The organism is Vibrio sp. Isolate34, from assembly GCF_022397915.1.
GTDB lineage: Bacteria > Pseudomonadota > Gammaproteobacteria > Enterobacterales > Vibrionaceae > Vibrio.
In genome coordinates, this window is the sequence record NZ_JAKEUO010000003.1 from 115,344 (window position 1) to 173,014 (window position 57,671).

A 57,671-nucleotide genomic window follows, 5' to 3' on the forward strand; every position below is an offset into this window, starting at 1 on the left:
GCTTTGTGTTTCCACTTGATCGTCGGTACCACCTTTCACGTAAGCCGCTTGAATTGAGCAGCTGTCTGGGTAGTTACCTTTGAAGTGTGCCGTATCCACAACGATACGTTCGATATTACCTGGATGGCCTAGTGCCACGATTACCCAGTCGTTACCCGGTGTACGACGACGTGCTGTTTCCCAGCCATCACCCATGTTTTCACCGCGGCCTGGGCCTAAGATGTTGGCTTTGTTACCGTAATGCTCATCGCTACATGCGAGTGCTCGGCCACCGTGTTCAACGGCTGCTAGGTCGACTTGTTGCTGAGAGTCTATTGCGTCCCAATCAACACTTGGTCGGCCATAAACACGTAGACGTGCGACACCACCGTCTGGGTAGATGTTCAAACGTAGGTGCGTAAATACTTGGTCACTTTCGATGTCTTCAAGATGATGATGATCACCTTGTAGTGCCATTGAAGGCAGAATTTCTTGCCACTCTGTTGAGTCTGTTGGCTCGCCTTGTGGTGAATAACACGCGTCAATTGATGCCGAAGGTGGGAAGTTACCTGTGAAGAATGAGGTATCAATATCAACGCCAGCAATGGTGCCAGCTAGGCCAAGGCGAACGACACAGTAATCGTAACCCTCACCGCGTTTGCGTCTGCTTTCCCAGCCGTCCATCCACTTGCCGTTATCATCGTATAAGTCGTCTTTCCACTCTGGTGCTGCGTGGCTGAGTAGACGGCTTTTATCTGCGAAAAAATCGTCGGTTGCGAAGATAGCTTCTGCACCGAGTTTTTCGTCTGCAAGGTTTATGTACTGTTCAAATTTATGGGTCATGTCCGTGTAATCCTATGAAATTAATCAAGTAATAATAAAATGAGAACTTAGTGGCTCGGGCTTTATTCAATAAGGCTTTGATAAATAAGTCTCTGACAAATCAAACCTTTAGCGCACTAAGACTGGGCTGAGATAGCTGTCAACTCCGTTAACTTACATATCCCAGAGACGAAACATCGCGATCTTGTTGATCTCTTGAATCGCCGTAGCAAACTCAGTTTCACTATCATTTCCTAATCGCATCTCGAACGACTCAAGAATTTGGTAACGATTGGCTCCCTTCACCGCCATGATAAAAGGGAAATTGAAGCGACTTTTGTAGCTGTTGTTGTAAGAAGTGAATTTTTCAAATTCTTCGGCGTTGCACTGGTCGATGCCCGCCCCCGCTTGTTCTTTGGTCGACGACTCAGTAAGTTCGCCGTTTACTGCTGCTCTGCCTGCTAAATCTGGGTGAGCGTTGATCAAAGCCAACTGTTTGCCTTGGTCGGCATTTAACAAGGTTGATGCCATTTTTAGATGAAGATTCTCAATATGATCATCTTCGGCATTCAAACCTTGGTCATACACCGCCTCAGCAACCCATGGGCTGTGTTCGTACACATCAGCAAAGTGCGCGACAAAAGTGTCACGGCTCATGGTTGTTGGTTGGCAAGATCGAAATTCAGTCACGTTAAGCCTCCTTGCTGTTCGTTCTAATTTTGTTGTTCGTTGTATGGGTGATGTTGGTGCCAGTGGTTCGCGATATCGATTCGGCGACATAGCCACACGCTGTCATGCTGTTTGACGTAATCTAAGAAACGTCTTAATGCAGCAATACGACCGGGACGACCAATAAGACGACAATGCAACCCAACCGACATCATTTTCGGTGCGGTTTCGCCTTCCATATAAAGGGTGTCAAACGTGTCTTTTAGATATTGGAAGAACTGCTCACCCGAGTTGAAACCTTGCGCGGTTGAGAAGCGCATGTCGTTTACATCGAGTGTGTAAGGGATCACCAGTTGTGGCTGACCGGTTTCGGTGTGCCAATAAGGCAGGTCATCGTCATAGGCATCTGAGTCGTAAAGGAAGCCACCTTCTTCTGCAACTAAACGACGAGTATTTGGCCCCGTTCGACCGGTATACCAACCTTGTGGGCGCTGACCGGTCACTTGTTGGATGATCTCAATCGCTTTGGTCATGTGGTCGCGCTCTTCTGACTCATCAATGTATTGATAGTCTATCCAGCGATAACCGTGGCTACAGATTTCGTGACCCGCTTCGACCATGGCTTTCGCTACGTCTGGGTGACGCTCAATTGCCATAGCGACCGCAAACACAGTCAGTGGGATTTCATATTCATCAAACAAGCGAAGAACACGCCACACACCCGCTCGGCTACCATACTCATAGATGGATTCCATGCTGATGTGACGTTCGCCTTTGATCGGCTGTGCTGACGGGATCTCTGAGAGAAAGGCTTCAGATTCGTCGTCTCCATGTAACAAACAACGCTCACCGCCCTCTTCATAGTTCAATACAAAAGAAACCGCGACGCGCGCATTACCTGGCCATTGAGGGTTTGGAGGGTTAGCTCCGTAACCGATCAAATTTCTTGAATAATCCTTATTCATCCAAGTACTCCTAACATAAGTGGTTGGCTTAGCCGCTGTTTAGCTGGTTCATCAATATGATTCTTCTATTGGTGATTCCGCTATTGGTTATTTCAAAACCGAGCAACCTTACCCCTGTACATTTATTGTATACAATTATTTATCTCAATGTAAAGATTTTGTTATTCAAGTTAAATTTAGATGTTTTTACAATTTAAAAACAACAACTTAATAAATCACAACCTCACCAAAAAACGATAATTAGGATCTATAAAGTCAGAAAAAAAGACACAATAGTTAACATTTTTCCAACAATTCGCTTTACTAATTGTGTACAGTTCGTACATAGTTAGTGATAACAAAGTGACCAGTTGCACTCTTTTGCAAGGTCGATATGGACAAACAAACCACGGAACAGAGGAGCGCCAAAAGCGCTATTAAAGGACTATGGGAAGATTAACAACACACGTATTAGACACCACACACGGCTTGCCTGGCGCAGAGATCAAGGTAGAGCTTTATAAGGTAAACGAAGACTCAACAGAAAAGCTGGCGACCGTGCTCACCAACTCAGATGGCCGAACCGATGCGCCGATTCTGGCTGGGAATGATTTCCGACCAGGGAAATATCAATTGGTGTTCTATGTAGCCGACTACTACAAAAGCAAAGGTGTGGAATTGGATGGTGTGCCTTTCCTAGACGATGTGGTGATTCGTTTCGGCTTGGATGATCCCGATGCGCACTACCACGTTCCGCTTTTAGTCTCACCATACAGTTTCTCGACTTATCGGGGCAGTTAGTCCCGACGCTTAGAATCCCGATCTAGGCTCAATCACCCAATAACAAACAGATTCATGCGTGATGTGTGCACCCCAAAAGGTGTGCACTCACTAAACACGCTCATATAAAAATACTAACAACGTTATTAGTTAGAAGTTGATGACTAGAGAACAGATAACTAGAGAAATAACGGCTAGGAAAACCTTAAAACTTAATATTGAAATCTCGCTGTATTCAATAAATGGATCACAACATAAAAGGACTTGCAGACATGAGTGAGAGTAAAACAGAAATACTCAACCAAGATGCGAACAACGGAATTTTAGAGAAACTCTTTAAGATTAAGGCACACGGAAGCAGCGTAAAAAATGAGTTAGTCGGCGGTGTCACCACCTTCGCGACCATGGCTTATATCATCTTCGTTAATCCACAAATCATGGCCGCTTCAGGCATGGATGCAGGGGCAGTATTTGTCGCTACCTGTATTGGTGCCGCGATTGGTTGTTTGTTAATGGGCTTATTTGCTAACTGGCCTGTCGGCCTTGCACCGGGTATGGGCTTGAATGCGTTCTTCTCGTTCACAGTAGTAAGCGAGATGGGTTACAGCTGGGAAGTGGCGCTGGGTGCGGTGTTTATCTCCGGTATCTTGTTTGTCGGGATGAGTTTCTACAAAGTCCGCCAATGGATCATCGAGAGTATTCCTGAGAGCTTACGCTATTCCATGACTGCGGGTGTTGGTCTGTTCTTAGGTCTAATTGGCTTAAAAACAGCGGGTATCGTCGTCGAAAACCCAGCAACTTTGGTTTCACTAGGTGACTTCACCAAACCAGAAGCTCTGCTTGCTGCGATTGCATTCTTGATCATTGCGGTTCTGAGTGAGCGTAAAGTGTTTGGCGCGGTGCTTATCGGTATTTTGAGTGTAACGCTGGTCGGCATGATGCTTGGCCTAGTTCACTACGATGGCTTCTTCGCTGCGCCACCAAGCCTAGCTCCTACCTTTATGGCAATGGATATCGCGGGTGCACTGAATGTATCGATGATCAGCGTTATCTTGGCTTTCCTTTTTGTAAACATGTTCGATACCGCCGGTACATTAATGGGCGTGGCTGAGCGTGCAAATCTGACCAATCCTGAAACGGGTAAGATTGAAGGCCTGAGCAAAGCACTGAAAGCCGACAGTATTTCAAGCGTGGCAGGTGCATGTGTGGGTTGTCCGCCAGTAACCAGTTATGTAGAGAGTGCAGCCGGTGTTGCAGCAGGCGCACGTACTGGCCTTTCAGCAATCGTGGTTGGTGTATTGTTCTTAGCGGCAATTTTCCTATCACCGCTTGCAGGCATGATCCCAGCTTACGCAACGTCTGGCGCTCTTATTTACGTTGCATTCGTGATGATGAGCAGTATGCAGCACGTTGACTGGAAAGACTTTACCAACGGCGCACCTGCTGCAATCACAGCACTGATGATGCCACTGACCTTCTCTATCGCGAATGGTATCGCACTGGGTTTCATTACCTACACAGTGCTTAAACTGGCGACAGGTAAAACCAAAGATGTGTCTATCTCGATGTACTTCCTAGCGGCTATTTTCATCGCCAAGTTAGTGTTCATCGGCTAACCCTATTGCTCCTGAGCAGTCATTTCTTGATTGCTCACAACGTTGCTTGGCTCGTTCGCAAGCCAAGCAACAACATGATTTTTAAGAAAGCTAATTGCATTGATGACGAGAGAGCAGAATCCCTACCGATTCAGTGCACCTTTTTTATGACCCTACGCAGTTTGTAGAAGTCATTATTTGACCGCCAATCGCCTGTAAATGGAAACGCAGGCAGAGGAATATCAAATGAAACTTCTGTACACCCTTAATGAAAGACCGCCTCATGGGCTAACCCTTCTACTTGCTTTACAGCATATGCTCGCCTCGATTGGTGGCATCGTCGCTGTCCCTCTTATTGTCGGCGCCTCTATCGGCTTACCTAACACAGAGATCGTCTCACTGATCAATGCGGCGCTATTGGCGTCTGGTATTGTGACTGTCGCGCAATGTCTTGGCTTTGGCCCTGTTGGAATTCGATTACCCGTTGTTATGGGCTCAAGCTTTGCCTTTTTAGGTGTCGCTATCTCAATCGGTAACGAAGGTGGTGTCGCTGCCATTATGGGCTCGGCGCTTATCGGCTCGTTTGTGGTCATTGGTGCCAGCTTCTATATGGACAAGGTTCGCAAGCTGTTCCCAACCGTGGTAAGTGGTGTGGTGGTTACCCTAATCGGCTTAACCATTTTACCGGTTGCCATGAACTGGGTCGGAGATTCTCCAGCCAACACGGAACAATTCGCCACGCTACCTAAACTGTTTCTCGCACTGGTCTCTTTGGGGATCGTGATTGGCGTATCGGTTTACTGTAAAGGCGCGGTTGCGGCCTCCGCTATCGTGATTGGCCTAGCAGGTGGTTACATTGTGGCGCTCTCGCTCGGCATGGTCGACCTTGAACAGATCAGCTCTGCTGCTTGGGTCGGTGGTCCTGAACCTTTCAAATACGGTTTTACCTTTTCTGCGAGTGCCATCATCAGCATGAGCTTGGTGTACATCGTGGTTATCGCGGAAGCAACTGGCGACTTCATGGCACTTGGCAACAACTGCCAAACCCAAGTCAGCGGTAAAGATCTAAAACGTGGATTACTAGGCGATGGCCTTGGCAGCACCTTATCTTCGATTTTAACAGCGATGCCACTAGCATCATTTAGCCAAAACGTTGGTATTGTTGGTATCACTGGTGTTGCAAGTCGCTATGTAGTAGCTGCAACAGGTGGTTTGCTAATTTTAGGCGGTTTATTCCCGAAATTAGCCGCAATTGCCGTCACGATCCCTAAACCCGTATTAGGCGGCGTGGGCTTTGTGATGTTCGGAATGATTGCTTACGCGGGTATCCGCATGTTGATCAAAGCCGCAGACACCAAGCGAAATGCCTTGGTAATCTGTGTAGGGTTGGCATCTGGTTTGGCTGTAACATTCGAGCCAAGATTGTTGCAACACTTACCGCATGATTTGGCAAACTTCCTGCACTCTGGCATTACGACTGGCACCATCATGACGGTTGTTCTTAACCTTGTATTGCCGAAGTCTTCACGTGCAGAAGAGCAAGAAGCGTTAGCCGAAAGCCAAGCGCAGGTTGAGCTAGAAATGAAAGAACAAGCTGAAGAAGAACTACACTCAAACGAGCAATCAGAGATTCAACAAGCAACAACAGAAACTGACGTTCAAACGGCATCAGAAAACCCTGAGCCAAAAACGAACTAGATGAATCGCTAATTAGCGTAAAACCGATTTCCGTAGAATCACGGGCGTAACGAAAACACTGAATATTTCATCGCCCTTGATTCGAATTTATCTTTCAACAACAAATACCAAATAAAGACCCTCTTCCCTGAAAAGGCTGAGATGGCTAAGGACTACTATGAATGGAAACCATCTGGATTAAGAATCCTCTCGCAATCTACACTGGCTCACACGCTGATGCAGAAGGCGGTATTGTCATTAAAGGTAATAAAATCATTGAGCTGGTTGGCAAACACAAAGAACCAACCTTACCCGTAGATTACAGCGTCGACGCCTCTCGTCATGTTGTGACTCCTGGGCTTATCAATGCGCACCACCACTTCTACCAAACCCTAACGCGTGCCTACCCCGGCGCACTCAATAAAGAACTCTTCCATTGGCTACAAAGTCTCTACCCGGTTTGGGCGAACCTCGATTCTGAAATGATGAGCCTCGCTACAGAGCTAGCATTGGTCGAGTTAATGATGTCGGGCTGTACTACCGCATCCGATCACCATTACTTGCTACCTAATGGGCTTGAGCACGCCATCGATTTGCAAGTCGAGGCGGCAGAGAAGCTAGGCGTAAGAGCGATATTTACGCGTGGTTCAATGAGCCTAGGGGAAGATGAAGGTGGGCTACCTCCAAGACACACCATTCAAACCGAACAAACCATCATTGATGACAGCCAGCGCTTGATTCGTGATTACCACCAGCGTGATGAAGGGGCGATGATTCAAATCGCTCTTGCGCCTTGTTCGCCGTTCTCGGTCACTACGGATCTAATGAAAGAGACCGCCAAGATCAGCGAGCGTGAAAACGTAATGATGCACACGCACTTATGTGAAACGCTCGATGAAGAGGATTTCTGTATTGAGAAGTTTGGCCTGCGCCCTGTCGATTACCTAGAAGATGTGGGCTGGCTCAACGAACGCACGTGGCTCGCTCATGGTATTCACTTCAATCCAGAAGAGATCAAGCGTTTGGGCAAAGCAGGCATTGGCATCAGCCACTGCCCGACTTCCAACATGATGTTGGCTTCTGGTATTTGTAAGAACAACGATCTTGAAGCCGCTGGCGTAAAAGTCGGACTGGGTGTGGATGGTTCAGCCTCGAACGACGGTTCTAACATGATTGCCGAAGTACGCATGGCAATGTACTTACAACGCCTGCAATACGGTTCGGCAAACGTATCTCACTTCGACGCACTGCGCTGGGCAACCTCAGGGTCTGCTGCTGCAATGGGCAGAACGGACATTGGTACGCTGGAAGTTGGTAAACAAGCCGACATCGCGATGTTCAAACTTGATGACATTCGCTTCTCTGGCAGCCACGATCCACTGGCAGCACTGCTGCTCTGCGGCGCTCAACAAGCAGATAAAGTGATGGTTGCAGGTAAGTGGCGCGTCAACGATGGCGCTGTGATTGGCGTAGACATGGAGCAACTAATGCACCGTCATCACGCTGCTGCAATGAAGCTTGGTAAGCTGGCGATGAATAATTAGATACACTCTATCTGAACTGGAAAAACACAAAAGGCCGACATTATGTCGGCCTTACTTATTAATCCACTCTATTCGACTTTAGAATCAGGGTATATCCTAATCCATCAAGCTCTTCGACTTAATCGCCTTCTTGGAAAGCTCTTTGGCAAAGGCTTTGATGTCAGTTTCAAACTCATCAACGCTTTGGCGGATTTCATCCAGTTGAACGGTTTGCATCACACGGTTTTCCATTACGACTTGGCCATTAACAATAGTCGTGTCGATATTGCTTGGGTTCGCTTGATAAACCAAGGTTGCGTATGGGTCGTAATTTGGCATCATATTCGCCGATTGTGTCTCTACAATCACGATATCCGCTTTTTTACCGGCTTCAAGAGAACCGATTTGGTCTTCCATGTGTAGAGCTTTTGCACCACCTAATGTCGCCATCTCAATCACTTGCTCAGGAATCATGATGGTACGGTCAGAATGCTTTAAACGTTGCATGTTTGCGGCGTAACTTAGGGTACGCATGATATCGACTTGGTTCGAGCTCATAGGGCCATCTGTGCCTAAACCAATTCGCATATCAGCACGGTACATATCCCACGCAGGTGCAATTCCCGTCGCGCCTTTAGCGTTCGCCATTGGGTTATATGAGATGCCCGCATCGGCCTGTTTCAATAGCTTTTGGTCGTTCTCTGACAGATGGATACCGTGAGCAATCACTACACGCTCATCCAGAACACCGATCTCATCCATGTATTCGACAGGCGATGTCGCTTTGGTTTCGTCTTTGATGCGCTTTTCTTCATTCGGAAATTCAGCAACATGAATCAACACGGGTACATCATATTGAGCAGACAGTTTATTGATTTCTTGTAGCTTATCTTTGCTCACTGTGTACACCGCGTGTGGCGCATACGCAGGCGTGATTAGCTCATCGTTTTTGTACTGCTCGATAAAGCCCTTGGCATACTCGATGCCGCCATAAGGTTCTTTGGCATCAACCACAGGGAATTTAATCACGGTTTCACCCAGCACGGCGCGCAGGCCGATTTCTTTGGTCGCCTTAGCCATTTCATCCATGTGGTAATACATGTCAGCGTAAGTTGTAACACCACTTTGCGCTAATTCGATGCTGCCTAGCTTAGTCGCGTTGTAAATCAGTTCACGGCTTAGCTTTTCTGCTTCAAGCGGGAAGAAGTAAGCGAATAATCGGTTGGAAATACCCTCTTCGCCTAGGCCGCGAAACGCAATCATAGGAAGGTGGTTGTGAGCATTGACCATGCCAGGCATAACAATGCCATCTTGAGCATCAATCACCTTTTCAGCACGGTATTGAGTAATCAAGTCCTCATTACCCACCGCGATGATCTGGTCGTTTTTCACAACAACAACGCCATCTTCAATCACATCCATTTCAGAGTTGATCGTCAGGACTTGTCCATTAGTGATAATCAGATCGGCGTTGTATGTTTGAGTTGCTACTGTCGAACCACAGCCAGCCAGTAAAACGGCGCTGATGGTGCATGCCAAGCTTTTAAGCGTCATTGCTAAACCTATATGTTGTGCGTGTAATATTGTTAGAGGCTTCACTTTGGTGCTCTGAGCTATTCGCTTTTAAGACCAGTAAATGTCGCCGAATTTTGCGACACTATACCCTTATCTTTAAATAAAATGGCATACCAAATCGAGCCGAATTCAAGAGAAATAAGTAATTGCACAACAGGTCACAAAAAGTAGCTTTACACTAGTCGTTACTGCTGTACAAAAACAAAAAAGGCCTGCAATCGCAGACCTAGATAAACCTTCAAATACCGTTAACTTTTCACTCCACACCCTTTAATCACTAGCTGGGTGATGAACTCCGCGGCATCGGCATAGTCTTTGTCATCGAGCTTATCTTTCTGCATCACGCTGCAAATCTGCCAGCCAAAATCGGCGTAGGTTTGGGTTGCCGCCCAGATGGTAAACATCAGGTGGTGCGCTGGTACGTCATCCATTAAGCCTTGTGCTGACCATGTCGAGAACTTATCAAGGATCATCTGGGATTGCTTATACAGTTCGTCACCAATCTCTTTCGGAAGTACTTTCGCGCCGGACATCACTTCATTTGCAAATACCATAGAAGCGTGTGGATGGTCGCGTGAGATGATTAACTTAGTTTGAATATATTGAGATAAAGCTTCAACGGGATCGTTCAGCTCTTCAATAGGGCGAGAGGCTTCAAGTAACGGCTGCGTGACGGTTTCGAGCACTGCACTGTAAAGCTTGTCTTTCGAGCTGAAATAATAGAATACGTTAGGTTTGGGAATGTCGGCCGCTTTTGCGATATCCGCCATTTTTGTTGCGGCGTAACCATGAGTAGCGAATTGTTCACACGCGACCTCGATGATTAAATCTTGATTCTTTTGCCTGATCCTAGACATAGTACTTCCTTTACAGCTCATTACTTAAACCATAGTAATCAACGAGCTTCATTAGTCCAGAAGAGAATCTCAGAACTCGAGGTCACCGCATTGATAGCAATAAAATGGTCGTTTTTATGTGCAGAAGAACGACCATTAAACAGTGTTTTTTCAAACTGTTCAGATTAAAGAATCAATATCGCTCTGAAGTCGTTAACATTAGTGAGCGTAGGCCCCGTCGTAAGTAACACGCCCGTTTGCTTGAAAAAGTCATAACTATTGTTGGCATCTAAATAGTCATCAGCTTTAAGTGACAAGCGCGTGCCTTCTTGCCATGTTTGTGGGGTTATCCATGCCCCAGCATTGTCTTCCACACCGTCAATACCGTCCGTATCAGCGGCCAAAGCGAATATGTTGTCCTGTCCTTTTAGCTCGTTATACAAACTTAAAAGGAACTCACAGTTGCGCCCGCCACGACCATTGCCTTTTACGGTTACCGTGGTTTCGCCACCTGAAAGCAATACACAAGGAGTCTCGAATGGATGCTTATTATTAGCGACTTGTTTAGCTAATGCTGCGTGCACCTTCGCCACTTCTCTCGCCTCCCCCTCAATGCAATCACTCAGCACATAAGCGGGGATACCCAAACCTTCGGCTTCTGCAGCAGCAGCTTCTAACGCTGACATTGGGGTCGCGATAATATGATGATCGGCGTTCTTCCAACAGGCATCATTTGGCTTAACGGTTTCTGACTCTGGATTATTTAGCCATTCAAATGCCGAGCATGGTGTTTCTATTTGGTAGCGTTCTAAGATTGCCATCGCATCAAAACGCGTGGTGGTGTCGGGAACAGTTGGTCCCGATGCAATCACACTGATGTCATCACCCGGCACATCCGAAATCGCCAATGACACCACTCTTGCTGGATAGGCTGCTTTGGCAAGTCGGCCGCCCTTTATCGAAGATAGATGCTTGCGCACACAGTTCATCTCATCAATGGCTGCGCCAGATTTAAGCAGTGCTTTGTTGATTTGTTGCTTCTCTGCCAAGCTAATATCACCACCGGGCAAGCTAAGTAATGCAGAGCCACCTCCAGACAAGAGACATATTACGGTGTCGTCTTCACTGAGGTTACTCACCAACTCCAACATGCGGTGGCTGACTTCCAATCCCATCGCATCTGGAACTGGGTGCGCCGCTTCAATCACCTCGATGTACTCACATGGCGCGAGGTGTTCATAACGAGTCACCACCAAACCTTCTAAATCACGTAGCGCAAGGTCTTGCTGTTGCTTGGCTTGCCAGACGGCTTCCAATTCAGCGGCCATCGACGCGGCTGCTTTTCCTGCTCCTATAACGACAGTTCGTCCAGCTTGGTTAGCAGAGCGATAGAATATGTCTTGAGGAAGAAAAGGTTCGATGTGGTTTTTGGGTAGAGCCTGATTTACAGCACTTGAGAAAAGGGTTTGCAGAAACTGCTTAGCATCAATGTCCATCAGCCACTCCTTAGTTGACGGAGAAAAAAAGAACCCCAATACAAGGCGAAAGGGTGCCTGCTAAGATCAAGTTGGAAAGGAACAACTTCAACCTTTGCCTCGTATCAGGAACGCGTATAAAAGGAGACGAAACTACGCGATTTATAAACAAACTGTTTGAAACTGGTGGGCTAACTCATTGACGTGCTGTCGAGGTGCAAAGTAGATTCACGATTCGACATGACATGCGATGCTAACCCGAATTCATCATTAAAAAGAGATTAGCGAATTGAGTGATCAGAACGTTTCTCTATCGCTTGGATAAGCGCAGAGTGGTCCCAACCTTCACCGCCCATCTCGGCACACTCGCCAAACAACTCTTGAGCATTAGCCGTATTCGGCAGTGCAACCCCAAGCTCTTGTGCGCCCGTGAGCGCTAAGTTGAGATCTTTTTGATGAAGCGAGATTCTAAAGCCCGGGTCAAAGGTGCCTTCAACCATTCGCTCACCGTGCACTTCAAGGATCTTAGAGTTGGCAAAGCCGCCTAATAGCGCCTGACGAACTCGCGCAGGATCAGCACCGGCTTTTGATGCAAACACCAGTGCTTCAGAGACCGCTTCAATGTTCAGTGCAACGATGATCTGGTTAGCCACTTTACACGTTTGGCCTGCACCGTTATCACCTACCAGCGTGATGTTCTTACCCATGATTTCAAACAGTGGGCGTGCTTTATCAAAAGCATCTTGCTCACCGCCCACCATGATAGTTAGCGCGGCATTGATCGCGCCCACCTCACCACCTGAAACGGGAGCATCTAGGTATGAAGCACCGCCTTCATTAATACGTGCTGCAATGGCTTTCGTCGCGATAGGCGAGATTGAACTCATATCGATAACTATCTTGCCCGTTGCACCACCTGCAGTAAGACCTTGCTCGACACCGTTATCACCAAACAGTACCGCCTCTACTTGAGGCGTGTTTGGCACCATAAGAATGATGACATCCGCTTGCTCTGCGGCTTCGGCTGGGGAATGACAAACCGTCGCGCCTGCCGCAACCAACTCGGCAGGAGCAGCGTTGAAATGATCCGACAGAATCAAATCATGACCCGCTTTTTGAAGGTTACTCGCCATCGGTTTACCCATGATGCCAGTTCCGATAAATGCAATTTTAGACATGTTGTTCTCCTTAACGTTTGAGGGTTACCAGACGCAATTAACGGTACTGGTTTAGCCAACCAAGGCCTTCTGTCGTTGTCGTTTTCGGTTTGTATTCGCAGCCAACCCAGCCTTGATAACCAAGCTCATCAAGGTAGTTCAGTACGAATGGATAATTGATTTCTCCCGTACCCGGTTCGTGTCGACCCGGGTTATCAGCCAGCTGTACGTGAGCGATTTGACCAATGTTCTGCTGCATGGTTGGCGTAAGGTCGCCTTCCATAATCTGCATGTGATAGATATCGTATTGGATAGAAAGATTATCGCTTGCCACCTCTTTAATGATGGCTTTCGCTTGCTCTGTGGTGTTCAGGAAAAAGCCCGGAATATCGCGCGTGTTAATCGCTTCAATCACTAGGCTAATGCCTTCGGCAGCCAGAGCATTTGCGGCATAGTGAAGGTTAATCACAAAGGTCACCTGAGCGTCTTGCGGAGTAACGCCTTGTGGGACAATACCCGCTAAGCAGTTCACCTGTTTACAGCCCAGTTTCTTGGCATAAGCGATCGCTTTAGGCACGCCTGCTTGAAACTCTTCAACGCGTGCTGGATCAACCGCAATACCACGATCGCCTGCATCCCAATCCCCAGCAGGCAAGTTAAATAGCACTTGCTCTAGATTATTAGCATCAAGCTTTTGTTTAATCTCATCCGCATCAAAGGCATATGGGAAAAGGTATTCCACACCTTGAAAACCCGCCTCAGCGGCAGCTTCAAAGCGATCCATAAAATCAACTTCCGTGAATAACATTGACAAGTTTGCTGCAAATTTTGCCATGACTCTGTCCTTATTCTTTCTTTTTGAAAATCTGGTTATTTGTAGTAAAGCCTCACGCTATTGGAGACTTTCCGTAGAGCCCAATCTCGGCTCTACAGATACACATTATTTTGTGATTATTTGTACGCTAGCGCGGTTGGCGCATCGCCTCGGCTTTCGGCAAGTGGTTCAAATTCGTTGATGGCGTTGATCTCTACGCCCATCGCAATGTTAGTCACTCGCTCCAGAATCAGCTCAACCACCACAGGCACCTTGTGCTTATTCATTAGCTCTTTGGCTTGTTCAAACGCTGCTGCAATTTGGTCTGGTTCACGAACTCGAATCGCCTTACAACCTAAGCCTTCAACAACCGCCACATGGTCGACACCGTAGCCCTCAAGCTCTGGCGCGTTCTGATTATCGAACGCCAGTTGTACACAATAATCGATATCAAATTGGCGCTGAGCTTGGCGAATCAAACCTAGGTAGGAGTTGTTCACCAACACATGGATGTATGGCAAGTTGAACTGCGCACCTACCGCCAGCTCTTCAATCATGAACTGGAAGTCGTAGTCACCAGAGATAGCGACAATATCGCGATTTGGATCGGCCGCTCGTACACCCAGCGCGGCAGGTGTTGTCCAACCAAGCGGGCCAGCCTGACCACAGTTGATCCAATGTCGAGGCTTGTACACATGAAGGAACTGCGCCGCGGCAATCTGCGATAAACCAATGGTGCTGACGTAGCAAGTATCACGACCAAATGCTTTGTTCATCTCTTCATAAACGCGCATCGGTTTCATCGGTGCTTCATCGAAATTGGTTTTACGTAACATGGTCGACTTGCGCTCCTGACACTCACCTACCCAGCCACTTCGGTTTGGTAATTTACCTGCATCACGCCACTCTTTAGCGACTTCAACCATGAGCTCAAGTGCCGATTTTGCATCTGAAACAATGCCTAAATCAGGGCAGAACACACGACCAATTTGGGTTGGTTCAATATCGACATGAACAAACTTACGCCCTTCGGTGTAAACATCGACAGAACCGGTATGACGGTTAGCCCAGCGGTTACCCACACCAAACACGAAATCAGAGTTCAGCATGGTTTCATTACCGTAACGGTGAGAAGTTTGTAGCCCCACCATGCCTGCCATCAGCTCGTGATCATCTGGGATAGAACCCCATCCCATCAAGGTTGGAATCACTGGTACACCTGTGATCTCAGCAAACTGCTGTAGCAACTCAGATGCGCCTGCGTTGATCACACCACCACCGGATACAATCAGAGGTTTTTCCGATTGAGACATCATGGTTAATGCTTTCTCAACCTGCGCGCGGGTTGCTTGTGGCTTGTAAGGTTCTAGCGGTTCATAGGTATCAATATCGAACTCAATCTCAGCGAGCTGCACATCTAAAGGCAAGTCGATCAGCACAGGGCCAGGACGTCCAGAACGCATCAAATGAAAGGCTTTTTGAAATGCACGTGGCACTTGAGCAGGTTCCAGTACCGTGGTTGCCCACTTAGTGACTGGCTTAGCAATCGATTCGATGTCGACCGCTTGAAAGTCTTCTTTATGAAGGCGAGCACGCGGAGCCTGACCTGTAATGCATAGGATAGGGATCGAGTCAGCGGATGCAGAATAAAGACCCGTGATCATGTCCGTTCCTGCCGGGCCAGAAGTACCAATACACACACCAATATTATCCTGATTAGTACGTGTGTAGCCTTCAGCCATATGTGAGGCACCCTCTACATGTCGAGCTAAGACGTGGTCGATTCCTCCGAGCTTTTTCATCGCTGCGTACATTGGGTTTATTGCTGCGCCGGGAACACCAAATGCGATGTCTACTCCTTCACGTTTAAGCACTTCTACCGCTGCCTCAATCGCTTTCATAATTGCCATTCGAACCTCCAGTTCAGATTGTATACAATTAAACTAACTTTTGTGTACTATGAATCATCCTCAGCATTTATCAAGTCCAATTTGAAACAAATTTGTTACATCAACCTATCCTATTGAACAGCAATCAAGCCTGAAAAGCTTACAATTCATTGCTTTACATAAAATATCTTTACGTAAAAATAAATCACAAAAAGATCAAATGATAAATAAATGTTAAATACCATTTGCTTGTTTACAATTTCTACAATATAAATATCGTTAAAAAGAGCATTTTGTATACAAAATGACATCGTATTGTGTAAAGGAGACAAACATGATGAATGACGTGAAAGAAAGAGAAGAAACACTGTGTATGCAGGTACTTGGGAATATGGACAACCCCGAGTACAAAGAGATCTTGTCTAAAGATGCATTGAAATTCTTAGAAGCTATCGTTAACAAGTTTGGAGATCGCCGTCATGCCCTGCTAAATGATCGCGACATTAAACAAGCTCAATACGATAACGGTGAGTTACCCAATTTTAGAAAGGACACTATCTCTATTCGTCAGAATAAAGAGTGGAAAGTCGCAACACCGCCGCCAGAATTGCTGGATCGCCGAGTAGAGATCACTGGTCCTATCGAAAGAAAGATGGTGATCAACGCATTAAACTCGGGCGCGAAAGTCTTCATGTGCTGCTTTGAGGATGCATCTTCTCCAACTTGGGCCAACATGGTCGAAGGGCAAATTAACCTAAGAGATGCCAACTTGGGCACCATCAGCTATTTCGATGAGAAGAAACAGAAGAGCTACCAATTAAATAACGATCCTGCTCTATTGATTGCTCGTCCTCGCGGGATTCATTTGCCTGAACAGTCCATTCAATTCAACAATCAACCTATCGCTGGTTGTCTGATGGACTTTGCGTTGTACTTTTTCCACAACTATCAATCACGTGCGCAGCAAGGCTTAGGCGTTTACTACTACATTCCCAAGCTAGAGAGCATGGAAGAAGCACAATGGTGGGACGACATTTTCAGTTTCACCGAGCACTATTTCAATGTAGCAAAAGGCACCATCCGTGCGACCGTGTTGATTGAAACTCTGCCTGCCGTCTTCCAAATGGAAGAGATCTTGTACGCCATGCGTGATCATATCGTTGCGATGAACTGTGGCCGTTGGGATTACATCTTCAGCTACATCAAAACGCTGAAAAATCATAAAGATCGTATCCTGCCAGACCGTCACGGGATCGGCATGGATCAAGAATTCCTTAATGCTTACAGCCAACTACTGGTTCGTACTTGTCACGCTCGAGGGGCACTGGCGATGGGTGGTATGTCGGCCTTCATTCCAGCAAAAGATCCACAAGAGATGGAGCGTGTTACCGCCAAGGTTATTGAAGACAAACATAGAGAATCTCAGAACGGACACGATGGCACATGGGTCGCGCACCCTGCCCTCGTTGATTTAGCGATGTCGATCTTTGATAAGCACTTAGATGGCAAAGTGAATCAAATGGATTTCCAAAGCCCTGAACACACCATCAATGCCGACACCTTACTTAAACCATGTGAAGGCAGCCGCGACGAAGCCGGCGTGCGTAAGAATATCCGTATTGCGCTGTATTACATTGAGGCTTGGATCCAAGGCTACGGCTGTGTACCTATTTACGGACTGATGGAAGATGCCGCCACCGCGGAGATCTCAAGAGCCAACATTTGGCAGTGGATCCATCATGGAGTCACGCTAGATGACGGCCAAACCTTTACTAAACAACTGTTCCACTCTTGGCTGTACCAAGAGCTAGACACAATAAAATGCGAAGTCGGTGACTCGCGCTATGTAGCAGGTCGATTTGAAGAGACAGCCGATCTTTTCTATCAACTTTCTACAGCCGAAGAGTTCGCTGCCTTCCTAACTTTACCCAGCTATGGGCTTTTGCAAGAATCCAGCTAGGCGTCTTGCGGCGATTCAAACAGACCACTAGCACTGATTAGTGCTCTGTTTGAAATAGCCAAGCCCCTGAAAATTAGGAGATAACATGGGAAGTTTGACTCTACAACAAGCGTTAACCATCATAGATGGCACCTTTAAAGCAGGCAAAAAGATTCATACCGAGCCCCTCACTGTTGCTGTGTTAGACAGCGGTGGCAAACTGATTTCTCTGCAACGTCAAGATGGCTCCAGCATGATGCGACCTGACATCGCCATTGCTAAAGCCTGGGGCGCACTCGCACTAGGGTGTTCTTCAAGAAAACTCGCCCAAGATGCTGACAACAGGCCAGCATTTATCTCCGCCGTGAATGTACTCGCACACGGAAACATGGTGCCAGTGCCAGGGGGCTTACTGATTCGAGACAAGGATAAAACGGTACTCGGTGCTATTGGTGTCAGCGGTGACATATCAGACATCGATGAAAGCTGCGCCATCAACGGAATTGGCTGCGCAGAGCTGTTCAGTGACGAGATGCTGCAAGCTTAGTCCGTCGCTTAACACCATATTTAAAACAAACCATAATGAAAACATTACTTTAAATTCTGACTCAGTAACAAAAAACCGAAGCTTTAATGCTTCTCAGTTAATCATCGTTTAGCATCTTCTTGGAGGAGGTTATTTGATAAGAGGGAGCATAAGGCCTGCTCCACTTTTAAATACTGAGTCGAATCAAGCACTGTTGAGTAAATGACTGGTCAGCCCCATATGGCAGACCAGTTTCTCTTGAGGGCAGTCAAATATCGTTGTTTTATTGGCCGTTCTATTAAAATACTCATCATCACTTTATCTAAGCAGCATTCACTGATGAGGTAACAGCTTTGTCTTGATCAAAAAACTCTTCGTGTAGTGCACAAATGGCCTCTTGATACTTATCATCACTCACCACAAATTGTACATTCACGTTTCTCATCGACGAATGCAACGCAATCGGTGTCACATTATTATTCATCAAAGCTAATACGCCATTCGCCAGCGTTTTATTGGTATCAATTTGAGAGCCGATCGCTGAAATAATAGCGACCATACGCCCCGAAATGGATGCCTTCGGGTAACGCTTCTCGGCCTTATAGTACACCTTATTTAAATTCTCTGAACTGCCACCTAGATAATACGTAATAGAGTTAGCATTCATCTCTTTTCCGATAAGGTTAACCCTTGCATCAGCGATAATTTCCATGAGTTCATAACTGACGTTATCAGCCTTACCGACCATCCCTTGATCAAAAACATGCAACGCATAGACTTTCTGCTTTCCAGCAATAATCTCTATCTGATTGGCGTCTGGACGGTAATCTGAAGAAATAAGAGTGCCTTCATGCTCTGGCTCAAAAGTGTTCTTTATTTGTAGCTCTATGCCACTCTCTCGCAACCCTGCTGCTGCGTTAGAGTGAATCGCTTCCATACCAAGGTTGGCTAATTGATCGGCAACATCATAGTTAGTTTCCCCAATCGGTTTAACTGAGCCAACACCAACAACTTTTGGGTCTGCCGAGCTAAAATGGTATTCCTTATGAATAATGGCCAGTGATGCCTTAGTGATGGTAGCAATACGACTAAACGTCATTTCGCTGTAACCGCGATCATAAGTGTGCATCAAGCCTTCTTTGCAATAAGCATAACCCGTCACTATTGGTAACTCTTGAGTCACATCTATGTTTGAAAAAGCATCATTAATGGTATCGTCCAAGCTTTGAGGGGTTTGGTTATCCCAACCAGAAAGATCAACAAAGGTTGAGTTGATACCAATATTTTTCAGTTTAAGAGCCGTATTGAAAGCGCTATGTGACTCACCAATTGAAGAGAGAAACTCACGGATCTGTGGTAAATAGTGCCTCAATGAAAACTGGCCGTATTGGCATGTTTCAAGAATGTTAGTAATACAGTTTTTGGCTTCTGAAATACGAGACCGGATGAACTTATCTGCTCTCATACGATTCATTGGATCCGCAAAAATATGCTCATTGGTCAGTAGCATACGACGTTCAATATAAGATAGAGCATCCTTCCACGAATCGTCACGCATCGCTATCAATTGATAGACACCAGGCTTACCTGTTTTTTTGCACTCTAACAATGCATCCGTCATGCCGCTGTAAGCAGACACAACAAAGATTCGATCATACGGATTGTGTGGGCGGAGAATAATATTGTCGAGCACAGCATCAAATGCTGTCATTGATGTACCGCCGATTTTTTCTACGGTAAATGTCATAAGAGACCTTAGTTTTAGAGAAATTTAAAGACTAAATAGATGGAGAATGGGGTGAGGATTCACCCCAGAAAAAGTCGGTTAATCAACCAGAGGATAAACGCCGTTTTCATCGTGAACTTCAGCGCCAGTGATCGGAGGGTTGAACACACACGCCATGACCATTTCTTTGTTTTTATATGCGCGTAAATAGTGCTCGTCGTGTTTATCAAGAATATAAAGCGTTCCAGGTTTAATGGGGTAAGTTTCTCCCCCAACCACTTCAATTTCACCTTCACCACTCATGCAATACACTGACTCTAAATGGTTCTGATAGTGAATATGCGTTTCCGTTGCTTCGTAGATTGTCGTTATATGAAAAGAGAAACCCATCTTGTCATCTTTCAACAACATGCGAGTACTTTCCCAAGTATCCGAGACAATACGTCTTTCGCTATTGCGACATTCATCAAGTGTTCTAACAATCATTTTCTATCCCTATTACGATGCTTTCTTGAAATACTTAGTTGCTACAATTTCGACTGAATTTTCGAAGATAGTTAAACCTTGCATCAGCTCCGATTCAGATATGGTGAGTGGGCAAAAGAACTTCACAATTTCATCGTTAGGGCCAGCCGTTTCAATGACCATTCCGTTCTCAAAACACGTTTTAGCAATCTCGTCAGCCGTGTTGCCATCCTTGCATTCAATGCCAATCATCATTCCACGCCCTTTACGTTGAACAAACAACTCAGGGAAACGCTTAATATGACGTTGAATAACATCATCTATCATTTCTGAACAGTGTTGGATATGAGCTTCAAAGTCCCCATTTGCCCAATACATTTCTAGCGCTTTGGCAGCGGTGACAAACGCATGGTTATTACCACGGAAAGTGCCATTGTGCTCACCTGGTTGCCATTTATCTAATTCAGGCTTTAACAAAACAACGGCCATTGGTAGCCCATAACCACTGATAGATTTAGACAGTGTCACAATATCTGGCTTGATACCTGAAGGTTCAAAACTGAAAAAGGTACCGGTTCGACCGCAACCCGCTTGGATATCATCCACAATCAGTAAGATATCGTGGGCTTTACAAATTTTACTTAAGCGCTGTAGCCACTCATTTGAAGCGACATTTAACCCGCCTTCACCTTGAACAGTTTCCAATAAAACGGCTGCAGGCTTATCCATACCTGCAGAGTTATCGTCTAACATCGTTTCAAATAACTTTAATCCATCGACACCAGCGTAACCGTCAAATGGCAAACGTGTAACGTTGTTAAGATTGGATCCCGCACCTTGTCTATGGTGTTGATTGCCTGTAGCAGCCAAAGCGCCAGCCGTACAACCGTGGAATCCATTAGTAAACGCCACTATGCTGCTTCGGCCTTTCACTTTTTTAGCCAATTTAATTGCAGCTTCAACAGCGTTTGTTCCGGTAGGGCCCGTAAACTGAACTTTATAATCGAGCGCTCTTGGTTCCAAAATAAAGCGACTAAGAGCTTCTAGGAATTCAGCTTTGGCTTCTGAATGCATATCTAAGCCATGTGTAATCCCATCCATTTCAATATATTCAAGTAAAGCTTGCTTAAAGATTGGGTTGTTGTGACCGTAATTGAGAGATCCTGCTCCAGCAAGAAAATCGATGTAACGATCACCTTGTTTTGTTTCAAGCCAGCAGCCTTTTGATTTAGCAAAAGTTACTGGAAAACTATTCGAGTATGAACGTACGTTAGATTCCTGCTTTTTAAAAATATTCATGATAATGCCGTTATTTGATTCCTATAAGTGTTTGATTATTTGAGAGAGATTCGATAGAGATATTCGGTATCGTGCTGCCCGTTGAAGTGAAGGTTTTCATCTAAGAAAGTGGTCACTTGCCCGGTATTACCGTTTTTGTCGTCCAGCTTTTTAAACAATGCCCAAGACGCTTGGTTTGATTTGGTGATAGTCGTTTCAATCGCCTCAATGCTCTTTAACCTCTCTCGCTTAAGCAAAGTGTTCAACATCTTGTAAGCTAAGGCATTGCCTCTAAACTTAGGCGCTACCGCCACTTGCCAAATAAAAAGAACATTGGGCTCATTGGGTTTCTGGTAACTCGAAATAAAACCAGCAAGGTCACCTTCATGCTCCACTAAAATACAAGTTTTACTAAAGTGAGTAGATTGCAAAAAGTTGCAGTATGAAGAGTTAGTATCTAATGGGGGGCACTCTGAAATTAATTGATAAATGTTATTGCCATCCGAAACTTCTGGCTCACGAAAATTCCATTTTTCAATCATTTTTTCTACAACCTCTGGATACATTACCCAGGGCGCTGACGTAATCATACGGAGATATTTCCTTTGAACTCTAATTAAATTCCTTTTAATTATGAGCATTTTCGATACATAAAGATCAACCAAACAACTCGCAAAAACAAATTTTTGTGATATACATCACACATAATCATCTATTACATGCATTAAATAATACTTTGAGTTCTAATGTATTTATTGAGCCGGTGTTAAATTGAGTCTCTTGAAAGGAATAGGAACGAGACAAATGGTTAGAGCAGTTCATAAAACTCGGCTATCAAATGCGTGAGACAGCCGTGGAGAAATCAGTCAAACTGTCAACGCCAACGTTAAGTGAAGTAAACAATGATGCTCTAAACAGTAGTGACTGACGTTCCAATATTGAAACGCAGATACCGAAAACAAAAAAACCTAGCCTGTGATAGCTAGGTTTCTATAAATATCAATTCTTTATAAGTCAAAAGAAACGAGTTCGGATCAATTGAATGAGTTGCAAATTACTTTAGAGGATCGTTGTCAGGCAATGCGTTGTGTATCCATAACGCTAGACGCTTCTTAATATTCGCCCCATCCAACTTATTGTCGGGTAACGGCGTGATCTGATTCACTTCAACAAGAAACAAATACACCGCTTTAACCTTTATCGGTTGAGATGAATTCGGCAAATCAAAACCTTGTAGCTTTGCCATCTTAAAGCCGACCTCAACTGCTTTTTTTACCAGCTTATCTTCATTAATGATCTTCGCGGTTTTCGACATATCATCTCCATCATCTTTATCGAATGAATATTGAGTATATCAAACAGAATCTTAGACAAGATTACAATGATCTCAATTCGAAAACTCTCTTTGATACATAGCGCAAAACGAAATGCAGATTCAAGCCCAACACAAACGCCATCGACATTTACGCCACGAATAGCAATAAGCATCCCATCTCTTAACAAAACTCTCAATAAATGAGATCCTCAGTCAATAAACCAAAAATTGAACAGTTTTTAACTTATCATTCCAAAGAATACGGAATACTATGTTTTTCATTGGCATGTTATTAATTTCATCAAAAATCAATAAACTACTGTTATTTAATCAGTTTTATAATATAACGATTTAGATCAAATTTACGGTCACCTGTAATCAAAACTTATTTACAAAAAACTCATTAAGAAAATAGAATAAATCCACTAATATTATACTGGTGTTAAAAATGCGTTACCTATGGGCTTCATTCTGTCATAAAAACCCTATTCCCGGACGAATCGTTCATATCCTTGTTATGCTGATAGCGTTAGCTTCTATCGTTGTTCCGCTGATTTCCAAAGATGCCACGACCATCATAACCTCTCTATGTATCGCGCTTGTATGCTTTGCACTGTTCGTGTTCTTTGCGCTAGCCGATAAGATGCGTTCAGGTATGCACTAACCAGCCAGGTATTCGCCAAGCATTCTCTTTTTTAATTTCATTATAAAATGCATGCGACCAGATAGGGTAAAGCCCAAAGTTATTAGCTTTGGGCTTTTCTAACCTCACTAGAGCTATTAATCAGGCATCACAACAATGCCCATACTTTCAAGCAGTTGCTCTTGCTGCCAAGCCACAATTTTAATTCCAGAAGTATCGACCTTACGAGGATCTAAACCGTCTAATTCAGCATGGCACAAGTTTGCGCCTTGCATGCTGAATTGTCCCCATACATCTTCCGAGAATACACCGCGGCTGAGATCCGATTCTTTCAGTGATGCACCAGCAAGGTAAGTGCCTATCCAGCGATTTTCAAACAACTCACACTTTTCTAAGCAGGCCTGTTCAAAATTGGCGTAAGACAGGTTACACCCCGTGATATACGCCGAGCAAAAATACATGCGATTGCTCACCTGATTAGCAAAGTTGGTTCGCGTAAAGTTGGCACCTTTCAAATCACATTCGCGTAACTCAATACCGTAGCAATTGGCGTTACTGAAATTGGCCATGGCGATCTGACAGTTCTGAAAACTTGCATCACGCAAATCTGCAACATCGAAGTGGCAACCCTCGATATCGCCTTGCTCGATGAACTTACAATTGATAAACGTTGCATCGCGTAAGTTTGAACGCCTGAAGTCGCATCGGATGAAAGTGCATGCGGTAAATGTCATTTCAGACAGATCTTGATGAGCAAAACTGTGTTGATGATAAATGCTGTTATTGGTGTCCATTTAGCCCCCTAAAGAAATTAAGCTAAGACTACCATTGTGATCTTCAGAAAACACCAAATTAAAAACCAACAAAAACAGCAACTTAAAACACCCTAAATTAGCCATTTTAAGGCGCTAAACGGGCGATTTAAGGTGGTTATTTTCGGTTTGCAAGACGCACTTATTTTAAAAAAAGTTTTGTTGCTTAGAAGGCTAAATAGAAGATAAAGCCATTTTGACGAAACGAGGTAATTATAGGCTAAACCCTAACGCTCTAGACTGGACGGTTGGTATGCATCTCGCTACACTAATCATCATTCTCGGCATAAAGAGTAAGACCAATGAAAGACATGCGACAAGCTATGCTCGATGCAGGGTTTAGCCTTATTAATGAACACGGATTTGCTGGCGTTGGTCTGATGAAAATCATCAACCAAGCCGAAGGGACCAAAGGTTCTTTTTACCACTACTTCAAATCCAAAGAGCACTTTGGCGAGATCCTTCTAGCCAACTACTTTGATGATCACCTAGTTAAGCTTGATGACTTTCTGAGTGATGAGACTCTATCTCGTCGTGACCGCGTTAAAACGTACTTCGAATTCTGGTGTGCATCGAAATTGACTGAAGACTTCAATATCCAGTGTCTTGTGGTCAAGCTAGCGGGTGAAGTGTCAGGCTCTGCTAACCCGTTACAATCGACCATGGCAGAAGGTGCAGAAAAGATAATCCTACGTATGGCTCAGCTATTCGAAGAAGGCAATGAAGCGGGTGATTTCAATATCGCAGATCCTGAATCACTATCTCGCACGCTTTATGGCTTATGGCTAGGCTCTACGCTAATGGCAGCGATGCAGCGCAACCGTTCGATTCTGAACAATGCCATGGAAGAGACATTACTTGCGATGAGTTCAAAAGATTAATCAGCTCCTACACACGAAGAGGCTCGCTTTATATAGCGAGCCTCTTTTGTTTCAGGCTTGTTCGCTTTCTACCTAGACTTATTCTTTTTCTACCTAAGCTTTTGCTTATCACGTCATTGATTCGATTATCCCATCCGCGGCGCTATGTTATTGGCTTTTAGCAAAGCATTGAGCACAGGACCGATATGTTGAAAGAATTTGAGCCACCCTCCACATAGGTAATTTAACCCGGCCTCACCATCACGACTGTTGATAATTCGGTTCTTGGGACACTCTCCATGACAAGCAAATTTAAACTCACAAGTTTGGCACTGTTTAGGTAGTGACTTTTGCTTCGCGAATCCAAACGTTTGCTGAGCGGGTGAGAATGCCAGCTTCGATAGTGGCTTATCATGAATATTGCCCAACTGAAACTCAGGAAAGACGTAATGGTCGCATGAGTACACATCGCCATTAGGTTCAACCGCTAACCCCTTTCCGCAGATCTCACTCAGCGTGCACATGGTGCTGTCTCTTCCCATCCACACACCGACGAAGTTCTCAAAGTAAGGCACAAGTACTCGACCAAAATCGCCTTCGAACCACTCGTCAAAAACCGTCGAAAGAAACTCTCCCCATTGCGTTGAACCGACACTCCAAGGCTCAACTTCACCAGAGACAGGAATTATCGCTTGTTGGTTGCTCAACCATTTATTGTTGGTATGAGCCGCACGCTTGTCCACCACAGGAATAAACTGCAACTGCTTTGAACCCACTTCGTCACGCAGAAAACGATAAACCTCTAACGGGTATTTTCCTGTCACATCGTTCACACAGGTAAGGGTTGCAAACTCAACGTTATGTTTTTTTAAATAACCGATTCCACGGATGGTTTGAGAAAAAGTGCCTTTGCCTGCGCGGTTGGTGCGGTAATGATTATGTAGATGCTCGGGGCCATCAATGCTCACACCGATGATAAAGTCATTGTTCTTGAAGAACTCGCACCAATCATCATTCAACAAGGTGCCATTGGTTTGAAGGTCATTGCTGATCTTGCTGTGGCTAGGGCAGTATTTTTTCTGTAATGCCACGACCCTTTCAAAGTACTCAATGCCGAGCAGAGTTGGTTCTCCACCATGCCAAGAAAAGATAATCTCCGGCGTATTCTGTCCCTCTATATACTGCTTGATATAGAGCTCTAGCCGCGCTTCATCCATCACATATTGAGACCCTTTAGGGTATTCAAGCAATTGCTGTTTCTCTAAGTAATAACAGTAAGTACAACTGATATTGCACACGGCACCAATGGGTTTTACCAACGCTTGAAGCTTGCTGTGCGCCTTGCCATTAAATTGCGGAACCGAACTCAGGTTTGATAGTGATAAGGTCGTCATGAAGAATTCCTCGATGTAAAAGTTATTGTATTAGCTAAAACAATTCGTAATTCCTTTACACGGTGTTCATCGGCCAACCAAGCTTGATAGCACTAGGTTGGCCGAGTGGTTTGTTTCCTCTATTTCACGTTCTCAAACGGGTTCCACGCTTCATCAACTGGCACAATGTTTTGCGCTTTTTCGTACTCTTGATACTCAGCAACCATCTCTAGGAACAAGTCTGGCATTTGGTTTCTTAAGTCATGCTGCTCAGCCGGATCCTGTTTGGTGTTGTACAGATGCCATTCACTGTCACCGCCCATGCCCGTAGAGATTCGGATGATCTTGTAATCCCCTTTGAGCAAAATGCCGCTACCAAACAACTCAAATGGAATCGCATTATCAGCATTGTGCACCTCCGCCGTTTCACCTTTAAAGTAAGGCAACAAGCTCACGCCACTCATCGGTGCTACTTCTCGACCTTGATACTCTGTTCCTGGATGTTCTACATCGGCAATTTCAAGAATGGTGGCTGCGATGTCTTTTACTTGTGACAAATCATCAGTTTGAGTACCAGGTTGCAGCGCTTGATCGCCTTCTAAGAGTGCTTTCGCAGGCTTAACGATAAACGGCACTCGAATACCGCCTTCAGCCGTGTACGCTTTATACCAAGACAAACCACCGGTTGATGCACTTGCCCACTCTGGGCCTAATGACACGCTGGAGTTGGCTTTACCTAGGTTTTCCGTCGAGTTGTCAAAGTGATGCGCCGTCCATGTGCGAATCAAATCACTGATGTTTTCACCGGTAATATCCGCAGCTTCAGGGCCGTTGTCTGCCAGATACATGATGTAAGTATTGTCGTATTCCCCAATGTCTTTTAGGTAATCGACAACCTGACCGACTTGTTGGTCTTGCATCTCCATCATGCCCATTGCCACCGCCATCTTCTTGCCATACCACTCTTGTTCTTTCTCAGACAAGGAGTCCCAAGGGCGACTTAGTGCATTACGACTTGAGATATCGGCATCTTTAGGAATAACGCCCATCTCCTTCATGCGTTCAAAGCGGTCTTCACGAATCGAATCCCAACCATGTTCGACGTAGTAATCAACTTTGTCTTGATATGCTGATTCTGGTGCTTGCAGCGGAAGGTGTATGGCAGTGAAAGGAAGATAAGCAAAGAAAGGCTTACCGTCGTCTTTCTTACCATCGATCATCTTGATGAGTTCGTTGGTGTAAACTTGGTCGGAGTACTCGCCTTTGTATTTGTCCTCAACGACTTCACCATTTCTGTAGATTGGCTCAACTTCAACGCCGGGAATGTCGCCTTTTTGAAGCGCTTCAGCGGTAGCCGCGTTTTTGGCTGGGAACATCATGTCGCGGTTAAAGTGATTCGATCCGCCCACTAAAATGCCGTAACTTTCAGAAAATCCGCGGTCATCGGGCAGGAACCCATCATCATGACCTAAATGCCATTTACCCGATAAATACGTGTTGTAGCCATTTTCTTTGAGCAGCGTAGCCACTGTTACGCCCTTCTTGGTCAGGTACCCTTCATAGCCCGGCTTACCAATCGCGCCCGGATAGACAGCATAATCAAAGGTACCTAGCCCAACCTCGTGGCTGTTCGCTCCAGTTAACATCATTGAGCGAGTGACTGATGAGGTCGGTGATGCATGAAAGTTGGTGAATTTAACCCCCTCTTCAGCAAGCGCCATCAAGTTGGGTGTTTCGACTTCTGAACCATAAGGCTGGGTATCAGCAAAGCCAACATCATCACCGACAATAACAACGATGTTCGGCTTGTCTGATTCGGCGGCAAAGGCGGCGCTACTTGCGGCGGCCATCGCGGTGAATAATAGGGATTTCTTGAATGTCTGCATAAGATGTCTCCAATAGCTGTGAATAATTTTTCTGTGATTAGCTTTTTCTGTGACTAACCTTTCTGTGGTTAACCTTTTCTGTGACTAACTTTGGTTAGAATCTGAATTAGTGCGCGGCTTGGGACATCCAATGTAATAAGTCGAGCGCAGGGTCATAATCTTGAGCTGCTGCCAGACCGATCCAGGTGACAGCGTCCGCTTGGCTAACCTGAACGCCACTTCCAGAGAAGTACATTAGGCCAAGCTGTGTTTGAGCTTCAGGGCTACCGGTACTGGCTGCGGTTTTAAACCACTCCGCCGCTTTCTCGTCATTCTGCTCAACACCATCACCGCTCAAATACCGATAAGCGAGCTCAAGTTGTGCTTCAGACTGTCCTTCATAGGCTTCATCCAACAGCTGCACGACATCTTGATGCTGTTCAGATAAAACCGTGGAGTTTTCGCTTCCAACGCTTGCCTTGGCAAAAAGTAGAACAGCCAAAGCACCAGTCAGAATCACGGTAGTTAAACGTTTATTGAACATTTATTTCCTCCTCGGGAATAAAGATCGCAACGTCCCTGTCGAGTGAATTAGGTGAAAAGTAGGAATGGCGCGATGATGCACAAGCTCGATAGCAATACGTTTTCGATCTTCATAATTTGTCCTCGATTTACAGTGAGTTTTTTAATACTTAATGAGATGACTAAATCGCTTTTTCTATAATCTGTTCAATCGTTTGTTTCGAGATTGGGTAGAACTGAAAGCAGATGTCTTTCTCAATCGCCTGAGCAATATTGCGCTTCTCTTGATCATCGAATTCCCAGCTGCTGAAACGCTTCATCGCACCAACTTGGGTTTGAAAGTTGTGTAAGAAATCCAACACTCGTTGGTAAATCATCTCGTCCGTTCCAGTGCTCTCTAGCGAGAATGCTTGAGCCAATTTAAAGGCGTTTGGCATGTAGAATTCCGGCAGGGCTTCAATCACAACAGGCATCAGTACCGTGTTAGCGTCGCCGTGCGGGATATGGCTAATCGCACCAAAGGCATGGGCACAGTTATGGATAGGGATGCCACCTAGCGATGAATAAAACGCAGAAATCGCCATCGTGCTTGCCTGAAGTAGATTTCCGCGTGCGGTTAGGTTTTCAGGCTCCTCAAGTGCCACGGGTAAGTTTTCAACAATCAGTTTTGCAGCTTGAATGCCGTAAGCATCGGTAAAGGCATTGCTCATTGGAGAAACAATGGCCTCAACAGCGTGCGTTAATGCATCCATTGCGGTTGAGCGAGTCAGGTGAGCAGGCAGCTTTGTGGTGACAGTCGGATCAAGAATCGCGATGTCAGCTTCTAAACCAGACGCCACTAAGCTTGCCTTGATGTTTTCATGCTCGTTGTAAAAAACCGCAATCGGAGAAGCTTCAGCGCCAGTACCCGCCGTTGTTGGTACGGCAATATGAGGCACTCGAATGTCTTCGTTATTTGGCCACACTTCCATAAAGCCACCGCCTGCAATCACGGTACGAATATCATCAATCTGCTTATGAAGTGCGTATTTCACGCCCTTAGAAGCATCAATCACACTGCCTCCACCGACAGACAAAATAGCGTCGGCATTTAAGCTATTAGCAAACTCAATAGCTGCGTTGATGTTGTCACAAGTCGCGTCTGGCGCAATATCGGTATACACACCAACGAGCTGAGTCGTTTGTTGATTTGCTTCTTGATTCACCGTCTGGTTTGCAAACAACGCTGAGAATTGCTCAACAAAGCCCAGAGACTCCAAACCTTTGTCAGAAAAAAGCACAACTCTTTTTGCGCCTAAGCGAGCAAACAGAGAAGGGATATTTTCGATGCCATTTTCTTGAGCGTGAACAATGGTTTTCAGTTGAAAGTTAAAGTTATTGGTAGTCATGGTGTTTACCTCGTTTATGTTTGATGACTAAACAATAACCAATACAAACCGGTCGGTCTAGAGTGTTAATGTCAAAGATATGTCAATTAAGATCATTAAGGATCATTTGTCGGAAACGAAAAAAGCCCGCAAATGCGGGCTTAGGAATATTAGATTCAACGAGTTGAACGACAGAGGTTAACGCAAGTGAGCGGGTACCTTTGTTTTGTCTCGGTTGAGATAGTAGTAGAGATAAACCAAAGAGTAGACAGTCACAAACGCATCAAGCGCAAACACACCACTCCAACCATAAAACCACTCGTAGTCATTAATGCAGACGTTGTATAAGAAGATGCCAACAAACATCGACTTCTCAAATACGCTGTAAATCATGGTCGAAGTACGCAGCGATTTGTACTTGGCCGAGAACATCAACAACACACCAATACAGCCAACCATTACACCCCAGTGCTGATAAGTACCCAACAGATACTCTTTATTTTCCATCATCGTATCGTTGTAAGAAAACAGGGTCTGCATACTCCAATCCGGTGCCAAGAAGGTGGAAAAAGCAGTGGCGGTTAAGAATCCAGTAATCATCAAATACGATCTCATGGTTCGTTCAAAAAAGCGTTCCAACATAAAATAACCTCTAAAAATAACTTCTTAATAATGAATAACGTAATGACAGAAATGGTTTACTTACCAAGCATGCTCATCACTGCTGTCTTTAATTCGTTGTCTTCTTTTGCAAACAGATGCTTAACTCGATGATCTAAGCCCGTTTCCAAAACTGTTTTAGCGTGAGAGAAGGTGATAAATCCTTCTTTACCGTGATAATTGCCCTGACCTGATTCACCTATGCCACCAAATGGCGCGTCATCAACCGCCAAGTGAAAAACACAGTCATTGATACACATTCCACCGGAATGAACTTGGTGCTTAACCTGAGACTGTAAACTCAAATCAAAGCTCATCAGATACAGCGCCAAAGGCCTCGGTTTGCTATTGATGATTTGGAACGCCTCTTCGATATTGCGATACGTAATCAGTGGTAATAGCGGGCCGAAAATCTCTTCGTTCATCACCTTGGATGACAAGCTTGGTTCAACAATCAGATGCGCCACCAGTCGTTGGCAATCCAAGTCCATCGCGTTGTCATGGCAGGATACGGTTCGCGTTCCCGCTTGTTGTTCTTCATTCAACAAACCCACGATGCGGTCGCATTGGCGAGGGTTAATTAGAGACGTCAAATTCTCGGAATAAACCCCTTCATCAAACAACAGTTGGTACTGTTTTTTGTACTCCAGAATGAAAGCTTCGAGCTTATCTTCAGGAAGTAGCACGTAATCTGGAGCAACGCATACTTGGCCGTTGTTGAGACTCTTGCCGTAAATGATTCGCTCGACAGCAATATCGATCGGCATGTCTTCTGCCACGATAACTGGCGACTTGCCACCAAGTTCAAGAGTGACCGGAGTTAGCGTGTCAGCCGCTGATTTCATCACTTGACGACCCACTTGGGTTGAACCCGTAAACAGAAGATGATCAAACGGCAACGCGGAAAACGCAGCAGCAATTTCAACCTCTCCCTCAACAAGACATACCTCGTTGGAATTGAAGATTTCATCCAATAACTGTCTTAAAACGTGATTGGTTGCTGGCGTAAATTCACTCATCTTGATCATGGCGCGATTGCCCGCGGCCAAGGCTGAAATAAGCGGGCCGACGGACAACATGATAGGGAAATTCCATGGGGTAATGATCCCCACAACACCTTTAGGCTGATAAACCACTTCAACACGCGAAGTTGAAAGCAAAGGTCCTGAGTGGCGAATGGAAGATGTCGACCAATGCGGCAAACACTCGATGGTGTGATCGATATTGCCTAAACAAGGGAGTATGTCGGCCATCAAGGTGTCTTGTCGACTGCGGTGACCATAGTCCTCACAGACCGCTGTACACAAACGGTCTGTGTAATCGATAAGAGCAGATTTCAGCGCAAGTAACTGTTCTATTCTCACCGGCACAGTGGGCATCGGATCATCTGCAAAAGCTTCCTGCATATTCTTCAACGTCGCTGTCATTTGTGTAGCCGTCAATTCATGTTTCATACATCACCTCATGGTTAAGAGAGGCACACAATAATACAAAACAAACCGGTCGGTCTAGGGTTATTTTGTCAGAGAATAGTAAATACTGTTTGAAAAGAGTGGCTAGATATTGAATAAGTGAGAAGTAGTAAACTTGAAAAAGCGGGAAGCTGAAAAGAATAAAAAGAAGACCAATCAGGCTGATAGAGTCAAAGAAACATAAAAAATCCGAGTGTTAAAATAACACTCGGATTTTGCCCCCCTTGGAGCATCACTCAATCCATCATTTTTTCTTAAGTGATCGGCATTAAGTCTTAATCTTCGGTTTTTGTATTCATAAGTTGCGCCAACAACACTAACGAATAACGTGTGATTAGACGAAGACCACTAACGAACAAGAACCATTAAGCGTGTCCATTTGGCGTCTTGCTTCAACTTGTTAGACAGCCAGTAATCAATACTAAACGCTCCTGCGCCCAGTACCGCTAGCGCCAGATACCCACCAGCAACAGAGACATTTTTGTAGAAGTGAATCATTTGACCCGACGAACTTGGATCGAAGTGAAACATAACGCCAGAAACCAATGAGAAAAACGCAATCGAGAACGCAGTCAAGCGAGTCATAAATCCAGCTAGAACCGCAAGTCCGCCACCGAGTTCAAGCAAGATAACCAAATTGAAGCCACAAAAAAACCGAAGCTCATCACTTCGGTTTTCAAATCAAATTACACTCGTTCAGTTCACTAAATTCAGCAAATCGATTCAGCCAGTGATTACTCGTAAGCACTCAACCACGTTTTTAAAAGTTGGTTGGTGTTTTTCTTCTGGCTAGCCGATAAAGACTTAACCAGCTTTTTCTGCATCTCGACGTGCTCAGTCATCATCTCATCAATCAGAACTAGGCCATCTTTGGTCAGTTTAACGCTGACGCTTCGTCGGTCTTCTTTACTGTGCTCTCTGCTTATTAACCCTTTGGCTTCCAGTTTATCAAGACGATTGGTCATCGCTCCTGATGTTAGCATCATTGAGCCAATCAGCTCTGAGGGAGTCAGTCGGTATGGCTTTCCAGAGCGTCGCAAGGTCGCCAATACATCAAACTCGCCCAATTTCATGTCGTATTTTTTATGAAGATCGGCAACTTGCGTTTCCATATACTTGGCAATACGCATGATTCGGCCCATCATAGCCATAGGCTCAGTTTCTAATTCGGGCTTTTCCTTTGCCCATTGCTCTACAACGCGGTCGATAGCATCCATTTGCAATCTAGCTCCGTTATTAGTCTGATTACTTCAAACTAGTTTAACATAAAGATACTTTACAACCACTAGTTCTCAGTATACAGTTCACACAATAGTTATCTTAACATAAAGATATTTTAGATGAACATATTATTAGCAATGATTCCCGCATTCTTTTGGGGAACAACTTATGCAGTGACGCAATTTACGCTACAGGAGTGGCCACCATTATTATTAGGTGCTTTGCGTGCATTACCTGCTGGTTTGTTATTGCTAGCGGTAAAGCCGACACTACCGAAAAAAGGCGAGTGGCAGATCATTTTCACTCTAGGCCTTATCAACATCGCAACCTTCTTTGGTTTGATCTTCGTGATGGCATTAACCCTGCCTTCTGCGATTTCGGGCGTGGGTATGATCTCTGTTCCTGTGTTCGCAATGATCTTCCATTGGGTAGTGAAAAAGCAGCGCCCGCATTTAATCCAAGCCCTTTCTGGTATTGGCTTAATCACCTTGGCGTGGATTCTATTCAACCCAAGCCAAATCGCACTAAACCCTATCGGTTTGGGTGCCATGTTTGCCGCGATCATGTGTATCGTTATCGGTAGCAGCATTACCAAATCACTGGGTAATCGTATGCACTGGTGGAAGGTACTCACATGGCAACTCATTCTTGGCGGTACAATTTTGTCTGTCGCTTCTGGCGTTCATGCGTTCATCGACCCGCAGCCTTATGTGAATGCGGTGACTCATTTCGACACTCGTAATGCGATGGGATTAGTTTGGGTTATTGGGCTAAACACGGCTCTTGGATACGGCATGTATGTATGGTTGCTGCAACGTATGTCTGTGGTTGACTTCACCTTCGGTGGCATCGCTAACCCAGTAGCAGGTATCGTTACAGGTATGGTGTTGATGGGCGAATCCTTCACTGCGGTGCAATACTCGCTGATGACAGGCATGATCGTGATGTCTCTACTGCCGCAACTTATTCTGGCAGTAAGACAGTCCAAACAAGTTAAGCCTGTTACGCAGTAGAAGATTTAGATTGTTACTTATAAACCCGCCAAGTGCGGGTTTTTGTTGTTGTCATCATTTATATGATCAATAGCTTTCTAAGCTCTCACTTAAGATCTGCTCAATCCGTTTCACTATCGGGTGCTGATAGCAAGCACGGTGATACTGAATACCAACATCAAAGGTCACCGCTTCGCCATTGAATAAAACAGGCCGTTTACAGAGCCCACTTGGGATAGAAGGCAAATCCATATCAAAACCAACGTAGACATACTGGCTGACTTGAACGCATTCCAACGCGGAGGAGACCGATGCAACGGTCAGCTTTTGTTGCAATACCAAGCCTGTGCGTTTTTTCAAACGCTCGTAATAAGAGTTCGCATCCAATGAGCCCATCGAAACCCGTACCGTATCAAAGCTCTCTAACTGGTTGAGGTTGATGACTTCATTTTGGGTTAGAGGGTGTGTATCGGCCACATAAGCAAACAATTCTAACGACCCCACTTTACGCTCTACAATGCGATCATTGAGTTCATTCGGATAACCCGACACACCAATCGCCAAGGTGCCCGCCTTCGGAAACTCAACCCCATCTAGCGACCAATCCATCATCGATATTTTGGGCTTCAATTCTTCACTTGTTAACCCTTTCAATAAGGGAACCGTAAACAGTGTGCTCAACGGGTTGGCGGCGTGAAAAACGTATTCAATATTCGAATCGGTACCAATAAACGACTGCGATATTTGCTGCGCTTGCTCTAGCTTTTCTAAAGGCTCTTTAACCACCAGCATCAATTGAGTGGTAAACAAGGTCGGCGTATAAACATCTTTGGTTGCAATGAATAACTCATTAGCAAACAAGTCTCGACAATCCGAAAGATGACGATTAAACGTTGCTCGGCTGATATCCAAAATATGGCAAACCTTCGCTTGAGACTGTTGCTCATAAAGCAGATCCAAAAATCGATACAAATTTAAGTCGATTGTGTTTTTCAAATACCCTACCTCATTTCCATGCTTTGCCGTTCTTAGTTCAGTATGAACGTGAACCAAATAAACCTTCAACACTCTATGTTATAACTTTGCTGCCAGTAGCGTTTTTTACAGACGTTATCTAAATACCACTGTCCACAAGACTCCAAAGTCGAGCAAATCTGTCAATTATCTTACGTTGCGGAATCATACATCCTCTCGTCAAAATTAGACCTTACAAAGAATAATAACTTTAACTTATTCTCTTTTTGTGAAAATAATTTACCCAAAAGGATTACATTAGAGATTTTATTTCTCCATCTCATTTCAATTAGAGACAAAAAGACAAAATTTTTCTCCGGAGACCTACTTATACTGTGCCACGTCATTAAGGCGCTACAAGCCTATGATTTAAAATAATTATTAATGAGTAGTCACCATGAATTCGAAGTCGCTAACTATCTTGCTTTTTGTCTCTGTTTGCTTAATTTGGGGAACCACTTGGTTCGCTATGGAAGTGGCATTGCATTCTATCCCACCTATTTTTGCCACTGCATTACGCTTTTTGCTGGCCGCACCGTTGCTTGCGGTATTGGCGAAAGTGTTCAACCAACCTCTGCTTTTTCCTAAGGGTAAACGTCAATGGCTACTGATTGTGGCACTGATGTATTTTGCTATTCCGTTCACTTTAATGATCTATGGTGAGCAATACATCTCTTCTGGTTTGGCGTCGATCATCTTCGCCAACATGCCAGTTGCAGTGATGCTGATGTCGGGTTTGTTCCTTGGCCTACGCTTAGCTAAGCATCAGATATTCGGTCTGATTACTGCTGTTGTGAGCCTGTGTTTAATCCTTGGTAACGAAATGCAGATGGGTGGCGACGATTACCTTATCGGCACGGTTTGCTTAGGCCTTGCGGTTGCGATTCACGCGGTGATGTACGTGTTGGTACAAAAGCACTGTAAAGGTATTGAAGTACTGACCTACAACGCTGTTCCGAACTTAATTGCTTCTCTATTCTTGTTCGCAGTTTCGGCAGCAGGCGAAAACGTGAATGTTGAGTCTTTCACTTGGGATTCAATCTCAGCGGTCGTGTACCTAGGTTTTGTAGCGAGTGTCGGCGGCATTGTGGCTTACTTCAAATTAGGTCAGGTTTCGACTCCGTTCCAAGCATCTATCTGTTTCCTTATCTTCCCAGTGGTAGCGCTGCTGATCTCTTGCTACATCAATGGTGAAGTTCTGTCTGAACAGTCACTGGTTATGATGATTCCCCTGCTTTGTGGCATCTTGCTAACCAAGGCACCTAAGGGCATCTTCAAGCTACGTGCAGAATTGGAAACGGTAAGTAACTGATCCGACTGAAACCTGTTTAAGGGATTAGATATACCTATCCCCCACATACAAAAAAAGCTCCAATATCACTATTGGAGCTTTCTATTTATCTCGTCAGGGTTATACCTATTTAACGCCAGCTAAACACTCGCACTTCGTTGCCCTCTTCAGGCTTCTTTGGAATGTTTAAAGATAGCGCCAAAGAAACCGCCGCCATCGCCGCACCAATATAGAAAACCGTTGCAGGAGAGGATAACCAAATCACACCAAACGCGACTGGAATAACAACCGCCGCGATATGGTTGATGGTGAAAGAGACACCTGCGGTTGATGCCATGTCTGCTGGATCTGCAATCTTTTGGAAGTAGGTTTTAATCGCTAACGCCAACGCAAAGAACAGATGATCGACCACGTAAAGTGCCGCCGCCCACTCAGCGCTTTGCACCAAGCCATAGCCAACAAACACACCGATCAAACCAACATATTCAAAGATCAACGCCTTGCGCTCACCCACCACACCGATGAATCGTCCTATGCGCTTCGCGAACAAGAAGTTAAACAGGTAATTCACTAAGAACAGCAACGTGACATCGGCAGCGGAGTAACCGAATTTCTCCACCATCAAGAAGCCCGCAAACACGGTGAAGATCTGTCTTCTCGCACCACTCATAAACGTCAGTGCGTAGTAGAGCCAGTAACGCTTCCTTAGCACCAATTTCTTATTCTGTTGGGTCTTGGTTTAAAACTCAGGGAAACCAAAGGTCATGACCAACACCAGAATAAAACCGATGCCTCCGGTAATGCCATATACCCAAGCAAAATCGAGTTTTAGCTGTTCTAGCATCACCCAAATAGAGCCATAGGTGAGTAGAGACGCAAGCGCCCCCACCGAGATCATTTTACCTAGCATCTCTGGCGCTTCTTCTTTGCTTAGCCATTGCAGTGACAAAGATTGCTTCAGCGTTTCAAAATAGTGGAAACCCGTCGACATCAAAATGGTGGTAAGCAAAAGGCCTGTCAGTGAAGGGAATAAACCGGTAATCGCCGTGCCCACGGTCAGCATCGCTAGCGATATCAACATGAAGCGTTGCTCACGTATGAAGGCTAAAACAAACACTACAGTAAACGCTAAGAAGCCAGGTATCTCACGAACACTTTGCAGCAAGCCTATATCGGCACCGTCAAAGTTCGCTTTCTCAATCACGAAATTATTAAGCAGAGCCATCCAGCTCGAAAACGCGATAGGTACAACAATCGAAATCAGTAATAAAAAGTTTTGCGGTGTTTTCCAGCTCGCGGTTCTATCGAACATTGACGGACTCCTGTTCGTCTAATTGAGTGAGCACTCGTAAGGTCAATTGCTCAGTATACGGGTTAATCTTCCAGTGCTCTGGGCTCCAACCTTTTACGAAACGTTGGAAATCAGCCCACGCCACGTAAAACATAGGTCGCCATGCAGCTTCTACCTCATCGAACGAAAGCTGTGGTTGATAGTGTGGCAATGCTTCTTTTAAGTGTTGGAAATAAGTGTCTAACACCTGTGATTCAAACGCTGCGCAATCTCGCGGCCTAATCGCGCTGCTCATGAACAAGGCGACGTCTTTCATCGCACACCCATTTCCAACATATTGAAAATCGACGGCAGCGGCGTTTTCGCTCTCTAGATCAAAGCAGAAATTGGCTAGCTTAGCATCGCCATGCACCAAGGTTGGATACCGGCACTCTCTGAGTAATCGATCGATGTTTTGTGCTTGATTCTTCAGTGGGACATCAGCCAAAGCATTCAGCTCATCGGGGCGAGTGTCTAGGTGCCAGTATGTACCGACTTGCCACAATGATGCTGACTGCTCTTTGTCGATATGAATGTACTTCGCATGAAAGTTTGCAAGCCATTTTAGGCAAGCATTACGCTGTTTAACCTCAACGGATGTATAGCTAGGTTGAGTACCTTTGACAACAGATTCATCAGAAACAGCAAGCAGATCGAACTGAGAAGTTAACGGGAAGCCGATATCCGCTAGGTCTCGCATCACGATAAGCCACTCGCTCTCTGCTCGCTCACAGTGCAGCCCAACAGGAACAGGGCAACGCTCGTCCCATTGTTGAGTGAAGGACTGATACCATGCCGTTTCCACTTGGTAAGAGTGGACTTTGCGCTGATGAGAGAGCTTGGTGTTCCAGCCTTTGGGGTGTTCAGTTTTATCTGGCAACGCGACATGTTTAACAATGACGCTGTTCATCGAAGCACTATTATCTTTAGCAAAGGCCAAGCGAACTAACTCACCGTAGCCGCCCCATAAGCGCTGAATAACTTGAACATCAAACCCTTGCAGACACCCGAGTAAAGTCGCTATTTTTTTATAAAGCTCAGGTTGATTTTGACTTGAACTCGCTTGTGGTTGAGCAAAGTTGTTTGAGGGTATTGGTTGAGACATATAACTCGTTACTATGCTTTATCGGATAGAAGATGTGACCACTGTTTTTGCCTGTTCATGTAGTGCAACACGTAGCTACATACTGGTATAATTTTGAAGCCCGCCTGTTCAATTTCAGGTAATACCGACTCCATCATCACCTTGCCAAAGCCTTTGCCTTGCAGTTCATCAGGAATACGAGTCGAGGTGATGTGCAATACATCGCCATCCTTCTGATACTTAACAACCGCGAATTGATTCGGTTCTAGCTCAACTGTGATCTGGTTCTCTTCTTGAACCCATTTTACTGCCTTCATTCTCAACTCCTGCAAATAATTGATACGACAAACAATTAAAGTTTGAAGTATGAGTTCCTTGTAATAGACTAACGCAAGTGCATATAAATAAAACTAAGTACTTACAAACAAAGCAAATATTTTTAGAGCGCGCGAATTTACATAAAATCAGCGACAAGCAAAAGCACTCTATAAATCATGCAAAGTACGCCTACTAAATCTAGCACGTAATAACCCCTTGTTAGCAAGTTATCGATATATCTAACGGACGCATGTTGGCGCATGGAGAACAAATAATGAACGCACCACTGAAGAAGCCTTTGGAGCATAATCAGGCACTTCAAGATCCTCGTAACCGCACCATTTCTACGATAAACAGTACCGATGCGCTGGCCATGATTGAGCACGGCAGTGAGCTGACGTTGAACGTCTCGACTCCTGTTGGCACTAAGTTTCTTGCCACCACCAAATTTATCGGGACTCACAGTGACAACTGCATTGTGATTGAGGTGCCGGAAGTATCGAGCGATGATCTACGCTTTTTCTTCCAAGAAGGTTTTTGGATGACGGCTCGCGCTTACTCGTTAAGAGGTGAAGGCGCACTGATCCACTTTAGATGCCAGATTCATCATACCATCGGCGAACCCTTCCCTATCATCGTGCTTTCAACACCAAGTACGATGCAAGTGACTCAGCTGCGTAAAGAGACACGCTATGAAGTGAACCTAAGCTCTCGAGTTATCTTTGATGATCAACGCATGAACTGTGAGATTAGAGACCTATCGAAAAGTGGCTGTCGCTTTGTGACCTCACCAACCGCTCGTTCAATTCAGGTTGCCGATAGAGTGTCTATCGAAATCACCCCTGAGAACTACAACGGCCCGTTGATTCCACCACTACGGGGAATTGTGTGTAATCTTCAGAAATCTACGCACTACGCGCGCTATGGTGTCGAATTTGATGATATCGGACGTGCCAACGCTAAGAACTTATTGGGTAAGCTCAAGTTCGATGGCACCAAGCTTCGTTTACGTAATGCTTAAGCGCTAGAGATTGTAAGAATCAAAAAAAGCAGCCATCGATAATATCGATGGCTGTTTCGTTTACGGTTACTTGGCTGTTTTACGTTAAGCGATAAGCTATTTACGCAGCGCGTTAAGTTTAGCCTGAGCGATACCAAAGATAGTATCGATTGGGTAGCTACCCTCATCACTCGGTTCACCAGCGGCTTTACCCGTGAACAGCTCAATCGCTTCGGTCACATGGTCAATTGCCCAGATGTTGAACTCGCCCTTTTCAACCGCTTTAACGATATCGCTACGTAGCATCAGGTTATGAACATTCGAACGTGGGATGATCACCCCTTGTTCATTTGAACGACCTTTGATTTCACAAACATCAAAGAAACCTTCAATTTTCTCGTTCGCGCCACCAATAGGTTGAGATTCACCGAATTGGTTCATCGATCCAGTAATAGCAATGTCTTGACGGTTTGGCTGTTTAGAAAACGCTGACACCACCGCACAAAACTCAGCCATACTCGCACTGTCACCATCCACGCCACCATACGATTGCTCGAAGGTGATGTTGGTAGTGAGCGGCACTTTGGCGGTCTTACCAAACACCGAAGAAAGGTAAGCCGACAAGATCATCACGCCTTTGGAGTGAATACTGCCACCCAAGTCTACATTTCTTTCAATATCAATCACTTCACCATCACCATAAGCGGTGGTTGCGGTGATTCGGTTCGGTGCACCAAACATATGATCCGTCGTGCTGAGTACAGAAAGCGCATTCACTTGACCAACCGCCTGTCCATCCACATGGATCAGCGTTGTGCCATTAGTGAAGGTTTCCATCACGCTGTCTTGCAATCGTCCGACACGCATCTGTTGGTTAGAGAGCGCTTGGTCTACGTGCGTTGCGCGAATCAGGTTCGATTTTGATCCTCTCGCCACGTAGTTTGACTCACGAAGTAGGTTAGCAATATGCGCCGAGTGCAGAGACAACTTACCTTGGTCACCCGCCTGACGAGAACTGTGCTCAATGATGCGCGCAATCGCTTTGCGGTCACAATGCAGCATGTTGTTGTCGTGCACGATGCTCGAAATGAAGCGCGCATAATGCATTTCAGAATCGGGAGTACGCTTCATCTCATCTTCAAAATCGGCCGTCACACGGAAAAGTTCACCAAACTCCGCATCGTAATGTTGCAGTAGTTGGTAGGTTCGATAATCACCAAACAAGATGATCTTGACGTCTAGCGGGATAGGTTCAGGATCAAGCGAGACTGCCCCCGTTAAGGTCACCTCTTTTTCAAGTGAAGTGAAGCTTAATTGACGTGAGCGTAGCGCTCGTTTCAAGCCTTCCCAAACGTAAGGCTGTTCAAGAACTTTCACCGCATCCATCAGCAATACGCCACCGTTCGCTCGGTGTAAGCTGCCTGCGCGAATCAGTGAGAAATCGGTAAATACCGTGCCTTTGAACGTCGCCGTTTCTACATAGCCAAACAGAGAGTGGTAATTCGGATTCTCTTCAACCACGATTGGCAAAGTGTCCTCCTTTTGACTCACTATTACGTTTACATTGTATCGACGAGGCATTTTCTTATCCAAAGAGGCCGTAGCAATTTCGGCTTGCTCAGTACTCTCTTCTAAGAAAATATCGGCGTTATCGACGATGTCTTTACGCAACGCCGTGAGGTACTTTTTAATCTCTGGGTATTGGCTGTAATCCTGCTTCAACTGCTTGATAAAGTGAGTAATAACATCTCGTGCTGTGTCATCATTCAGCTTTTGAATTTTCTCAGTGTAGGTCTCTTCCAGCTCAGTCAGCTCACGAGAAATGGTGCGCAGACCAACTTCCAATGCATCAATGGTTTTGTCGAACTGGTCTTGTTCTTCTTCTGAAAGCAGATCGAAGCTCTCTTCGGTATGAAGCTCATCGCCATTCATCGCCACAAACTGGTAATCACCCTGAGTGGTGATAGTCAGGTTAATGCCTTTCTCTTTCGCTTCTCGACTGATGTTTTCTAGCGCGGCTTGCTGCTTGGCCGCCAACTGATTTTTCAGCCTATCAGCACGGCTAAAGTACATCTCGTTATCAAACGCAAGAGGCATACCTTTCAGCAATTTACGCATCAGCTTTTCAATATCTTGCTTTAAGCTGCTGCCGACACCTCTTGGTAACTTGAGTACCTTAGGTGTACGAATATCTTCAAAATTAGCGATATAACACCAATCAAAAAGCTCCTGAACTTCTTGAGGGTGTCGGTTTAAATAGCGCAAGATCATGGTGCGTTTACCCAGACCATTTCGCCCTATCGCATAAATGTTGTAACCCTTTTCCTTGATTGACATCGCGAACTCAACGGCCTTTTGAGCACGTTCTTGTCCGACGATCTCGTCAATTGGAGCCAGTTCTTTGGTCGACTTGCATGGTAACTTATCGAGTTCTGCTACCTGATACAGCTGTTCTGTATTGAGTCTTTGAATCGCCATCGCCGCCTCCTTAGTCCTTCATTACTTGGGTGTAGATAAAATCAGTGTAGATGTAATTTCCTATAAATTTAGTGACTTACGCTGCACAGCTGTTCAACTGAATAAATAACATACAATTTAGCGCATTTTTACGAATATCGAGGGTTTTAATTCACCAACTTAACATGTGAATGATTTTAATTTGCAATTGATAATAAATATCATTAACATTTTAAGATATTGTAAATTGAGGATGTGGACATGGAAATTGAACGATGCTGGATGCACTACCTAAAAGCTGAACAGTTAATGGAGCAAGGTCACTGGCCAGAAGCACAACGCCTTTACGGTGATGTTCTCAATTCTCTTCCACATCACATCCAAGATGCGGCATACCAAAGCGATATTAAACCCTGCCAGTTTGCTTGCCTACTTGCAGGTTTAAGAGACGCAAGCGTTGCTCAATCTGAGATTCTCAACCGTTTAGGACAGCATCAACAAGCCTTTGATACCTTGAATCAGTCTTATGCACTGATGCAATTTATCTCGCTTGAAAGCACCGAGCTGATTCAACGCACCTATGGGCTATTAGAAAAACAGAGTGAAGACCTTCTCAATCACCTGATTGCTTTTTGCAGTGCTCAGCGCAGTTCGCATTGGATGCTCGAACTAGAACAAATTCAACGTGCTCATCACCATTTTGGGCAACTAAAAACAACGTCAGAAGTTCAATCTTCACCTAATGTCTTAAATTGATAAGGATATATCATGTCGGACCGGGCCATTCTTAAAGTTAATAACCTCTCCGTAAGTTTCAAAACCAATGATGGAATCAGTGATGCGGTAAAAAAGGTTAACTTTACCCTTAACTCAAGCGAAACCTTGGCCATTGTTGGTGAATCAGGTTCAGGTAAATCTGTCTCTTCAAACGCGCTGATGCGTTTGCTGCCTGATAACGCGATGATCGATGAACAATCAGACATCGAGTTTGAAGGTCAATCGATTCTTGGCAAGACTGAGCGAGAAATGCAGTCGATTCGTGGCGATAGAATCGGCATGATCTTTCAGGAGCCAATGACCTCTTTGAATCCATACCTGCGTGTCGGTACTCAAGTGGCGGAAGCCATCATGTGTCACCGTAAGGTATCGAAGTCAAAGGCCAAACAGCGCGTACTTGAGCTGTTTGAGCTTGTTCATCTGCCAATGCCAGAGCAAGCCTACACTAAGTATCCTCACGAGTTTTCTGGTGGTCAGCTGCAACGCATCATGATCGCAATGGCCTTGATTAATGAGCCCGATATTTTGATTGCCGACGAACCGACTACGGCATTAGATGTTACGGTTCAGGCGGAAGTGCTCTCTTTGATTAAAGAGATTCAAAGCAAGATGGGCATGGCGATTCTGTTCATCACCCACGATTTAGGTGTGGTGAAACACTTTGCTGACCGCGTGCTGGTGATGTGTAAAGGTGAATTGGTCGAAGAAGGGCTTACTCAAGAGCTATTCGATAGCCCTAAACACGATTACACACGTATGCTAATCAACTCAATTCCGAAAGGCGCGAAAGTTCCTGTTGAGGCATCCGCACCTGAACTGCTTTGTGCAGAAGATATTCGCGTGAAGTTCTTGATCAAATCTCACTTTATCCAAAGTAAGAACCAGTACTTCGAAGCGGTTAAAGGCATTTCGTTGAAACTGAAACAAGGTGAGACTTTAGGTATTGTGGGAGAGTCTGGTTCAGGAAAATCAACCCTTGGACGCGCATTGATCGGCTTACTACCAAGTAGTGGGCGTATTGTCTACAAAGGCCAAGACGTCAGCTTATTAACCGACAAAGAACGCCATAAACTCAAGAAAGATGTACAAATGGTGTTCCAAGACCCTTATGGTTCTTTGTCACCACGTATGACAGTTGGGGAGATCATCACCGAAGGCTTAACTGTGCATCAACCTCAACTCTCTACGAAAGAACGATTGGAACGAGCACGCAAAGCGCTGATTGAAGTACGTCTAGAACCAAATTCAATTAACCGCTACCCGCATGAGTTCTCTGGCGGACAAAGACAACGTATCGCGATTGCTCGCGCACTGATTCTTGAACCTTCTTTTATCTTGCTGGATGAACCAACCTCAGCGCTCGATCGCTCAGTGCAACTGACCGTGATTGATCTGCTGAAAGATATCCAAGCCAAGCACAACATCGGCTTCCTTTTCATCAGCCACGACCTTTCGGTAGTGAAAGCACTTTCTGATCGTGTATTAGTGATGCAGAAGGGTGAAGTGATGGAAGAAGGCGCGGCAGAAGAGATTTTCAATGCGCCGAAAAACGACTACACCAAGAAACTCATTGCAGCGTCATTCGACTTAGAAAATAAATCGGAAAAAAATGCCGCCTAGAGGGAACTAATCAAGATTAACAGCGTCTTATAAGTACATTCTGAATATGTATCGCTACTCAAAATAGTTGGAGTTGCAGCTAGGCAACAAATAAGTTCAGCCCTATGAGCATAGGTGTTCTATGTGATTAGGGTGAACTTAGGCAGTTAACAACGCTGCGGCTTCAAGTATGAAGAGTAGAATGGATTGAAATCTAGAGTGGATATAGCAAAACTGGTTTGGCCGCCAAAAGAAAAATGTCGCATGGATGCGACATTTTTCGTTTCTGGAAGATAATAATTGTCAGTCTCTCGACGAAAAGGTTTGGGCTTAGCGATACAGAGACTTGGTTGACTCTCTGACGATTAAATCAATCGGGGGTAATCGCGCTTCATGCCTCTCGCCTGACAGCAAGTTCAAAATCGACTGCGCACACACCTCTCCAATCTCTTCAATCGGCTGTCTCAAGGTCGTTAATGCTGGTGTGAAATACTTCGACGTTGGCAAGTCATCAAAGCCAATCACCGACACATCTTCTGGTACTTTGTAGCCGTGATCATGCAACGCTTTAATCGCGCCGTAAGCCGTTTGGTCATTGGCCGCGAACAGGGCAGAAAAGTGAATCTTAGATTCAATCAACTCAACAGTTTTCTCATAGCCAGATTCGCTACTGAAATCCCCTTGCTTGACGAGCTTTGGCATCACCTTAATGCCCGCTTCTTGAAGCGCCTTCTTATAGCCTTCAAAACGGTTACCTGCATCTGGCTGGCTTGAAAGCCCTTTGATATGAGCGATGTTGACATGTCCCTGTTGTAGTAAGTGCAAGGTCGCCATGTAACCGCCCAGCACATTATCGATATTGATGGAACGAACGTTGTCTTCAGCAAAATCATAACCGACCGCGACAATCGGGATGTCTTGCGCGTACTTGGCAATATCCTCTTTGGTGATGCTGCCTGTCACGATGATCATGCCATCGACATTGCTCTTAGCCAGATACTCTAAGGCGTGTATCTCAAGCTTTTTTTGCCAGTGTCCGGTTGCTATCACTAACGAATAACCTTGAGCTATCAGAGTTTTCTCCATGTCGTTGAGGATGCGACTGGTATAAGGGCTGTCAGGATGTTGTACCAATACGCCTATCGTGAGTGAACGGCGATTGATGTTCTCCTGCATTTGAAAATTGGGCTTGTAGCCAGTGTCTTTGATGGCCTGCTCGATGTTCTGGCTTTTATCATCCGACACATAAGTGGTTCGATTAAGAAAACGAGAAACCGTGCTTGGGGAAACGCCGGCGAGCCTCGCTACATCGTATACGGTGGTTTTTTTAGTTTTAGTGCGCATCTCGATACCCTAATCCAGTGACATTTGGGGAGCCCTAGAGCTCCCCATCCATTTCAACCTGCATACCACTGCTTTCGTTGAAATTCGTGTCATTAAGTTAATACATGTAGGCGAAGATCATCCCCGGTCTGAAGTAACGACCAGCGGTATATTTCAACCCTGTGCTCAGAAGCCATTTATGAAGAACCACGGCTTGCTCTGCAGAAATTTCGCCTTGCAGCATACTAACAAATTTATCACTGTCTTTAGTCAGCTCAGGATTAACTCGTCCGTCAGACAGCACACACTTTTGCAATTTAAGTGCAGTAAGCCACTTTTTCGCATCATTTTGTGACAAACTAAAAGACTCTGAAAGATCTTTCTCATCAAATGAGACTGAACAATTGAACCCTTCAGGTGCGGCAAATGGAATTTTTGAATAGTCATACAGCGCGGTATACACGGTATCCATCAATGTTTCTGCTTGCTGCGATTTCCCCGCTAAACTCAACGCTGTTGCGACACTAAATTGCACACCAATCCACACGTCTTGTGCCTGAAAAGCCTCATGTGGTGAACCGTCTGCCAATGTCATATTCGCCACCCCAAGCTTAGGGCTGTTGATCTCAAAGTTATGTTTATAAACATAGTCCAATGCGCGTTGAATATGCTCTTGCGGGAAAATACCCTCTAAGCCAATCAGTTTGAGATAGCTATCGGCAAGCAGCGCATCACCAAAGCTATTGTCTGAATCTGGTACTAATTCTAGATATTCTTGCGTAAAGGCTTGAGGCGCAGTCTCACTCAGTAAGCGTTTCTTAGAGACTCTTTGAGATACCTTGCTGATGTTAATGGAGATGTCGGTCTCATTGAGATAGGCATTGAGCGTATTCTTGTCAGTAATCGAATCGCCCGTCAAAGTCAGGCCTAAGGTTTCCAGAGCTTGATAACCTTCGCCCGTTAGATGCTTGGCTTGAACTGGCGTCACGAAAAAGTGGTAGTAGCCTTCTTTCTCATCCCACAAGCTTTGTTCGACCGTCGCTAATGCCTTTTTAGAACGTGTTAGATAACCCGCACCTAGATCGTTTTCACCCATCAATTGTGCAAGTTCACTCGCGGCTTGAAGACCAGCAACCCACAAGCTAGCGCAGTAAATTGAGATGCCGTGAGAAGCGAGGTTATCGAAAGTGTCGTCTGTGCCTCGGGTTAGCGGTAAATCATCGCCCTCAGCAATCAAGTTCGATAAGAAATCGATGCTCTCAGTCACAGCCTGCCAGCACTCTTTAACCACAGAAATATCTTGTGTGTTTTGGTAGTGGCGGTACACCATCAGAATGTATTTCGGTGCTAAGTCCTTCCACTCTTTAACATTGTGCCAGCTATACGCGTCAGGCTGGATGTCGAACGGGCTACCTAAATCGTGAATAACCGCACCTCGAATTGCGCGCACACCTTGGTACTTCTCATCAATCAATTCAGCATTCGGTGTCGCTTCGTATTCCCAGTATCGACGCTGAGTGAAGTCTTCAGCCAAAATCGCTTTTGAGAACTCTTTCATGACGCAGCCATCAAGCTCCGGCAGCAAATAAAGCAGTGAAAACGAGCCGTAGAAGTACACATCCAGAGAGTTAAAGAATGGGTAATCAACACACTCTTTCACTAGGAACTTATCTTCTTTATCCCACACTGTAGATTCGGCTAAGAACGACAATGAATTCATCGCCGTCGTCGCATAGCGAAGTGCCGATTCAGGCTTTGAAATCTTGCTTTGAGCCTGTTCTAGGAAAGCCGTTTGTTGCTTCACGATCTGCTGTTCAATGCTCTCAAGCTTTGGCAGAACATCCTCTAACATGGGTAAGGCAGGCTTTGCTTGCGGGTAGAATTGCGTGTAAGCCTTGTCTGAGTGCCAACCATTGAGCATAACTTTACTATGTGCCATCACCTGTGCGAAACGCAGGTCAACGGATTTGCCCGGCTCAAGTTCAACCTGAACCACAACCAATGCGCTCAGTGCTTCGCGCCCAGTGTAAATGCCAGTTTGGAATTCGGCATTAGTACGGCCAGTTTTCAATGCGAACTCTGTTTGCTGGGTCACTTTCGAAGTATAAAGCGTCGGCTTAACAGACACCGACACCTTGCCAGATTTCGTCAAACGGTTTTCTGCTTGGACACCAAACACCACCTCACCCTCAATGTCACTTTGATACGGAGACTGGCTAGTGAGCTGAACACCTCTAAAACTGTGGCTTTCACCGTTTACCTTCACCGCTTGATGCTGCTGAGCTATCGGGTTTTGAGATAAGGTACATGCCGAATCTTGGATTCCATCGCGACCTTTTCGGTAAGTTGAACCAATCAGATTTTGCAAAGGTTGAGCAAGCGTAATCACGCGAGTTTGCTGTGATTCGTTGGTGAGTTGGAAGTGATTCCAGTGCATCGGTAAAGAGCAGAGGCGTTTATCGTCTTTAACGATCGGTGAAACAACCTTTCGCTTGATATTAATACCGTCAAAACTATTATATTGATATTCAGCTAATGGATATAAAGCCTTATATTCTATATCGCTACCATTAACACTTTCTATATCATTATTATTTCCCGCAGTTAGTGATAGCTGTCTCGTTGTATCATTTATTAATAAACCATTAAAGAAATCTAAGGCTACATATAATTGACAATCAATCGACGATGAATCCGATTCAATTAATAATTGAGTCTTATTAGAAAATTCAACATTCCACTTTATAAAGCTCTCTCTGTTTTCTTTATAGAAGTTACCGTTTTCTATTGCGGCACGAATGAGATTAATCGCATTCGAATTATTTTCTGTATCTATTTTCTTGCCATCGAATAATGCCGGGTAGAAATTCAGGTGAACACTAAGCTCTTGTTCGTTAAGAACCTGAAGGCTATCAATGGTCGGCACATCCATAACTGAAGCATAAAAATCATTAAAATTAATAACTTGTTCTGAACAATCAACAAATACACCGGGAATGAAACTGAAGTTCGGTGTGTTGCCGTTTGGCGTCAGTGTAAATGTATTGCCAATACCGCCCACAGCCATACCGGTATTTTCTGGTGTTGTAGAAATTGGCGTGTACCAGGGTTGAATAAATTCAACTGCATCACCTTTTTTACACAGGTGCTTTGAATTTCCTGAATAGCTTGTATATGGAATTTTATTATTCATTTTAAAACCGCCATTGAATATTTTTTTCTTCTTGTTAATATCTTTCAAAAATGGAGACATCAACATGTTTAAAATTATAAATGAAAAATTTGGAAATATTGACTCTGTCACATTAATAAACCACCAGCATGGTATAGAACTTCAAATAATCAATGGATTTGGTGCTGTTATAAATAAATACGTTGTAAATAACAGTCCATTCTCTTTTATTTGTGGTTATCAGAATTATGATGAACTGATCAACCAACATCCGTTCTTTTCCCGCAGTGCTAAATTATTCCCTTTTCCAAACCGTTTAAACTTAGGTCGTTACAGTTTCGATAACCAAAACCATCAACTCCCGGCTAACTTTCCTTGGTCTGATCACGCCGTACATGGCCTTCTCTACAACCAACCTTTTTCAATCACAAACAGCGTAGTCAATGATCAGTCAGCCAGTGTGACGCTTGAGTATCAAACGTTGTCTTTACATCCAGGTTTTCCGTTCGCTTTTAACCTTGAAGTCACCTTCACTATCGACATCACAGGCAAGCTCTCTTGCTCGACAACTGCCTCTAATTGTGGTGATTTCGCCTTCCCATACGGTGATGCTTGGCATCCTTATTTCTCGCTTGGCACTGACTTGAAACAGTGTGGGCTTACCATGTCACCTTGTGCTGAGGTCATACACGATAACGACCTGCCTAATGGTGAAAAACAGGCTTTTGACCGTTTGTCTTTGGATGATTCCCTGACCAATCAAAGCCTAAACCACTGCTTTGAATTTGATTCGAAGATAACCAACCAGCTGACTTTCACACGCTCAGATTCATCTGCCGCGATTCACTATCAACAAGATGCGAGCTACCCATTTGTTCAGCTGTACACCCCAACGAGTGAGCAAAGTATTGCAATAGAACCAATGACTTGCCCTGCCGATGCTTTCAATAACCAGATTGGCTTACTGACGCTGAGCCCGAACCAATCTCAAACCTTCACTTGGCAATGCCAAGCCACCTATCAACCCAAATAACCGAACTAAAGCAACAGCTGAACGCGACACCAGCCCCCCCAGAGAACGCATTGCTAACGAAAAACTACAACGTAAAAAACAAACGAAAGAAACTAAACGAAAGAGCAATAAAGGGCGCATAAAGCGCCCTTCTCTTTGTTAACCTAAAACCACTTCTACCGTGTGCTCACCCGATGTAAATACCGGTGCTTTGTTACCTGAAATCAGGTCACCATTAACCTTCATCTCAACCACGCCCTTACACACGTTATTCGGGTTCGTGACATGAATGTTGTATGTTGCACCGCGGAACTGACGACGGACTTTGAACTCAGGCCACTCAGCCGGAATACAAGGATCCACCAGCAAGCCATCTACTTCAGGACGAACACCCAGAATCCACTGCGTACCTGCAACGTATGTCCAAGATGAAGTGCCCGAAAGCCATGCATTACGACCTAAGCCGAACTGTTTATGTTCGTCGCCCAAGATGTTTTGTGGGTAGCAGTATGGTTCAGACTCAAAGGTATCAATGTCGTCGTTCTTAGAAGCCGGATTAATTTGACGGTAGTACTCGTAAGCACGTTCGCCATTGCCCATTTTCGCTTCTGCGATCATCACCCATGGGTTTGAATGCAGGAATATACCGCCATTCTCTTTCGCACCCGGTGGATATGTCGAAACGCCACCTAGTTGCGGATCAAAGCCGTTGTAACCCGGCGTTGAAAGCTTGATACCATTAGTCGTGTTTAGCTTGTTGTAAACCGAATCTAGCGCCTGAGTGGCACGCTCTTGTGTTGCGAAACCAGAGATCACAGGCCAGCTTTGACCGTTAGTGTAGATCTGCCCTTGCTCGTTCTTGTGAGAACCAATTGGCAGGCCTTGCTCATCAAAGTAACGAACAAACCATTCGCCATCCCAACCGCACTCATTCACTGTGCTCTGCATCTGTTGATACTGATCTTTAAACTTGGAAGTTAGCTCCGCTTCACCACGCAATTCACAAAGGTCCAGCATATCGAGCAGGGCTTTGCCGTACATGTTGGCTACCATCATCGACTCAGCACCTGTTGGTAGGTTCACCGTGTCATTCCAGTCTGCAAAACCTAATAACGGAAGGCCGTGTTCACCAGTATTGGTGTAGGTAAATTCAATCGCGCGACACAAGTGATCCCAAACGGTGCCTGTTTCCACAGGGTTGCCCGCTTTGTCTTTTTGGTAGAACGGGATCACTTTGTTCAAGAAGTCAGCGTTGCCTGTCTCTTTCACGTATTGAGTGACTGCGTAGATGATCCACAGGTGATCGTCGCCGTAGTAATCCGGGCGATCTTCTTCTTCACGTGAGTCACCTGCGTTCGCTTCCATGGTCGATGGGAAGAACTGGTGCATCGCCGAACCATTAGTGTTTTGCACAGACAGCAGACGCTCAATGAACTCACGCGCCTCTTCTGGCATATGAGTAATTACGCCCAATGTATCTTGCGAAGAGTCACGGAAACCGATACCACGAGCGCCATAGCCAAGCTGATAAAGAGACAGGTAACGAGACCAGTTTTTGGTGGTGTGACACTGACGCGGGTTGTGGACATTAAGCATTGAGTTCATTGCTGGGTCTGGCGTTTCGACCTGAACTGTTTGTAGGTAAGAGTCCCAGTGTTCAGCCAGCTCAGCGAAAGCCGAATCGACCACTTGATGGTCACGGTATTTAGCTAACAAAGGCAATGCAGCTTCTAGGCTCTCTTCTTGTGCAATCTGTACAACCGTGCGTTCTGTCTGCTCTGGAGATAACCAACCTAAACGCAGGTTCAGCGCACCAATGTTGTCACCACGTAGACACTCGGTGTTGCCAAGCTCGTCGTTTTCTAACGCTTGTGGGGCTGCCCATGTGCCGTAACCAAACTGACCAAGGAATGATTGGCGATCACCATCAAACGACGTCGCAGGGCGATCTGCTGTCATCAGGTTTACGGCGTAGTCACGCTTCATGAAGGCATATTGCTCAAGTACAGTATGACCCGACTCTTGCTGGTGTGCTTTCAGCGTCATGGTTTGTGGAACCCAATCTGCATTCAATAGCTGCTTAAGTGCATCGAAGTGCGTGAATTCGTAGACAGGCACTACATCAACGTGTAGCGCTTGGTCTGAAATGTTGGTGACCTTGATGTCTTGCAGCAATACTTGGTCAGCTTTCGGTACGAAGAACGTCGCTTCACAACGCACACCAAACGCTTCTGCAATGATGGTGGTGTAAGACAAACCCGTGTGGTTTTCAAACTTATCAAGTGGCTTCAAAGTTGGGGTGTAGAAAGGTGAGAAAACCTCTACGTTACCCGCTTCATCACGCACCTTAAGGTACATGGTCGAGCCTTTAAAATCTGAGTTAGGCAGTTGTGCAATGTACTTGGTAATGCGGTTTAGTGCCGGGTCACCTTTACACAGCAACACACCGCCGTTGCTATCGACAATGCCACCAAAATCTAATGTACCCACGTAGTTACACCATTTGATCGGTGTGCATGGTGTAGTTGCTACGTATTCTTTGTTTTTATCGTCAAAATATCCGAATTTCATCATCACTATCCCTAGCCCCTCCCGAATCAGGAGGAGCCAAAACAATTTGTCGTAAGTTGGTTGGTGTCAGCTCAATGGCTGATTTAAATTGACTGGCTAGCTCGCTAGCGAGTTCTCACTCAGTGCGTCAAACAGGTGGAAAGCATCCAAATCCAAGTAAAGTGTTAGCTCTTTCACATCCACTTCAGCGGCTTGGGTCTCAACCATCAGCGGTTGACCACCAATTTCTGTTTTCAGAAGAATGCTCGCGCCCAACAATTCCTTGTCTTTGATTTTCACAGGGAATGGCAGAACTCGGTCGTGGTCCACTTGCTCTGCACGTAGGTGGATGTCTGTTGGACGAACACCAAAGTGAAGCGCTAGGTTTTTAGATGCCAGAGACTTAAAACGCTCCGGCAGTGGGATATGAACATCGCCAAGTTCAACGAAGTATTCGCCTTCTTTTTCAATCAGCTTTGCTTCCAACATGTTCATTGATGGGTTACCAATGAATTGCGCGACAAACTTGTTAGCTGGGCGTTGGAACACCTCTGTTGGTGTACCCACTTGAGCAACGTAACCGTCTTTCAGAATCACGATTCTGTCCGCCAATGTCATCGCTTCGATCTGGTCATGTGTAACGTAGATCGTGGTGGTTTTCAGCTCGCGGTGTAGGTGTTTGATCTCTTCACGCATCACGCCACGTAGTTTGGCATCAAGGTTAGATAACGGCTCATCAAACAAGAACACTTTAGGTGTACGAACCATCGCACGACCCATTGCCACACGCTGACGTTGACCACCAGAAAGTTCTTTCGGCTTACGGTTCAGTAGTGGATCAAGCTCTAGCATTTTCGCCGCTTTTAGTACTTCTGCGTCGATTTCTGCTTTCGGCATGCCTTTCAGTTTGAGTGCAAAGGCGATGTTCTCGTACACCGTCATGTGTGGGTACAGTGCGTAGCTTTGGAATACCATCGCCAAGTCACGGTCTTTAGCATCGACTTTGTTCATCACTTTGCCACCAACCACGATGTCACCAGAGCTGATGCTTTCTAGACCAGCAAGCATACGTAGTGTGGTCGATTTACCACAGCCAGATGGGCCAAGGAAAACCACGAACTCACCGTCTTCAACCGTAAAATCAAACTCTTTTACAACCTCAACATCACCGAATGATTTTTTGATGTTCTTAAATTCTACTTTAGCCATTATCTGTTCTCCTCAGCGCGCTCTTGAAGCATGTTTCGGTACGCAATTGCGCTCTGTTTCAGTGTTCTTTCTTGGGTGGTGTAGTCAACATGGACAATGCCAAAACGCTGGCAGTAGCCGAATGCCCACTCAAAGTTATCCATCAGACTCCACGCAAAGTAGCCATCCACTTTCACACCTGCTTCAACTGCGTTGTGAACCGCTTCGATGTGGCCTTGGAAATAGCGAACACGTTGGTCATCCATCACTTGTCCGTTAACACGCTCGTCGTTACCTGCGGCGCCATTCTCAGTAATGTAGATAGGCGGCATATTTTCGTAACGCGCATCCAGTCTTACCAATAAATCGGTTAGGCCTTGTGGGTTGATTTCCCAGCCGATGTAAGTGTGTTCAGCATCGGTTTGTTTTACTGATTCAATGTCGCCGTTCTCGTTGAAGCGAGCGACATTGCGTGTGTAGTAGTTGATACCGATGTAATCAACAGGAGCACTAATGATGTCTAGATCGCCTTCTAGAATCATCGGCATGTTCATCGCTTGGCGTTCGACGACCAGTTGTGGGTATTCACCCTTCAAAACTGGGTCGATGAACCAGTGGTAGTTCTCGGCTTCGCAGTAGTCTGCGGCGCCTTGATCTTGTGGTGTTAGTGGGTAAGCCGGAGTCGCGTTAAATACCACGCCATGCTTAGCATGAGGCGCATTCTTACGAAGAATCGGCATTGCCAAACCGTGTGCCAACATTAGGTGGTGAGACGCTAAGTAGCCCTCTTTCTCACCCTTGATGCCTGGCGCATGCTCGCCCCAACGGTAGCCTAGGAATGCAGAAACAAACGGTTCATTCAGCGTTGTGTAAACATCAATCTTGTCGCCGAAGTGGTTACTCACGACTTCTGCGTATTCTGCGAACTTGTAAGACGTTTCACGGTTTAACCAGCCACCTTTGTCTTCAAGGTATTGTGGCAGATCCCAGTGATACAGAGTTACGTAAACCTTCATCCCACGAGCATGACACTCATCGATGATCTGCTCATAAAACTCAAGGCCTTGCTGATTCACCACACCGTCTTGCGGCAAGATGCGTGGCCATGCAATTGACAGGCGGTAAGCATCAACGCCTAAGCCTTGAATCATCTCGATGTCTTGTTGCCACAGATGGTAGTGATCACACGCCACGTCACCACTGTCGCCGTTATCTACCTTACCCGGCTTCTTACAAAACGTGTCCCAGATAGACGGTGTACGACCGCCCTCTTCAACGCCGCCTTCAATTTGGTATGAAGATGTCGCGACACCGAATACAAATTCCTTACTGCGTAACTTTGAATCACTTGGAAGTTGAAATTTATTCATTGTTATAACCCTTAAACCTAACCTTTAACTGCGCCGGACGTTAAACCACTGATCATCTGTTTCGATGCGAACAGGTATGTAATCACGAGTGGTAAAATAGAAATTGTGGTACCTAGCATTACCGCGCCCCATGGCGTATTCGGAATACCTTGAACACTTCGTAGTGCTTGTGTGATGACGTAATTGTCTGGGTTGTTCAGCACCACGAGAGGCTGCATAAACATGTTCCAGAAGAAGACGAACTGCACGATAGCGAGTGTTGCTAGTGCTGGTTTCATCAGTGGTAGTACCACACTCCAATACGTTCTGAACTCACCTGCGCCATCCAATTTCGCTGCTTCTAATAGCTCTTTAGGAATAGATGCAATCACGTGCTGACGCATCAAGAAGATACCAAATGGCGTGGTTGTGAACGGTAGCCATACCGCCATGTGGTTATCCAGCAAGCCTAAGAATTTCACGATCATGAAGTAAGGGATCAAGCTAAGCACAGGCGGAATCGCCATTGAGCCAACCAGCATGCCGAACAACACGTTCTTACCGCGGAACTTAAACACAGCAAACGCGTAGCCACCCATGCTACAAAACAGCAGCGAGATGGTGGTGCCTAAGAAAGCCACGTAAATCGAGTTAAACATCGCTTTCCAAAATGGCATGATTTCCAGCAGTTTTGCGTAGTTCACCATCAGGCTATCACCAATCGCAAAGCTGATGCCCGAGCCGAAGATCTCCGAACGGTCACGTGTTGAAAGCAGTGCTGACCACACAAACGGGAACACCGTAATGATTGCGGAAACAATCAGTAATATGCCGAGCATGACCATCAAGATCTTAGTCATGATGTACATGGTGCGTTCGCTTGGCATAAGGCCACTTAGTGGTGAGGTATTTGTCTTAATTGATGTCGACATCTTAATGTTCCCCTAAGCCTTTCTTACCGAAGAATAAAAATTGAACCAAAGTACAAGACGCGATGAGTGCAAACAGAAGCCATGAAATCGCTGACGCTGTGCCCATTTCTAACCATTCCCAACCCACTTTGTAGAGGTACATAGAGATGGTTAAACCAGATTGACCTGTACCACCTGTACCACGCGTTAGAACGAACGGTTCTTCAAACATTTGCAGGTTACCGATGATGGTCATGGTGATTGCAAAGAAGATGAATGGACGAATCATTGGTAGTGAGATGTTCCAGAAGCGGCGGAAGGCATTGGCACCATCCATACGAGCAGCTTCTAAAATGTCTTTAGGAATCGTCATTAAACCTGTGGTGTAAAGGACGATGTTAAAACCGGTGTATTTCCAGAAAACCATGATCGCGATAGACGGCTTCACCATAGTGGCATCGTCTAACCAGCGGATTGGTTGAAAATCGTTAACCCAAGAAAATGCCCAACCAAACAGCGTGCTAT

General features: G+C 45.3%; 47 protein-coding genes and 2 pseudogenes (2 of these 49 cut by a window edge). 14 read left to right on the forward strand and 35 right to left on the reverse strand.

What is annotated here, in order from left to right; all coding sequences use genetic code 11:
- From alc to puuE, 3 genes are all read right to left on the reverse strand, one after another.
- Positions 1–822, reverse strand: partial view of an allantoicase gene (gene alc, locus L1D22_RS05085; RefSeq protein ID WP_017069066.1) — the 5' portion only. It extends 165 nt beyond the left edge of the window; 822 of the gene's 987 nt are visible here — the first part of the coding sequence; it begins with the start codon at positions 820–822; its stop codon lies beyond the left edge, outside the window.
- A gap of 153 nt (positions 823–975) precedes the next feature.
- Complete coding sequence (gene uraD / locus L1D22_RS05090) at positions 976–1,491, reverse strand: 2-oxo-4-hydroxy-4-carboxy-5-ureidoimidazoline decarboxylase (RefSeq protein ID WP_239828927.1); 516 nt, start codon at positions 1,489–1,491, stop codon at positions 976–978.
- Positions 1,492–1,514: 23 nt separating this feature from the next.
- Positions 1,515–2,435 (reverse strand): allantoinase PuuE, encoded by a 921-nt coding sequence (gene puuE, locus L1D22_RS05095; RefSeq protein WP_239828928.1) that lies wholly within the window; start codon positions 2,433–2,435, stop codon positions 1,515–1,517.
- A 426-nt stretch (positions 2,436–2,861) separates the two neighbouring features.
- Here puuE and uraH point away from each other — a divergent pair, with 426 nt between their 5' ends.
- From uraH to L1D22_RS05115, 4 genes are all read left to right on the forward strand, one after another.
- A complete protein-coding gene (gene uraH / locus L1D22_RS05100) occupies positions 2,862–3,215 on the forward strand; it encodes a hydroxyisourate hydrolase (RefSeq protein ID WP_061033007.1) in 354 nt (117 codons plus the stop codon).
- Between the two features lie 251 nt (positions 3,216–3,466).
- Positions 3,467–4,810 carry an NCS2 family permease gene (locus L1D22_RS05105; protein WP_017065002.1) on the forward strand — a complete coding sequence of 448 codons (1,344 nt, stop codon included), beginning with the start codon at positions 3,467–3,469 and terminating at the stop codon, positions 4,808–4,810.
- A gap of 225 nt (positions 4,811–5,035) precedes the next feature.
- Positions 5,036–6,487, forward strand: a complete 1,452-nt coding sequence (locus tag L1D22_RS05110; RefSeq protein ID WP_210473432.1) for a nucleobase:cation symporter-2 family protein — start codon at positions 5,036–5,038, stop codon at positions 6,485–6,487.
- Between the two features lie 161 nt (positions 6,488–6,648).
- Positions 6,649–8,010 (forward strand): 8-oxoguanine deaminase, encoded by a 1,362-nt coding sequence (locus tag L1D22_RS05115; protein WP_239718515.1) that lies wholly within the window; start codon positions 6,649–6,651, stop codon positions 8,008–8,010.
- 96 nt (positions 8,011–8,106) lie between these two features.
- On the opposite strand, the gene L1D22_RS05120 is transcribed toward L1D22_RS05115, so the two are convergent.
- The 6 genes from L1D22_RS05120 to gcl all read right to left on the reverse strand — a co-directional run bounded on the left by L1D22_RS05120 (position 8,107) and on the right by gcl (position 15,756).
- On the reverse strand, positions 8,107–9,543 hold the full coding sequence (locus L1D22_RS05120; protein ID WP_239828929.1) for an amidohydrolase: 1,437 nt from the start codon (positions 9,541–9,543) through the stop codon (positions 8,107–8,109).
- A gap of 269 nt (positions 9,544–9,812) precedes the next feature.
- Positions 9,813–10,421, reverse strand: coding sequence for a TetR/AcrR family transcriptional regulator (locus tag L1D22_RS05125; RefSeq protein ID WP_239828930.1), 609 nt, complete (start codon positions 10,419–10,421; stop codon positions 9,813–9,815).
- 164 nt (positions 10,422–10,585) lie between these two features.
- Complete coding sequence (locus L1D22_RS05130) at positions 10,586–11,896, reverse strand: glycerate kinase (protein WP_239828931.1); 1,311 nt, start codon at positions 11,894–11,896, stop codon at positions 10,586–10,588.
- A 260-nt stretch (positions 11,897–12,156) separates the two neighbouring features.
- Positions 12,157–13,053 (reverse strand): 2-hydroxy-3-oxopropionate reductase, encoded by an 897-nt coding sequence (locus L1D22_RS05135; protein WP_239828932.1) that lies wholly within the window; start codon positions 13,051–13,053, stop codon positions 12,157–12,159.
- Between the two features lie 37 nt (positions 13,054–13,090).
- Positions 13,091–13,867, reverse strand: coding sequence for a hydroxypyruvate isomerase (hyi, locus tag L1D22_RS05140; protein WP_239828933.1), 777 nt, complete (start codon positions 13,865–13,867; stop codon positions 13,091–13,093).
- Positions 13,868–13,983: 116 nt separating this feature from the next.
- Entirely contained in the window at positions 13,984–15,756 is a 1,773-nt protein-coding gene (gene gcl, locus L1D22_RS05145) for a glyoxylate carboligase (protein ID WP_239828934.1), read from the reverse strand.
- Between the two features lie 313 nt (positions 15,757–16,069).
- On the opposite strand from gcl, the gene aceB reads away from it, so the two are divergent.
- Positions 16,070–17,695 carry a malate synthase A gene (gene aceB / locus L1D22_RS05150; RefSeq protein ID WP_239828935.1) on the forward strand — a complete coding sequence of 542 codons (1,626 nt, stop codon included), beginning with the start codon at positions 16,070–16,072 and terminating at the stop codon, positions 17,693–17,695.
- A gap of 85 nt (positions 17,696–17,780) precedes the next feature.
- Positions 17,781–18,221, forward strand: a complete 441-nt coding sequence (locus L1D22_RS05155; RefSeq protein ID WP_017631066.1) for a heme-binding protein — start codon at positions 17,781–17,783, stop codon at positions 18,219–18,221.
- Between the two features lie 301 nt (positions 18,222–18,522).
- Here L1D22_RS05155 and L1D22_RS05160 read toward each other — a convergent pair whose 3' ends face one another.
- From L1D22_RS05160 to L1D22_RS05180, 5 genes are all read right to left on the reverse strand, one after another.
- Positions 18,523–19,947: an aspartate kinase gene (locus L1D22_RS05160; protein WP_239828936.1), complete on the reverse strand. Its 1,425-nt coding sequence runs from the start codon at positions 19,945–19,947 to the stop codon at positions 18,523–18,525.
- A 78-nt stretch (positions 19,948–20,025) separates the two neighbouring features.
- Complete coding sequence (locus tag L1D22_RS05165) at positions 20,026–20,412, reverse strand: ectoine synthase (RefSeq protein ID WP_239828937.1); 387 nt, start codon at positions 20,410–20,412, stop codon at positions 20,026–20,028.
- Positions 20,413–20,424: 12 nt separating this feature from the next.
- Positions 20,425–21,690 (reverse strand): diaminobutyrate--2-oxoglutarate transaminase, encoded by a 1,266-nt coding sequence (gene ectB, locus L1D22_RS05170; protein WP_239828938.1) that lies wholly within the window; start codon positions 21,688–21,690, stop codon positions 20,425–20,427.
- Between the two features lie 35 nt (positions 21,691–21,725).
- Positions 21,726–22,259 (reverse strand): diaminobutyrate acetyltransferase, encoded by a 534-nt coding sequence (gene ectA, locus L1D22_RS05175; RefSeq protein ID WP_239828939.1) that lies wholly within the window; start codon positions 22,257–22,259, stop codon positions 21,726–21,728.
- A gap of 464 nt (positions 22,260–22,723) precedes the next feature.
- Complete coding sequence (locus L1D22_RS05180; protein WP_239828940.1) at positions 22,724–22,984, reverse strand: DUF5062 family protein; 261 nt, start codon at positions 22,982–22,984, stop codon at positions 22,724–22,726.
- Between the two features lie 448 nt (positions 22,985–23,432).
- Here L1D22_RS05180 and L1D22_RS05185 point away from each other — a divergent pair, with 448 nt between their 5' ends.
- The gene (locus tag L1D22_RS05185) at positions 23,433–23,648 is read left to right on the forward strand and encodes a hypothetical protein (RefSeq protein ID WP_239828941.1); all 216 of its coding nucleotides are present in this window, start codon (positions 23,433–23,435) and stop codon (positions 23,646–23,648) included.
- A gap of 116 nt (positions 23,649–23,764) precedes the next feature.
- Here L1D22_RS05185 and L1D22_RS05190 read toward each other — a convergent pair whose 3' ends face one another.
- Entirely contained in the window at positions 23,765–24,421 is a 657-nt protein-coding gene (locus L1D22_RS05190; RefSeq protein ID WP_239828942.1) for a QnrS family quinolone resistance pentapeptide repeat protein, read from the reverse strand.
- Positions 24,422–24,741: 320 nt separating this feature from the next.
- Here L1D22_RS05190 and L1D22_RS05195 point away from each other — a divergent pair, with 320 nt between their 5' ends.
- Positions 24,742–25,320 (forward strand): TetR/AcrR family transcriptional regulator, encoded by a 579-nt coding sequence (locus L1D22_RS05195; RefSeq protein ID WP_239828943.1) that lies wholly within the window; start codon positions 24,742–24,744, stop codon positions 25,318–25,320.
- A 125-nt stretch (positions 25,321–25,445) separates the two neighbouring features.
- On the opposite strand, the gene L1D22_RS05200 is transcribed toward L1D22_RS05195, so the two are convergent.
- The 8 genes and pseudogenes from L1D22_RS05200 to L1D22_RS05235 all read right to left on the reverse strand — a co-directional run bounded on the left by L1D22_RS05200 (position 25,446) and on the right by L1D22_RS05235 (position 33,775).
- A complete protein-coding gene (locus L1D22_RS05200; protein WP_239828944.1) occupies positions 25,446–26,693 on the reverse strand; it encodes an anaerobic sulfatase maturase in 1,248 nt (415 codons plus the stop codon).
- A 119-nt stretch (positions 26,694–26,812) separates the two neighbouring features.
- Entirely contained in the window at positions 26,813–28,558 is a 1,746-nt protein-coding gene (locus L1D22_RS05205; protein ID WP_239828945.1) for an arylsulfatase, read from the reverse strand.
- A gap of 106 nt (positions 28,559–28,664) precedes the next feature.
- Positions 28,665–29,081, reverse strand: coding sequence for a tetratricopeptide repeat protein (locus L1D22_RS05210; RefSeq protein ID WP_239828946.1), 417 nt, complete (start codon positions 29,079–29,081; stop codon positions 28,665–28,667).
- 160 nt (positions 29,082–29,241) lie between these two features.
- Complete coding sequence (locus tag L1D22_RS05215; RefSeq protein WP_239828947.1) at positions 29,242–30,447, reverse strand: iron-containing alcohol dehydrogenase; 1,206 nt, start codon at positions 30,445–30,447, stop codon at positions 29,242–29,244.
- A gap of 177 nt (positions 30,448–30,624) precedes the next feature.
- Positions 30,625–31,068 (reverse strand): hypothetical protein, encoded by a 444-nt coding sequence (locus L1D22_RS05220; protein ID WP_239828948.1) that lies wholly within the window; start codon positions 31,066–31,068, stop codon positions 30,625–30,627.
- Between the two features lie 56 nt (positions 31,069–31,124).
- The gene (locus L1D22_RS05225) at positions 31,125–32,540 is read right to left on the reverse strand and encodes a coniferyl aldehyde dehydrogenase (protein WP_239828949.1); all 1,416 of its coding nucleotides are present in this window, start codon (positions 32,538–32,540) and stop codon (positions 31,125–31,127) included.
- Positions 32,541–32,906: 366 nt separating this feature from the next.
- A pseudogene (locus L1D22_RS05230) lies at positions 32,907–33,194 on the reverse strand (DoxX family protein); the annotation flags it as partial.
- Between the two features lie 98 nt (positions 33,195–33,292).
- On the reverse strand, positions 33,293–33,775 hold the full coding sequence (locus tag L1D22_RS05235; protein WP_004737459.1) for a MarR family transcriptional regulator: 483 nt from the start codon (positions 33,773–33,775) through the stop codon (positions 33,293–33,295).
- A gap of 123 nt (positions 33,776–33,898) precedes the next feature.
- On the opposite strand from L1D22_RS05235, the gene L1D22_RS05240 reads away from it, so the two are divergent.
- A complete protein-coding gene (locus L1D22_RS05240; RefSeq protein ID WP_017071977.1) occupies positions 33,899–34,792 on the forward strand; it encodes a DMT family transporter in 894 nt (297 codons plus the stop codon).
- Between the two features lie 66 nt (positions 34,793–34,858).
- On the opposite strand, the gene L1D22_RS05245 is transcribed toward L1D22_RS05240, so the two are convergent.
- Positions 34,859–35,767, reverse strand: coding sequence for a LysR family transcriptional regulator (locus L1D22_RS05245; protein WP_239828950.1), 909 nt, complete (start codon positions 35,765–35,767; stop codon positions 34,859–34,861).
- Between the two features lie 415 nt (positions 35,768–36,182).
- Between L1D22_RS05245 and L1D22_RS05250 the strand changes: the two genes are divergently transcribed.
- Positions 36,183–37,097, forward strand: a complete 915-nt coding sequence (locus L1D22_RS05250; RefSeq protein ID WP_239828951.1) for a DMT family transporter — start codon at positions 36,183–36,185, stop codon at positions 37,095–37,097.
- A gap of 109 nt (positions 37,098–37,206) precedes the next feature.
- Here L1D22_RS05250 and L1D22_RS05255 read toward each other — a convergent pair.
- From L1D22_RS05255 to L1D22_RS05265, 3 genes and pseudogenes are all read right to left on the reverse strand, one after another.
- A pseudogene (locus L1D22_RS05255) lies at positions 37,207–38,388 on the reverse strand (MFS transporter).
- The gene (locus L1D22_RS05260; protein WP_239828952.1) at positions 38,378–39,511 is read right to left on the reverse strand and encodes a phosphotransferase; all 1,134 of its coding nucleotides are present in this window, start codon (positions 39,509–39,511) and stop codon (positions 38,378–38,380) included. Before L1D22_RS05260 ends, L1D22_RS05255 begins: the two are co-directional and overlap by 11 nt.
- Before the next feature lie 11 nt (positions 39,512–39,522).
- Positions 39,523–39,807 (reverse strand): GNAT family N-acetyltransferase, encoded by a 285-nt coding sequence (locus L1D22_RS05265; protein ID WP_239828953.1) that lies wholly within the window; start codon positions 39,805–39,807, stop codon positions 39,523–39,525.
- Positions 39,808–40,082: 275 nt separating this feature from the next.
- Here L1D22_RS05265 and L1D22_RS05270 point away from each other — a divergent pair, with 275 nt between their 5' ends.
- Positions 40,083–40,829, forward strand: a complete 747-nt coding sequence (locus L1D22_RS05270; protein ID WP_123300197.1) for a flagellar brake protein — start codon at positions 40,083–40,085, stop codon at positions 40,827–40,829.
- Positions 40,830–40,925: 96 nt separating this feature from the next.
- Here L1D22_RS05270 and L1D22_RS05275 read toward each other — a convergent pair whose 3' ends face one another.
- Positions 40,926–43,286 carry an ATP-binding protein gene (locus L1D22_RS05275; protein ID WP_239828954.1) on the reverse strand — a complete coding sequence of 787 codons (2,361 nt, stop codon included), beginning with the start codon at positions 43,284–43,286 and terminating at the stop codon, positions 40,926–40,928.
- A gap of 240 nt (positions 43,287–43,526) precedes the next feature.
- Here L1D22_RS05275 and L1D22_RS05280 point away from each other — a divergent pair, with 240 nt between their 5' ends.
- Entirely contained in the window at positions 43,527–44,021 is a 495-nt protein-coding gene (locus L1D22_RS05280) for a hypothetical protein (protein ID WP_019826219.1), read from the forward strand.
- 12 nt (positions 44,022–44,033) lie between these two features.
- Positions 44,034–45,662, forward strand: coding sequence for an ABC transporter ATP-binding protein (locus L1D22_RS05285; RefSeq protein WP_239828955.1), 1,629 nt, complete (start codon positions 44,034–44,036; stop codon positions 45,660–45,662).
- Positions 45,663–45,971: 309 nt separating this feature from the next.
- On the opposite strand, the gene L1D22_RS05290 is transcribed toward L1D22_RS05285, so the two are convergent.
- Positions 45,972–46,985: a substrate-binding domain-containing protein gene (locus L1D22_RS05290; RefSeq protein WP_017631098.1), complete on the reverse strand. Its 1,014-nt coding sequence runs from the start codon at positions 46,983–46,985 to the stop codon at positions 45,972–45,974.
- Between the two features lie 97 nt (positions 46,986–47,082).
- Positions 47,083–50,157 (reverse strand): GH116 family glycosyl hydrolase, encoded by a 3,075-nt coding sequence (locus L1D22_RS05295; protein ID WP_239828956.1) that lies wholly within the window; start codon positions 50,155–50,157, stop codon positions 47,083–47,085.
- 64 nt (positions 50,158–50,221) lie between these two features.
- On the opposite strand from L1D22_RS05295, the gene L1D22_RS05300 reads away from it, so the two are divergent.
- Entirely contained in the window at positions 50,222–51,169 is a 948-nt protein-coding gene (locus tag L1D22_RS05300; RefSeq protein ID WP_239828957.1) for an aldose 1-epimerase, read from the forward strand.
- Positions 51,170–51,307: 138 nt separating this feature from the next.
- Here the strand turns inward: L1D22_RS05300 and L1D22_RS05305 are convergent, their stop codons facing one another.
- The 5 genes from L1D22_RS05305 to L1D22_RS05325 all read right to left on the reverse strand — a co-directional run.
- The gene (locus L1D22_RS05305; RefSeq protein WP_239828958.1) at positions 51,308–53,722 is read right to left on the reverse strand and encodes a glycosyl transferase; all 2,415 of its coding nucleotides are present in this window, start codon (positions 53,720–53,722) and stop codon (positions 51,308–51,310) included.
- Positions 53,723–53,815: 93 nt separating this feature from the next.
- A complete protein-coding gene (gene ugpC / locus L1D22_RS05310) occupies positions 53,816–54,907 on the reverse strand; it encodes a sn-glycerol-3-phosphate ABC transporter ATP-binding protein UgpC (RefSeq protein ID WP_239828959.1) in 1,092 nt (363 codons plus the stop codon).
- Positions 54,907–56,256, reverse strand: a complete 1,350-nt coding sequence (locus tag L1D22_RS05315) for a GH1 family beta-glucosidase (RefSeq protein WP_132981900.1) — start codon at positions 56,254–56,256, stop codon at positions 54,907–54,909. Before L1D22_RS05315 ends, ugpC begins: the two co-directional genes overlap by 1 nt.
- A 17-nt stretch (positions 56,257–56,273) precedes the next feature.
- Entirely contained in the window at positions 56,274–57,122 is an 849-nt protein-coding gene (locus L1D22_RS05320; protein WP_017061568.1) for a carbohydrate ABC transporter permease, read from the reverse strand.
- Between the two features lie 46 nt (positions 57,123–57,168).
- On the reverse strand, positions 57,169–57,671 hold the 3' portion of the coding sequence (locus L1D22_RS05325; RefSeq protein WP_239828960.1) for a sugar ABC transporter permease. It continues 484 nt past the right edge of the window; 503 of the gene's 987 nt are visible here — the last part of the coding sequence; its start codon lies off the right edge, out of view — the gene reads right to left on this strand; the stop codon is at positions 57,169–57,171.

What these genes read in the sequence shown, in the direction of transcription:
- puuE (WP_239828928.1), bottom strand. Translation starts at nt 2,435, where the DNA reads ATGAATAAGGATTATTCAAGAAATTTGATCGGTTACGGAGCTAACCCT.
- uraH (WP_061033007.1), top strand. Translation starts at nt 2,862, where the DNA reads ATGGGAAGATTAACAACACACGTATTAGACACCACACACGGCTTGCCT.
- L1D22_RS05105 (WP_017065002.1), top strand. Translation starts at nt 3,467, where the DNA reads ATGAGTGAGAGTAAAACAGAAATACTCAACCAAGATGCGAACAACGGA.
- L1D22_RS05110 (WP_210473432.1), top strand. Translation starts at nt 5,036, where the DNA reads ATGAAACTTCTGTACACCCTTAATGAAAGACCGCCTCATGGGCTAACC.
- L1D22_RS05115 (WP_239718515.1), top strand. Translation starts at nt 6,649, where the DNA reads ATGGAAACCATCTGGATTAAGAATCCTCTCGCAATCTACACTGGCTCA.
- L1D22_RS05120 (WP_239828929.1), bottom strand. Translation starts at nt 9,543, where the DNA reads ATGACGCTTAAAAGCTTGGCATGCACCATCAGCGCCGTTTTACTGGCT.
- L1D22_RS05125 (WP_239828930.1), bottom strand. Translation starts at nt 10,421, where the DNA reads ATGTCTAGGATCAGGCAAAAGAATCAAGATTTAATCATCGAGGTCGCG.
- L1D22_RS05130 (WP_239828931.1), bottom strand. Translation starts at nt 11,896, where the DNA reads ATGGACATTGATGCTAAGCAGTTTCTGCAAACCCTTTTCTCAAGTGCT.
- L1D22_RS05135 (WP_239828932.1), bottom strand. Translation starts at nt 13,053, where the DNA reads ATGTCTAAAATTGCATTTATCGGAACTGGCATCATGGGTAAACCGATG.
- hyi (WP_239828933.1), bottom strand. Translation starts at nt 13,867, where the DNA reads ATGGCAAAATTTGCAGCAAACTTGTCAATGTTATTCACGGAAGTTGAT.
- gcl (WP_239828934.1), bottom strand. Translation starts at nt 15,756, where the DNA reads ATGGCAATTATGAAAGCGATTGAGGCAGCGGTAGAAGTGCTTAAACGT.
- aceB (WP_239828935.1), top strand. Translation starts at nt 16,070, where the DNA reads ATGATGAATGACGTGAAAGAAAGAGAAGAAACACTGTGTATGCAGGTA.
- L1D22_RS05155 (WP_017631066.1), top strand. Translation starts at nt 17,781, where the DNA reads ATGGGAAGTTTGACTCTACAACAAGCGTTAACCATCATAGATGGCACC.
- L1D22_RS05160 (WP_239828936.1), bottom strand. Translation starts at nt 19,947, where the DNA reads ATGACATTTACCGTAGAAAAAATCGGCGGTACATCAATGACAGCATTT.
- L1D22_RS05165 (WP_239828937.1), bottom strand. Translation starts at nt 20,412, where the DNA reads ATGATTGTTAGAACACTTGATGAATGTCGCAATAGCGAAAGACGTATT.
- ectB (WP_239828938.1), bottom strand. Translation starts at nt 21,690, where the DNA reads ATGAATATTTTTAAAAAGCAGGAATCTAACGTACGTTCATACTCGAAT.
- ectA (WP_239828939.1), bottom strand. Translation starts at nt 22,259, where the DNA reads ATGATTACGTCAGCGCCCTGGGTAATGTATCCAGAGGTTGTAGAAAAA.
- L1D22_RS05180 (WP_239828940.1), bottom strand. Translation starts at nt 22,984, where the DNA reads ATGTCGAAAACCGCGAAGATCATTAATGAAGATAAGCTGGTAAAAAAA.
- L1D22_RS05185 (WP_239828941.1), top strand. Translation starts at nt 23,433, where the DNA reads ATGCGTTACCTATGGGCTTCATTCTGTCATAAAAACCCTATTCCCGGA.
- L1D22_RS05190 (WP_239828942.1), bottom strand. Translation starts at nt 24,421, where the DNA reads ATGGACACCAATAACAGCATTTATCATCAACACAGTTTTGCTCATCAA.
- L1D22_RS05195 (WP_239828943.1), top strand. Translation starts at nt 24,742, where the DNA reads ATGAAAGACATGCGACAAGCTATGCTCGATGCAGGGTTTAGCCTTATT.
- L1D22_RS05200 (WP_239828944.1), bottom strand. Translation starts at nt 26,693, where the DNA reads ATGACGACCTTATCACTATCAAACCTGAGTTCGGTTCCGCAATTTAAT.
- L1D22_RS05205 (WP_239828945.1), bottom strand. Translation starts at nt 28,558, where the DNA reads ATGCAGACATTCAAGAAATCCCTATTATTCACCGCGATGGCCGCCGCA.
- L1D22_RS05210 (WP_239828946.1), bottom strand. Translation starts at nt 29,081, where the DNA reads ATGTTCAATAAACGTTTAACTACCGTGATTCTGACTGGTGCTTTGGCT.
- L1D22_RS05215 (WP_239828947.1), bottom strand. Translation starts at nt 30,447, where the DNA reads ATGACTACCAATAACTTTAACTTTCAACTGAAAACCATTGTTCACGCT.
- L1D22_RS05220 (WP_239828948.1), bottom strand. Translation starts at nt 31,068, where the DNA reads ATGTTGGAACGCTTTTTTGAACGAACCATGAGATCGTATTTGATGATT.
- L1D22_RS05225 (WP_239828949.1), bottom strand. Translation starts at nt 32,540, where the DNA reads ATGAAACATGAATTGACGGCTACACAAATGACAGCGACGTTGAAGAAT.
- L1D22_RS05235 (WP_004737459.1), bottom strand. Translation starts at nt 33,775, where the DNA reads ATGGATGCTATCGACCGCGTTGTAGAGCAATGGGCAAAGGAAAAGCCC.
- L1D22_RS05240 (WP_017071977.1), top strand. Translation starts at nt 33,899, where the DNA reads ATGAACATATTATTAGCAATGATTCCCGCATTCTTTTGGGGAACAACT.
- L1D22_RS05250 (WP_239828951.1), top strand. Translation starts at nt 36,183, where the DNA reads ATGAATTCGAAGTCGCTAACTATCTTGCTTTTTGTCTCTGTTTGCTTA.
- L1D22_RS05260 (WP_239828952.1), bottom strand. Translation starts at nt 39,511, where the DNA reads ATGTCTCAACCAATACCCTCAAACAACTTTGCTCAACCACAAGCGAGT.
- L1D22_RS05265 (WP_239828953.1), bottom strand. Translation starts at nt 39,807, where the DNA reads ATGAAGGCAGTAAAATGGGTTCAAGAAGAGAACCAGATCACAGTTGAG.
- L1D22_RS05270 (WP_123300197.1), top strand. Translation starts at nt 40,083, where the DNA reads ATGAACGCACCACTGAAGAAGCCTTTGGAGCATAATCAGGCACTTCAA.
- L1D22_RS05275 (WP_239828954.1), bottom strand. Translation starts at nt 43,286, where the DNA reads ATGGCGATTCAAAGACTCAATACAGAACAGCTGTATCAGGTAGCAGAA.
- L1D22_RS05280 (WP_019826219.1), top strand. Translation starts at nt 43,527, where the DNA reads ATGGAAATTGAACGATGCTGGATGCACTACCTAAAAGCTGAACAGTTA.
- L1D22_RS05285 (WP_239828955.1), top strand. Translation starts at nt 44,034, where the DNA reads ATGTCGGACCGGGCCATTCTTAAAGTTAATAACCTCTCCGTAAGTTTC.
- L1D22_RS05290 (WP_017631098.1), bottom strand. Translation starts at nt 46,985, where the DNA reads ATGCGCACTAAAACTAAAAAAACCACCGTATACGATGTAGCGAGGCTC.
- L1D22_RS05295 (WP_239828956.1), bottom strand. Translation starts at nt 50,157, where the DNA reads ATGAATAATAAAATTCCATATACAAGCTATTCAGGAAATTCAAAGCAC.
- L1D22_RS05300 (WP_239828957.1), top strand. Translation starts at nt 50,222, where the DNA reads ATGTTTAAAATTATAAATGAAAAATTTGGAAATATTGACTCTGTCACA.
- L1D22_RS05305 (WP_239828958.1), bottom strand. Translation starts at nt 53,722, where the DNA reads ATGATGAAATTCGGATATTTTGACGATAAAAACAAAGAATACGTAGCA.
- ugpC (WP_239828959.1), bottom strand. Translation starts at nt 54,907, where the DNA reads ATGGCTAAAGTAGAATTTAAGAACATCAAAAAATCATTCGGTGATGTT.
- L1D22_RS05315 (WP_132981900.1), bottom strand. Translation starts at nt 56,256, where the DNA reads ATGAATAAATTTCAACTTCCAAGTGATTCAAAGTTACGCAGTAAGGAA.
- L1D22_RS05320 (WP_017061568.1), bottom strand. Translation starts at nt 57,122, where the DNA reads ATGCCAAGCGAACGCACCATGTACATCATGACTAAGATCTTGATGGTC.